The organism is Mycobacterium neglectum (genome assembly GCF_002591975.1).
In the GTDB taxonomy this organism is placed as follows: Bacteria; Actinomycetota; Actinomycetes; order Mycobacteriales; family Mycobacteriaceae; genus Mycobacterium; species Mycobacterium neglectum.
The window spans coordinates 56,822-112,506 of the sequence record NZ_NVQE01000018.1 but is presented as its reverse complement, the minus strand read 5'-3'; the positions used below and the strand labels follow the sequence as shown (position 1 = coordinate 112,506).

The 55,685-nt window shown below is 66.5% G+C and carries 62 protein-coding genes and 1 pseudogene (2 of these 63 running past the window's edge); 42 read left to right on the top strand and 21 right to left on the bottom strand.

The window, feature by feature from the left end; translation table 11 throughout:
• From CSQ99_RS16200 to CSQ99_RS16185, 4 genes are all read left to right on the top strand, one after another.
• Positions 1-299: the 3' portion of a hypothetical protein gene (locus CSQ99_RS16200; RefSeq protein WP_245908944.1), read on the top strand. The gene continues 295 nt to the left of window position 1, outside the view; 299 of the gene's 594 nt are visible here — the last part of the coding sequence; its start codon lies off the left edge, out of view; the stop codon is at positions 297-299.
• Positions 300-511: 212 nt separating this feature from the next.
• A complete protein-coding gene (locus CSQ99_RS16195) occupies positions 512-1,762 on the top strand; it encodes a coiled-coil domain-containing protein (protein ID WP_141562689.1) in 1,251 nt (416 codons plus the stop codon).
• Complete coding sequence (locus CSQ99_RS16190; protein ID WP_099040014.1) at positions 1,759-2,073, top strand: hypothetical protein; 315 nt, start codon at positions 1,759-1,761, stop codon at positions 2,071-2,073. Before CSQ99_RS16195 ends, CSQ99_RS16190 begins: the two co-directional genes overlap by 4 nt.
• Complete coding sequence (locus CSQ99_RS16185; RefSeq protein ID WP_141562688.1) at positions 2,063-2,359, top strand: hypothetical protein; 297 nt, start codon at positions 2,063-2,065, stop codon at positions 2,357-2,359. The genes CSQ99_RS16190 and CSQ99_RS16185 overlap by 11 nt, the downstream gene beginning before the upstream one ends.
• On the opposite strand, the gene CSQ99_RS31900 is transcribed toward CSQ99_RS16185, so the two are convergent.
• Entirely contained in the window at positions 2,356-2,538 is a 183-nt protein-coding gene (locus CSQ99_RS31900; RefSeq protein ID WP_425437828.1) for a plasmid mobilization protein, read from the bottom strand. The two genes, CSQ99_RS16185 and CSQ99_RS31900, sit on opposite strands and share 4 nt — an antisense overlap.
• A gap of 68 nt (positions 2,539-2,606) precedes the next feature.
• Here CSQ99_RS31900 and CSQ99_RS16180 point away from each other — a divergent pair, with 68 nt between their 5' ends.
• The 7 genes from CSQ99_RS16180 (at position 2,607) to CSQ99_RS16145 (ending at position 8,032) form a co-directional block, all read left to right on the top strand.
• Positions 2,607-3,299 (top strand): Fic family protein, encoded by a 693-nt coding sequence (locus CSQ99_RS16180; protein ID WP_099040012.1) that lies wholly within the window; start codon positions 2,607-2,609, stop codon positions 3,297-3,299.
• Positions 3,300-3,346: 47 nt separating this feature from the next.
• Positions 3,347-3,787 carry a hypothetical protein gene (locus CSQ99_RS16175; RefSeq protein ID WP_176561043.1) on the top strand — a complete coding sequence of 147 codons (441 nt, stop codon included), beginning with the start codon at positions 3,347-3,349 and terminating at the stop codon, positions 3,785-3,787.
• Between the two features lie 81 nt (positions 3,788-3,868).
• Complete coding sequence (locus tag CSQ99_RS16170) at positions 3,869-4,108, top strand: hypothetical protein (protein WP_099040011.1); 240 nt, start codon at positions 3,869-3,871, stop codon at positions 4,106-4,108.
• 8 nt (positions 4,109-4,116) lie between these two features.
• Entirely contained in the window at positions 4,117-4,566 is a 450-nt protein-coding gene (locus CSQ99_RS16165) for a hypothetical protein (RefSeq protein WP_099040010.1), read from the top strand.
• 35 nt (positions 4,567-4,601) lie between these two features.
• Positions 4,602-4,868, top strand: coding sequence for a hypothetical protein (locus tag CSQ99_RS31165; RefSeq protein WP_218014594.1), 267 nt, complete (start codon positions 4,602-4,604; stop codon positions 4,866-4,868).
• Between the two features lie 115 nt (positions 4,869-4,983).
• Positions 4,984-6,732, top strand: a complete 1,749-nt coding sequence (locus tag CSQ99_RS16155; protein WP_099040008.1) for a hypothetical protein — start codon at positions 4,984-4,986, stop codon at positions 6,730-6,732.
• Between the two features lie 880 nt (positions 6,733-7,612).
• Positions 7,613-8,032 (top strand): hypothetical protein, encoded by a 420-nt coding sequence (locus tag CSQ99_RS16145; protein WP_099040006.1) that lies wholly within the window; start codon positions 7,613-7,615, stop codon positions 8,030-8,032.
• 63 nt (positions 8,033-8,095) lie between these two features.
• Here CSQ99_RS16145 and CSQ99_RS16140 read toward each other — a convergent pair whose 3' ends face one another.
• On the bottom strand, positions 8,096-8,530 hold the full coding sequence (locus CSQ99_RS16140) for a hypothetical protein (RefSeq protein ID WP_141562687.1): 435 nt from the start codon (positions 8,528-8,530) through the stop codon (positions 8,096-8,098).
• 101 nt (positions 8,531-8,631) lie between these two features.
• On the opposite strand from CSQ99_RS16140, the gene CSQ99_RS16135 reads away from it, so the two are divergent.
• From CSQ99_RS16135 to CSQ99_RS16115, 5 genes are all read left to right on the top strand, one after another.
• Positions 8,632-8,991 (top strand): hypothetical protein, encoded by a 360-nt coding sequence (locus CSQ99_RS16135; RefSeq protein ID WP_099040004.1) that lies wholly within the window; start codon positions 8,632-8,634, stop codon positions 8,989-8,991.
• A gap of 113 nt (positions 8,992-9,104) precedes the next feature.
• On the top strand, positions 9,105-9,701 hold the full coding sequence (locus tag CSQ99_RS16130) for a thermonuclease family protein (protein WP_245908943.1): 597 nt from the start codon (positions 9,105-9,107) through the stop codon (positions 9,699-9,701).
• A gap of 164 nt (positions 9,702-9,865) precedes the next feature.
• Positions 9,866-10,447 carry a hypothetical protein gene (locus CSQ99_RS16125; protein WP_141562686.1) on the top strand — a complete coding sequence of 194 codons (582 nt, stop codon included), beginning with the start codon at positions 9,866-9,868 and terminating at the stop codon, positions 10,445-10,447.
• Positions 10,448-10,558: 111 nt separating this feature from the next.
• Positions 10,559-10,897 (top strand): helix-turn-helix domain-containing protein, encoded by a 339-nt coding sequence (locus tag CSQ99_RS16120; protein ID WP_245908942.1) that lies wholly within the window; start codon positions 10,559-10,561, stop codon positions 10,895-10,897.
• A gap of 38 nt (positions 10,898-10,935) precedes the next feature.
• Positions 10,936-11,361 (top strand): hypothetical protein, encoded by a 426-nt coding sequence (locus CSQ99_RS16115; RefSeq protein ID WP_099040000.1) that lies wholly within the window; start codon positions 10,936-10,938, stop codon positions 11,359-11,361.
• Between the two features lie 115 nt (positions 11,362-11,476).
• On the opposite strand, the gene CSQ99_RS16110 is transcribed toward CSQ99_RS16115, so the two are convergent.
• Positions 11,477-12,664, bottom strand: a complete 1,188-nt coding sequence (locus tag CSQ99_RS16110) for a hypothetical protein (RefSeq protein WP_099039999.1) — start codon at positions 12,662-12,664, stop codon at positions 11,477-11,479.
• A 116-nt stretch (positions 12,665-12,780) separates the two neighbouring features.
• Here CSQ99_RS16110 and CSQ99_RS16105 point away from each other — a divergent pair, with 116 nt between their 5' ends.
• The 3 genes from CSQ99_RS16105 to CSQ99_RS16095 are packed head-to-tail and all read left to right on the top strand — an operon-like array spanning position 12,781 to position 13,969.
• Entirely contained in the window at positions 12,781-12,990 is a 210-nt protein-coding gene (locus CSQ99_RS16105) for a hypothetical protein (RefSeq protein ID WP_099039998.1), read from the top strand.
• A gap of 5 nt (positions 12,991-12,995) precedes the next feature.
• Positions 12,996-13,202, top strand: coding sequence for a hypothetical protein (locus CSQ99_RS16100; RefSeq protein ID WP_245908941.1), 207 nt, complete (start codon positions 12,996-12,998; stop codon positions 13,200-13,202).
• On the top strand, positions 13,199-13,969 hold the full coding sequence (locus tag CSQ99_RS16095; RefSeq protein WP_099039996.1) for a Fic/DOC family protein: 771 nt from the start codon (positions 13,199-13,201) through the stop codon (positions 13,967-13,969). The genes CSQ99_RS16100 and CSQ99_RS16095 overlap by 4 nt, the downstream gene beginning before the upstream one ends.
• A gap of 18 nt (positions 13,970-13,987) precedes the next feature.
• On the opposite strand, the gene CSQ99_RS16090 is transcribed toward CSQ99_RS16095, so the two are convergent.
• Entirely contained in the window at positions 13,988-14,476 is a 489-nt protein-coding gene (locus tag CSQ99_RS16090) for a helix-turn-helix domain-containing protein (protein WP_099039995.1), read from the bottom strand.
• A gap of 187 nt (positions 14,477-14,663) precedes the next feature.
• Between CSQ99_RS16090 and CSQ99_RS16085 the strand changes: the two genes are divergently transcribed.
• From CSQ99_RS16085 to CSQ99_RS16035, 10 genes are all read left to right on the top strand, one after another.
• Positions 14,664-16,646, top strand: a complete 1,983-nt coding sequence (locus tag CSQ99_RS16085; protein WP_099039994.1) for a hypothetical protein — start codon at positions 14,664-14,666, stop codon at positions 16,644-16,646.
• Between the two features lie 441 nt (positions 16,647-17,087).
• The gene (locus CSQ99_RS16075) at positions 17,088-18,041 is read left to right on the top strand and encodes a phosphoadenosine phosphosulfate reductase domain-containing protein (protein ID WP_099039993.1); all 954 of its coding nucleotides are present in this window, start codon (positions 17,088-17,090) and stop codon (positions 18,039-18,041) included.
• Between the two features lie 44 nt (positions 18,042-18,085).
• Entirely contained in the window at positions 18,086-18,559 is a 474-nt protein-coding gene (locus CSQ99_RS16070) for a hypothetical protein (protein ID WP_245908940.1), read from the top strand.
• A 281-nt stretch (positions 18,560-18,840) separates the two neighbouring features.
• Positions 18,841-19,137 (top strand): hypothetical protein, encoded by a 297-nt coding sequence (locus tag CSQ99_RS16065; RefSeq protein ID WP_245908939.1) that lies wholly within the window; start codon positions 18,841-18,843, stop codon positions 19,135-19,137.
• Positions 19,134-19,457: a glutaredoxin domain-containing protein gene (locus CSQ99_RS16060; RefSeq protein ID WP_245908938.1), complete on the top strand. Its 324-nt coding sequence runs from the start codon at positions 19,134-19,136 to the stop codon at positions 19,455-19,457. Before CSQ99_RS16065 ends, CSQ99_RS16060 begins: the two co-directional genes overlap by 4 nt.
• Positions 19,442-19,990, top strand: a complete 549-nt coding sequence (locus CSQ99_RS16055; RefSeq protein ID WP_099039991.1) for a hypothetical protein — start codon at positions 19,442-19,444, stop codon at positions 19,988-19,990. Before CSQ99_RS16060 ends, CSQ99_RS16055 begins: the two co-directional genes overlap by 16 nt.
• A gap of 37 nt (positions 19,991-20,027) precedes the next feature.
• On the top strand, positions 20,028-20,594 hold the full coding sequence (locus tag CSQ99_RS31420) for a hypothetical protein (protein ID WP_245908937.1): 567 nt from the start codon (positions 20,028-20,030) through the stop codon (positions 20,592-20,594).
• A gap of 113 nt (positions 20,595-20,707) precedes the next feature.
• Entirely contained in the window at positions 20,708-22,246 is a 1,539-nt protein-coding gene (locus CSQ99_RS16045; RefSeq protein WP_099039990.1) for a DNA cytosine methyltransferase, read from the top strand.
• A gap of 69 nt (positions 22,247-22,315) precedes the next feature.
• Positions 22,316-22,837: a hypothetical protein gene (locus CSQ99_RS16040; protein WP_099039989.1), complete on the top strand. Its 522-nt coding sequence runs from the start codon at positions 22,316-22,318 to the stop codon at positions 22,835-22,837.
• 256 nt (positions 22,838-23,093) lie between these two features.
• Complete coding sequence (locus CSQ99_RS16035) at positions 23,094-23,321, top strand: hypothetical protein (protein ID WP_099039988.1); 228 nt, start codon at positions 23,094-23,096, stop codon at positions 23,319-23,321.
• 83 nt (positions 23,322-23,404) lie between these two features.
• Here CSQ99_RS16035 and CSQ99_RS16030 read toward each other — a convergent pair whose 3' ends face one another.
• Positions 23,405-23,932, bottom strand: a complete 528-nt coding sequence (locus CSQ99_RS16030; protein ID WP_245908936.1) for a hypothetical protein — start codon at positions 23,930-23,932, stop codon at positions 23,405-23,407.
• A gap of 10 nt (positions 23,933-23,942) precedes the next feature.
• Complete coding sequence (locus CSQ99_RS16025) at positions 23,943-24,527, bottom strand: hypothetical protein (protein ID WP_099039987.1); 585 nt, start codon at positions 24,525-24,527, stop codon at positions 23,943-23,945.
• Between the two features lie 265 nt (positions 24,528-24,792).
• On the opposite strand from CSQ99_RS16025, the gene mobF reads away from it, so the two are divergent.
• The 4 genes from mobF (at position 24,793) to CSQ99_RS16005 (ending at position 32,894) form a co-directional block, all read left to right on the top strand.
• The gene (gene mobF / locus CSQ99_RS16020; RefSeq protein ID WP_099039986.1) at positions 24,793-30,651 is read left to right on the top strand and encodes a MobF family relaxase; all 5,859 of its coding nucleotides are present in this window, start codon (positions 24,793-24,795) and stop codon (positions 30,649-30,651) included.
• Positions 30,652-30,700: 49 nt separating this feature from the next.
• On the top strand, positions 30,701-31,402 hold the full coding sequence (locus CSQ99_RS31415) for a DUF2510 domain-containing protein (RefSeq protein ID WP_245908935.1): 702 nt from the start codon (positions 30,701-30,703) through the stop codon (positions 31,400-31,402).
• 728 nt (positions 31,403-32,130) lie between these two features.
• Positions 32,131-32,400, top strand: coding sequence for a type II toxin-antitoxin system TacA family antitoxin (locus CSQ99_RS16010; RefSeq protein ID WP_053082894.1), 270 nt, complete (start codon positions 32,131-32,133; stop codon positions 32,398-32,400).
• On the top strand, positions 32,397-32,894 hold the full coding sequence (locus CSQ99_RS16005) for a GNAT family N-acetyltransferase (RefSeq protein WP_023363547.1): 498 nt from the start codon (positions 32,397-32,399) through the stop codon (positions 32,892-32,894). The genes CSQ99_RS16010 and CSQ99_RS16005 overlap by 4 nt, the downstream gene beginning before the upstream one ends.
• 395 nt (positions 32,895-33,289) lie before the next feature.
• Here the strand turns inward: CSQ99_RS16005 and CSQ99_RS16000 are convergent, their stop codons facing one another.
• A complete protein-coding gene (locus CSQ99_RS16000; protein WP_046191501.1) occupies positions 33,290-34,186 on the bottom strand; it encodes a pyridoxamine 5'-phosphate oxidase family protein in 897 nt (298 codons plus the stop codon).
• 8 nt (positions 34,187-34,194) lie between these two features.
• A complete protein-coding gene (locus CSQ99_RS15995; protein WP_023363549.1) occupies positions 34,195-34,764 on the bottom strand; it encodes a TIGR03086 family metal-binding protein in 570 nt (189 codons plus the stop codon).
• A gap of 100 nt (positions 34,765-34,864) precedes the next feature.
• On the opposite strand from CSQ99_RS15995, the gene CSQ99_RS15990 reads away from it, so the two are divergent.
• Entirely contained in the window at positions 34,865-35,461 is a 597-nt protein-coding gene (locus CSQ99_RS15990) for a CGNR zinc finger domain-containing protein (protein ID WP_023363551.1), read from the top strand.
• A 189-nt stretch (positions 35,462-35,650) separates the two neighbouring features.
• Here CSQ99_RS15990 and CSQ99_RS15985 read toward each other — a convergent pair whose 3' ends face one another.
• The 5 genes from CSQ99_RS15985 to CSQ99_RS15965 form a co-directional block, all read right to left on the bottom strand.
• Positions 35,651-36,283 carry a class I SAM-dependent methyltransferase gene (locus CSQ99_RS15985; protein WP_023363553.1) on the bottom strand — a complete coding sequence of 211 codons (633 nt, stop codon included), beginning with the start codon at positions 36,281-36,283 and terminating at the stop codon, positions 35,651-35,653.
• A 212-nt stretch (positions 36,284-36,495) separates the two neighbouring features.
• Positions 36,496-39,471, bottom strand: a complete 2,976-nt coding sequence (locus CSQ99_RS15980; protein WP_023363415.1) for an arabinosyltransferase domain-containing protein — start codon at positions 39,469-39,471, stop codon at positions 36,496-36,498.
• Between the two features lie 329 nt (positions 39,472-39,800).
• Entirely contained in the window at positions 39,801-40,841 is a 1,041-nt protein-coding gene (locus CSQ99_RS15975; protein WP_225337107.1) for an NHL repeat-containing protein, read from the bottom strand.
• Positions 40,842-40,891: 50 nt separating this feature from the next.
• Positions 40,892-41,806: a cytochrome c biogenesis CcdA family protein gene (locus CSQ99_RS15970; RefSeq protein WP_023363419.1), complete on the bottom strand. Its 915-nt coding sequence runs from the start codon at positions 41,804-41,806 to the stop codon at positions 40,892-40,894.
• 1 nt (position 41,807) lies between these two features.
• Positions 41,808-42,590 (bottom strand): DsbA family protein, encoded by a 783-nt coding sequence (locus CSQ99_RS15965; protein WP_023363421.1) that lies wholly within the window; start codon positions 42,588-42,590, stop codon positions 41,808-41,810.
• Positions 42,591-42,930: 340 nt separating this feature from the next.
• On the opposite strand from CSQ99_RS15965, the gene CSQ99_RS15960 reads away from it, so the two are divergent.
• The 5 genes from CSQ99_RS15960 (at position 42,931) to CSQ99_RS15940 (ending at position 46,889) form a co-directional block, all read left to right on the top strand.
• Complete coding sequence (locus CSQ99_RS15960) at positions 42,931-43,179, top strand: hypothetical protein (protein WP_023363423.1); 249 nt, start codon at positions 42,931-42,933, stop codon at positions 43,177-43,179.
• A 103-nt stretch (positions 43,180-43,282) separates the two neighbouring features.
• A complete protein-coding gene (locus CSQ99_RS15955; protein ID WP_023363425.1) occupies positions 43,283-44,173 on the top strand; it encodes an alpha/beta fold hydrolase in 891 nt (296 codons plus the stop codon).
• Positions 44,174-44,399: 226 nt separating this feature from the next.
• Positions 44,400-44,873, top strand: coding sequence for a YkgB family protein (locus CSQ99_RS15950; protein ID WP_023363427.1), 474 nt, complete (start codon positions 44,400-44,402; stop codon positions 44,871-44,873).
• A gap of 233 nt (positions 44,874-45,106) precedes the next feature.
• Complete coding sequence (locus CSQ99_RS15945) at positions 45,107-45,670, top strand: peroxiredoxin-like family protein (RefSeq protein ID WP_023363428.1); 564 nt, start codon at positions 45,107-45,109, stop codon at positions 45,668-45,670.
• A 58-nt stretch (positions 45,671-45,728) separates the two neighbouring features.
• Positions 45,729-46,889 (top strand): SDR family NAD(P)-dependent oxidoreductase, encoded by a 1,161-nt coding sequence (locus CSQ99_RS15940; RefSeq protein ID WP_099039984.1) that lies wholly within the window; start codon positions 45,729-45,731, stop codon positions 46,887-46,889.
• On the opposite strand, the gene CSQ99_RS31405 is transcribed toward CSQ99_RS15940, so the two are convergent.
• From CSQ99_RS31405 to CSQ99_RS15925, 3 genes are all read right to left on the bottom strand, one after another.
• The gene (locus CSQ99_RS31405) at positions 46,890-48,059 is read right to left on the bottom strand and encodes a redoxin family protein (protein ID WP_023363437.1); all 1,170 of its coding nucleotides are present in this window, start codon (positions 48,057-48,059) and stop codon (positions 46,890-46,892) included.
• Positions 48,060-48,287: 228 nt separating this feature from the next.
• Positions 48,288-48,557 carry an anti-sigma factor family protein gene (locus CSQ99_RS15930; protein ID WP_023363439.1) on the bottom strand — a complete coding sequence of 90 codons (270 nt, stop codon included), beginning with the start codon at positions 48,555-48,557 and terminating at the stop codon, positions 48,288-48,290.
• Entirely contained in the window at positions 48,550-49,200 is a 651-nt protein-coding gene (locus CSQ99_RS15925) for an RNA polymerase sigma factor (RefSeq protein ID WP_023363441.1), read from the bottom strand. Before CSQ99_RS15925 ends, CSQ99_RS15930 begins: the two co-directional genes overlap by 8 nt.
• Positions 49,201-49,332: 132 nt before the next feature.
• Here CSQ99_RS15925 and CSQ99_RS15920 point away from each other — a divergent pair, with 132 nt between their 5' ends.
• Positions 49,333-49,869 carry a carboxymuconolactone decarboxylase family protein gene (locus tag CSQ99_RS15920; protein WP_023363443.1) on the top strand — a complete coding sequence of 179 codons (537 nt, stop codon included), beginning with the start codon at positions 49,333-49,335 and terminating at the stop codon, positions 49,867-49,869.
• 314 nt (positions 49,870-50,183) lie between these two features.
• Here CSQ99_RS15920 and ssuD read toward each other — a convergent pair whose 3' ends face one another.
• The 5 genes from ssuD to CSQ99_RS15895 form a co-directional block, all read right to left on the bottom strand.
• On the bottom strand, positions 50,184-51,281 hold the full coding sequence (gene ssuD, locus CSQ99_RS15915) for an FMNH2-dependent alkanesulfonate monooxygenase (protein ID WP_023363445.1): 1,098 nt from the start codon (positions 51,279-51,281) through the stop codon (positions 50,184-50,186).
• On the bottom strand, positions 51,205-52,044 hold the full coding sequence (locus tag CSQ99_RS15910) for an ABC transporter ATP-binding protein (RefSeq protein ID WP_063840604.1): 840 nt from the start codon (positions 52,042-52,044) through the stop codon (positions 51,205-51,207). Before CSQ99_RS15910 ends, ssuD begins: the two co-directional genes overlap by 77 nt.
• A 1-nt stretch (position 52,045) precedes the next feature.
• A complete protein-coding gene (locus CSQ99_RS15905) occupies positions 52,046-52,870 on the bottom strand; it encodes an ABC transporter permease (protein WP_023363448.1) in 825 nt (274 codons plus the stop codon).
• The gene (locus CSQ99_RS15900) at positions 52,867-53,796 is read right to left on the bottom strand and encodes an ABC transporter substrate-binding protein (RefSeq protein WP_052552041.1); all 930 of its coding nucleotides are present in this window, start codon (positions 53,794-53,796) and stop codon (positions 52,867-52,869) included. Before CSQ99_RS15900 ends, CSQ99_RS15905 begins: the two co-directional genes overlap by 4 nt.
• A 683-nt stretch (positions 53,797-54,479) precedes the next feature.
• Entirely contained in the window at positions 54,480-54,728 is a 249-nt protein-coding gene (locus CSQ99_RS15895) for a hypothetical protein (protein WP_023363451.1), read from the bottom strand.
• 378 nt (positions 54,729-55,106) lie between these two features.
• Between CSQ99_RS15895 and CSQ99_RS31690 the strand changes: the two are divergent.
• A pseudogene (locus CSQ99_RS31690) lies at positions 55,107-55,454 on the top strand (amidohydrolase family protein); the annotation flags it as partial.
• 11 nt (positions 55,455-55,465) lie between these two features.
• Positions 55,466-55,685, top strand: partial view of an amidohydrolase family protein gene (locus CSQ99_RS31685; protein ID WP_023363454.1) — the 5' portion only. It continues 104 nt past the right edge of the window; the window shows 220 of its 324 coding nt (coding positions 1-220); it begins with the start codon at positions 55,466-55,468; its stop codon lies off the right edge, out of view.

Sequence of the window (55,685 nt, the reverse complement as noted above, 5' to 3'; positions counted from 1 at the left end):
GCCGCCTCGTCAGCGGGCTGGCCGAGGCGCTGCTGTTCTACCAGACCAGCACGACAACCAGCACGGCGGAACGGGATGCCCGTCAGAGGGAGACGGCGCAACTCCTGTCCATTGCGGGCATGGTTCAAGCCGAGCACACCCAAGGTCCGATTGCCGCTCCCCCGCCGCTTTTCACCCGGATCGCGCGGACCTTGACCACCGTCGCCGACTTCACCGACAACGAGGCGTTAGCCCAGGCCTTGCGGCGCGATGCCACCCGAGCACGTTCAGCGGCCGCCGCGGCGCCCGCCCCCGACTGAAGGCGTGTAGTAACAGCCGGGCACTTTTTCACAGGAATCCCTACACGCACCCCAACCGGGCAGAAACCCCCACGCTCAGCCCTATCGGCTTGTAGCCGCTTCCCGGGGTTGACCCAGATACGTCTATGCCAACCCCCTGTTTCGTTTCGTTTCGTTATGTTTCGTTCTGTCACGTCCCTCGCGAGTGGATACGAAACTGGTATGCTTGCCCCATGACGGAACCCAGCGGCGCCACAGCGACGGCGGCCGACCGATGCCACTACCCAGGCTGTACTCGCTCGCGCCGCCCGGACCCGGCCACCGGACGCCCTTCCCGATACTGCGAACGCGCCGACGACAGTGGCGGCCCGATCCACAACCGTGCGAACGCCTGGAAGGCCAGGCGAACGCACGCTGCTGGCCAGGCCGCCGATAATGCACCGGGAGCCGAGAACCCAGATGCCCCCGTGTCGATGGCGCGGGCCACGCTCGAACAGCGCCTCGCCGAACTACCTCAGAGAGTGGCCGAGGTCCGCCACTACCTCGATGACGTCCTCGCCGCAATCCGCGCTGCCGGCGACGTCGAGGCTGCCGGAGCTGAGGTCGAGGACGCCCACCGAGACGCCCTCACCAAAGTCACCGAAGCCGAGCGCCGCGCCACAACCGCCGAGCGGTCCGCGCGTGCTGCCGAGGATGGAAAAGCGCAGGCAGAACAGGACCGAGACGAGGCCGACACACTCGCCGAGGAGACCCTTGCCGACATGGAGCGACTACGTGCAGCCACCGCCGCAGACATAGCCCAGATCCGCTCTAGCGCCGAGGCTGCCGTCGCGGCGGCCGAGGTCACCCTCGCACAGGCTCAAGCTCGCTTCACAGAACAGATTGCAGAACGTGACCGCGAGGTAGACAGTGCCCGCGAGGCAGCCACCACCGCACAGATCGAGACCAGCGCAGCCAGCGCAGCCCTCGTCGCGGCCAATGAATCAGCCGAACGAGAGCGCGCCACAGCAGCCCAACTGCGTGACGAACTTGACCAGACCCGAAGAGATTTCGAAGAAAAGCACACCCGCCTCCAAGGCCAAATCGACACCGCCCGGCAGGAAGCTCAGCACGCTACGGCCGATGCGTCTGCACTTCGCGTCGAACTCGCTACAGCACAGGCACTAGCCGAATCGGCAAGGCGGGAGTCCGACAGTGACCGCGCCGCGTTGGCCACCCTCGCCGTCGAGCTTGACCGCGTGCGCGCCGACGAACGCTCCGAGCGCGAGATCCTGCGAGCCGCCCATGCTGAGCAGCTCGCGTTGGCTCGGCGCAGCGCAGAGGACCGCGTGCAAGTACTCACCGACGCACTCAGCGACGCGCGAGAGGCTCTGGAAACGTCCCGCAAACGTACGAGCCGCGCGAAGAAGGCACCAGCTTCGCTCTCGCGCGAGAGCGAGGGCGAAACACAAGGCCCAGACCAGGAAGCCGCGCCACCGACATGATGATCCCGAACCAGCTCCCCAGCATCTGGCTCGGCGAGGCCCGCGCGAATCTCCACGCCGCGGTACAAGCGATGTCGCAGCCGCAGCGCCGAAGCGCCCATGCCCGCACAGCCTGGACCTTCGCCATGTACGTCCTGGTCAACGAGGCCGACGATGCGCAACCCTCTGAACTCGACGCCGCCGCACTATTTGCCGACGAAGCCGCCGGCCACCTCGCCGCCGCGAAAACCGAGCCCGACGGCCCACAGACAACCATCCCCCCACTAACGAGAACGGCCCCACGGGAAAGGCTTCCACACGATGAGCAGTAACCAGCATTTGCCGACCTTCGCGCCCTGCGGCCCTGACGGGCGTCGCCCCGAGCGCATCGACGAGGTGTTGACTGCGCTCGCCGCGTACTGGCATCAATACCCTGATTACAGGCTCGGACAGATCATCGATAACTTCGCACGGTCGCTCGCAGCTCAGCTCGAGCTCGACGGCGACCATGGGGCTGCGGCTCGCGACCTGGAGGACGACGCGCTCCTCGGCATGCTCGATACAGGGCTGCCGTACCCACCGGCCGCCGCCCAGCAGTACCTATCACGCCGGCACTAATCGCGAGTGCGCCTCCGGGCGGCGGCAAGCGCGCGATCGCGCACCCACGCCGACACAGACTGCCCATCGGCCTTGGCCGCGGCCTCGATCACCTCACGCTCAGTTGCCGTGAAGCGCACCGGAACTGGGGCAGTTCGACGCTGGCCCGCTTCCAAGGGTGGTCTTCCCGGAGACGGCATACGAGAATGATAAGCGACTACGACAAATCCCTGGCGCCACTCGCCATTAATCGACTACGATAAGGGTTATGAACGCAGCCGACCGTGAGGAACGTGGACACACCGCGACCACGCTCACCGTCACCGACCTTGCCGGTGTCGTGTATTCATCCGGCAGGGTGTTCGATGGTCTGTCCACGGGCCGTCTCGACACCGAGAATTTCCTACGATCCGGCAGCCTTGCGGGTGTGGCATCGCGCGCCGACCTCGCGCTTCTCGAAGATCTACGCGACGCAGCACAGTTCGTCATCGACCACGCTGGCTGTTCGATCGACGCAGGGTTCGTCAGTGCCGTCAACGCCACTCTCACCCGCAGCGGTGCACTGCATCCCGGCCAACTGCGCACCCAGGAACAGGCCATCGGGGTAAGCACGGCCTACGGTCGCCACACGCCCGCCGCCCTGACCGAGGACGCACTGCAGACCTTGCTCGACGGTGCGACCCGCAGCGCACAGGTCCAGGAGAACGCGCTAGCCCTGTTCGTTGAACTTGCCACGGCCCAGCCGTTCGAGGATGGCAACAAACGCACCGCCGTGTTCGTCGCCAACAGCCTGCTCATCGGTTCCGGCGCAGGCATCCTGCTGACGATCCCCGTCAATGATAACGATCCCGGAGTCGCGAGAACGTTCAACGACCTCCTAGCGAGGGCCTACATCTGCGGCGAGCACGATGGGGTCAAAGACCTGCTACGCAGTCACGGCCTCACCCGGATCAGCCAGTAGCGGTAAGCGTGGAATGCATTACAGGACAACGCAAGGAAAGCCATACTATGAGCGATAAGGTCGAGCACCCCAATGCGGTCGGCGAAGTGGCAGATGCACGGTCGCCTGTGGCTGCCGAGGCGGTGCGGGCCGCGTTCAACGGCGCGTCGGTCTCCGAGGCGTATCAGAAGGCGGGCATCACGTTGCCGTCCAAGGGTGCTCCGGTCACGCACCCGATCCCGGCGTCAGACGTGCAGGCCGGCGACGTCGGGGCGTTCAAGGACCACCTGGTGATGTCCTTGGGCAATGGCAAGGTGCTGGTTTCGGGCCAGCAACAGCCGTTGGAGAGCGTGAGTTCAGAACCGGGCTTCTTGGGCTGGTTCGACCCGACTGCGCAGCTCGGCTCAGCGGTACGCGACGACCTTGCCGATCTGGTGAGGGAGGGCCGCAAACATCCGTACAAGGTCATTGCAGCACGTTCCTCCCCCGGAGGGCTGGATCGCCAATGACGGTAGAACGAAGCGGGAGACGTGATGGCACAAGCTGATCCGGATCATCCGGGGCATCCAGTCGTTACGGATGACCCTCCGGTGACCACGACCGACCCGGTGTATCACTCGATGCAAACTGTGGAATTCGCCGCCGGAAAGCGACACACCTTTGCCAGCACCCAACCGTATCCGCCCGGAACCCTGATGGGATTCACGCAAGCGAGCATCGAGGGTCAGTCAGAGCCGTACTGGACGATCGGCGGCATCCCGGTCGACTTCCTGGTGCCCAACAACTTTGGCACCGATGCACCATACGTAGCGCCAGTGCGCCAAACCTAAAGGCCATCATGAGCGACAACACCGAGACGATCCTGCGCTTCACACACGATGATGGTCGTCTGATCGACATTGATCACCTCGGCATTCTTGACCACCACAGTCGCGGTGAGTTCGCAATCTATGACGGAAACAAGCAGATCGGTGACTTCATGCTGTCGTGGGCAATGGAGTTTCCCGACATCAAAGCTCGCCGCGAACTCCCAGATGACGACGAACTGATCACGCAAGCGAAGCTCGCGCTGGCCGGTGATCCACCGATCCTGACACAGCGGGCGGTGCCGCAAGTACCCACAGCCGCAGCCGGGCGCGTTGACCGACGCTGTAAGGGCTGTGGGTGCACCGACTCGGCTGCCTGCAACACGATTACCGGACCGTGCGCCTGGCGGGTCACCTACGAGGACAACACCGGCCTATGCACCGCATGCTCGCCGCCCGGTCACGCCCGTCACCAGAAGTAAATTCACACGAACCAAAAAAGGGGATCGAGTCGGAAATGGCTACTAATTCACTGGCACGAGGCTTGGACAACATGGAACGCACCGCTCAGCGTTGGATGGGCACCCGCGCTGGGGCTCTCGTCACTTTAGCGTTGATGCTGAGCGTTGCGGTTGCCTTGGTGGGCACCATAAAGGGCAACTGGAGCCCACTTGTCCTGGTCGCCGCGCTGGTTGTCTACCTCGCGGTGTTCTGGGTGGCAATTGGTCGACGTATCTGGCGCTCGATGGGCTGGAAGCCCGAGCGCTCCGAGCGCGATTCGTAGGTTCGAGAACCCAGGTCCGTTGCACTGGAGTGAATATGCTGAACCCCTCAGCCCGGCGCCGTGTCCTGGTGTGGGCACTCGATCGCTACGCCCGGCGGTATCCCGGCAGACCCGCATGACTGACGACACTGCGCAGCCGTTGAAAGACCTTATTGGGGACTTCGCGGTTATCGCTGACCAACTCGTCCCCTACGGTCAGCTTCCGCCACGGCTATCGTGTTATGCCGAGAAGTATCCCCGATGGGGAGATCTCGGCGTTCAAACATGCGAAAGCCTCACGGCACAACCAGCAATCGGACCCAGTGCGTTCAACACCATCATCGACACCGCCCGCCGCGCAATCCAAGTCGCCATGGCCGGCTACCCTGACACCCCCGCTGGTGCCGCCGCCAAGCTGCTTGATCAGATCGACCCCGACACCCGCACTATCCTCACCACCCGAGTGATTCCCCTCGACCCTCAACCTACGGGGCAGGTCGCTGCGACATTGGGATGCTCAGGCGCGAGTGTCACCCGCCGGGCCCGGCGCGCAGAACGTCAGCTTGCTGGACTGCTTGAGCACCCCGAGCACCAAGCGCTGCAGCGTCACGCACGCCTGCTTGCTCACCAGCTCGGCCCGTACCTACCCTCCGAGCTGGCCAGCCGTGAACTCGCCCTCACCAGCCAAGACCTCCATAGCGACACCGCAGCACTGCTGTTACACGTCGCCGGCCCCTACCGCCGCCACCAGGACTGGCTAGAGAACTCCCGGATTCGAGGCCGCGAACACATCGAAACCGCTGCGGCACAAGCTCTCACCGCGGCAGCCGGGGCGCTGAGGACTGCCGAATTCACCGACCTACTGATGGGAGCCGGCATGCATCCAGAGGCCATCGCTACCTATCTCGAAGAGAACTACCTACACCTCACCATCGCTGGCCAGCGCATCACCCATAGCGCGGACACCACCGCCACGATGCTTGCCGCGGTCCTGCATGCACACCAGCGCCCACTCACTCTCGAACAGATCCACACCGACATGGGCATCCCCGCCTTACCCGGATCGCTGGCCAGCGCCCTATCCTCACGAGACGAGTTCGTACGAGCGAGCCGCACCACCTGGGCGCTACGCACATGGGACCTGCCCCACTACACCAGCATCAATGCCGCGATAGGGCAATACATCGACAACCATGGCGGCCAAGCCCCCACAGCACAATTGCTCAACGACATCCAGGCCGCATTCCCCGACATCAGCGCACGATCGCTACAGACCTACCTTGCCACGCCTCGGTACATCACCCGCGACGGCTACAGCCGCCGCCGCACCGCCACCGACCCCGGCCCGAGACAACGGCCGCTGCACCATGCCCGCGGCGTGTTTCGCACCAACACTCAAGTGATCCGACTCGCACTGCCAGTCACCAACGACGTTGAACGCGGATCTGGCCGCAGCATCGCCGTCGCCATCGCCCGCGCCGCACACATCAAGGTCGGCAGTCAACAAACCTTCACCAACCCAGAGCATAAGCCCATCCGCATCGCCTGGGTTACCAACGCCAGCAACAACGCCCACATCGGATCACTACGCACCCACGCCCACGACCTCGGCGCCACCCTGGGCGACACCCTGATCATCGCCCTCAACACCCACCGCCGCACTTACACGATCGCTAAACTCGACACCACAGCTCCAGCCGCGCAGCAGCTCGCCCAACTCACCGGCCGCGACACAAGCAACCCGAAAGCCGCTCTGGCTGCCGCACTGGACAATCCGCAGCCCAGCGCTGAGGGCATACTTCGCCGGCGCGGCGATGAGCGTGTGGCCGACCTGCTCGAACAGGCCTGCGCGGAAGCGACGACGACCGGAACCGGACACCGATGATTCGAGTGCAGCCCGACGACGCTCCCACAGCCCCGCTGCCCGAGCTGAGCCAGTTCTTCACCTGGTCACCCACCGACGACCCGAACCCCTACCCGCCACCAGGCACCGACATCCCCCCCGTTGCCGCGGGAGCGACATCGCTTACCGAACGCCCTGCGTTGCCCGCGACAAGCGCCGCCCCACGCGTTGAACCGGTGAGGGCCAGACGTTCCAAGCTCGGCGTGAGCGTCACCAGAGCGACCGGCGCTACCCCGACGCGGCGCAAACCGCGCGTCGGGAGCCCTCCGGTCGTCCTGTGGTCCATCTTCGCCGTAGTCACGACGATCGCTGCTGTTCTGTGGTCAATACTGCTCTGGCCGTCATCAGACTCAACAACGATGACTACCTCCCCGCACGAGCCCACCACGACCGCCGAAGTTGAGCGTCTACGACGTAGCCTGCCACCCGGATACCCCCCGCAGGCCTGCGCCCCGATCCCTCACCGCGTCCCTGCCTTGGCTGCTCTGCAATGTGGATCCCACCCCGCGATCCCCGCCGCGAACACCGCTCGCTACACGCTCTACGAGGTCACGACAGACCTTGACACCGCGTTCACCGCCGTCACATCCGCCACCGCACCGCAGGTCTGCCCTGGCGGTTATCAATCCCCGGGGGCCTGGCGACGAAACGCTAGTCCCGAACTCGTCGCAGGGACACTGCTGTGCGGCACGAACCAAGCCGCCCAACCGACGGTCGCCTGGACCACCGAATCAACCCTGGTCCTGGCAACCGTCAACGCCGACACCCCCCAATTTCCAACGCTGGACCAGCTTTACACCTGGTGGTCAACTCACTCATGATAAGAACCGCGCCGGATAACAAGCCACAGAAGGGGGACCAAGTGACAGACAACGAACCCGGCGACAAGCCGCGGCCGCACAACGTGTTCTCGTTTCGCGCAGACTTTCCGGCAGATGTCGAAGAATTCTTTGCCGCGTGCAACGACTCAGGCATTGTGGTGATTGCACCGTCTCGTCGCGAGCTCCAGGCCGGTTTCCCAGACGTGGCGGTGCAGTTCCAATCGACCGGTCACGTGACGGTCGACCAGCTGCGCCGCGCTGCCGCAGGTGTTCTTGACCTGCACGTCGTTCTCGAAACCTTGCGAGCCGTGCCACTAGCGGATAATCCGCTTGAGCGAGCAACACCCACCCAGCAGCACGACAATCGCAGCGACCTCAGCCCGGAGCAGGAGCGCTGGATCACCGATCACATGCCCATGCGTCGCGCCACCTCCAGCAACAACTATGGCATCGAGCTGTAGTCGTCAGTACGCGCATCATCCCAAAGTGTCGCCGCTGCAACGGCTTTACACCTGGTCCTGCGATCACCCGTGGGCAGAACCGCGCACGCCCGACCCGACGTTCGTCCCTGTCGAGTCGTCCAACAGCCCGCAGCCCAGGTAGCCCACCTGAGCAGCATTGACAACGCCGGACTCCCCCACCCTTGGATCAAGGACCGCCGCAGCGTGAACAGCTAGGTTAAAAATCCCGGGCTGCAGAACCTGATTGGCCGCCGCCGGAGTGATCACCACAGCGGTCAGCCGCAACGATCCCTCGTCGTCAGATAGCAGCGACTCATCGATATGACCCCGCTCGCTGGATTCGTCCAATCGGCACCACACTTCGGCGGGCACTCGGCAAAACCAGAACCGGCCCGGCACATCCGAACGCAACCTGCCCGCCACCGACAGTTCGAGCGGTAAGCGCGCAGCAACATCGGTGTGGGGAAATCCCCTCAGACTATGGAGAACCAGGGCCACACGGCCGAGCATACGCCGCCGGCTCAACTGCGGGTTTCAGTCCCAGCCCTGGTACCAAGGAACCGTGGCGGCCATGCCATTTATCGACTACACTAATAGCCATGGGAACACTGACCGAAACGACAGTTACACAACTGATTTCACGCGATCAGGCAGAAGGATGGGCCGGTGTCCGGCTGACCGATGAGCAGCTGGAACGACTGGCCGCGGCGATCCCAAATTCGTCGATTCCTGACGCCATCGCAACGATCGTGGTCGACGCACTGGAGATCGGCGACGACGACGCGGCGTGCCGCGACCCGTTCAATGAAGACTGCCGGGAGCCCCTAGACGACGGGCAGGGCTGGGCCGGATGCTGTGGGGGCTGCGCCGACCGGATGGAACGGCTGCACAACGAGCACGACTGGGGCGACAACTGCCAACCGTCCAACGATGGCCAGCGGTGCATCACATGCGACTAGCCCAAATCCGACGACGAATCGTCCGTCGTCACGCTACGGCCATAGGCGACACAGTGATTGACGACGGTAGTCGTACGCTGGAATCCGTCGTGAGAATGAACAACCATGCCCCCATGACCGTCATACCTCGATCTAGCCGGGCGCTTGCAACACTGCTCAGCACGGCTGCGCTAGTGCTGACCGGATGCCAAGAGTCCGCGTCGTGGACGCCCTACACCGCGACGACCGGGGCCACCGCGACCACCGCCACCGCCGCTCCCTATCCACCGATGCCAGACCTCAGTGAGCTCGACGGGCCGTTTCCTGTGGCGCGCGTCGTTGACGGCGACACCATCGTCGTTGAAAACGGCGGCGCGACAACGACTGTCCGCTTGATCGGAGTCGATACGCCCGAGTTGCTCGACCCGCGCAAGCCCGTGCAGTGCTTCTCACGCGAGGCATCCGCGTACACCAAGTCCCTACTCACCGACCAGTCCGTGTACCTCGAATACGACCCGACGCAAGACCGTGCCGACCGCTACGGCCGAGACCTCGCCTACGTCTGGACCACCGCCGAGCGCCTCGTCAACCTCGACCTCATCGCCGGCGGTTTCGCCAACGAGTACACCTACAGGACACCGCACCGCTACCAGGCGGTATTTCGCGCGACCGAAAACATTGCTGCCGACGAATCCCGTGGACTGTGGTCACCTGAGACCTGCCCGACCTAACTGCCAGGCGAAGCGCGGACACCCGACCCCCAACTCCACCGGCGGTTGTCTATAGCACACCATAGATGGTAGGCTATCGCCATCATCTAGGAGTGGAGTTCCTGGCGCCACTGCCGCGGTCGCACCGGGTCTTCACACCAATCAGCGAGAGGAACCGTTGGACCATGGACACCCACCCCGACCTCATCGAAAACGCCGAGGCTCGTCGACGCCGTATCCGCGCCGGGCAGCTCGCCGCCTTCGAGAAGTCCCTGCGCGATCATCTGAACAACCCGCCCGCCACCTGGAGTGTGGCCAAGAAAGGCGACCGATGCTGGGCCGTGGTCGACGTCCACGGGACACCACGTACAGCCGGCAGGTACACCACCAAGCGCGCGGCCACCGAGGCCCGCCACGACCGCCAGCACGACGCTCAATGGCAGGACCGCACCAACTGGTATCTAGGCTGTGTCGACGCACGGTCGCGACCGCTAGAACCCGACGAGACGGCCATCGTCGCGCAAGTGGTCTCCGAGGTCGACACCGACCTTGAATGGGTCGATCACCACGGCCTGGTCTGCCGTGCGGAACTGACCCACACCGGCACACCTGCTATCCACACGTTTGACGAGCACGGATTCGATGTATGGGGCTATGTCCGCGATGGGCACTACGCGTCAGCGTATGACCGAGCACCCTTGCAGGCCAGCCCATTCCCGGTTCGTGACGAGCCGGTCCCCGCCGACGCACGGGCTAGCCAGGAGTAAGTGAACACCGTGGATCACGCACGCACGCTGGTAGCCCTTCACCCACCACCGCGAGTACGCTGTCGGCAAGAAGTCGCGGCGTCACCACCGCGAGTGAAAGGACCACCGCCGATGTCTCCTACCCAGGCCATGACCACCGCCGAGGAACGCAAACGTGCCGGTGTGGCCGCCCGTGAACTGCAAGCTCAAGCCGACCGCGCGCTCCTAGCGCGCATCATGCCCGTTGTCGGGCGCAACATCGCACAGCGGCGAGAGACACTGGGTCTATCCCAGCGGGCACTCAGCGAACAGGCCAGCGTTGATCGTATTTTCCTGCGCGGCGTGGAAGCCGGCGAACGCACACCCACCGTGGTCTTTCTGGCCAAGATCGCGCCCCCCTTGCAGACCACCGTCGCCGCGTTGACCAAGGGCATCGAGCAGGCGATGGCGATGCCCGCCCAGGACTCCTGACATCACCCGCGCGGTCCCCGAACGAAGGGCAGCAACACATGGACCCGTTCGACTCTCCCCCGCCAGACGGCAGCACCCAGGTACCCGCCAGCACAGCCCCCTACGTGGCCGCCGTGCGCCCGTTCCACGCGGTCAGCGCCGACGATCACCACCCGGTCGCCCGAGTACGGCTCACCAACGGTCTGACCTACCTCAGTTGGCACCACGTCCGCCACGATGACCTCGCCACTGTCACCCACCGGCCAGTCACCTACTGGATCCACATCGACCAGCACGCCCGTGACGTCGTAACCCGCATCCGCGAACTCACCGCCACCGGAGCAGTGCCCCAGGTCATGTGCTTCACCGAGCTGCGCCACCACATCGACCCCAACAACGGATGGACCCCGGCTATTGCCGCCCTCCCACCCGAGGACTGGGCCGCCGTGCAGCACCGCGTCACCGACATCCTGCGCAGCGACTAACTAGCCCCGCGGGGACCAAAGACCACGCTCTACGCGTGATTCAGGCTGCGCTCAGCAGCAGTGTGCCCGCATCTCAGCCGAAGGGGGGACCGGCGGCGCGGGCACACTGTAGCTTTCAGAATAACCCAGCACCATTGGCCCGCGCCCACAGGTGATCAAACCCCTTGCGCTGCTTGTTATCTACTACCGCCGGAGCCACCACCAGGAAGTGCTCGCATCGCGGACCAGCAGGCACGCGATGGCGCACGATCCGATCCGCCCCGACCTCACGTGAGCCTGGCCCGTCCGCAAGATAGGCGTCCATGTCCCCCTGTGAACCGACGGCCAATTTGCAGACCGACCGCGCGGTGACCCCGCGGCGACCACCAGCGCCCATCGGCGTCACCCGACGGACCTCGTAGACCGCGAACGGCGAGGCCTCAAAGCGCCGCCGGAACTCCGCTTCGACCTCACTCAACCCGGCCTCGTGCACCATTTGTGCCACGCTGCTCCCCGCGATCAACGTCTGGCGCTCATTGAGACGCCGCGCAGTCGCTTCGATCAGCATCGCCCGCGCCCCGGCCGCCGGCTCCTGCCGGTACCGGGCAACCATATTGGCTCGCCCGGCGGCACTGGTCAGTGCAAAGACGCAGAAAGAGCAGCACGACTTCTCCCACGACACACCGAGCACCGCGGCCACGTAATCATGGCAGGCTTGCCGGTCAAAGCCCGCCTCTATCAGCGGATACCAACCGGTGCGCTGGGCGGTGTTGTACAGGCGATCCTTGTCGGCCCTGCGCTGCTCACCTGCCTCGAACCCAATCGCATGCCGATACCGCTGGCCACCAGTGATTTTCGCAATCACCGGGTCGAGTGCCCACCCTTTGGCATGCATACTGCACTTTCTGGCTCCCCCGAGCTGAGGCAACGTTCCGGCGGACAGCATTTCGTCGGAGAGGCGGTACGCGCCATCGGCGTAGAGCTTCTGTGGACAAGTCGAATCATCCAGCACCACAACACCATCACCGCTGGCGCTCGTGATCCGCTGGCCCCGAGCGCACTGGATGTAGCGAACACCAAACTTGCGGAACAGAGGCAGCATCAGTGACTCCACTGCCACAGCAGTGGACGTGAATTCATCGCCCACCATCGCCGTCACCACAACCATCTCCTCCAGCGCGAAGTCGCGGGTTGCGGGCTCATGGAGCCACCGCAGCAGCAGGCAGGTTGAATCCAGGCCCAGCCCGTAGGACACCACCACCGACGGACGCTGCACATCACCCACGCCGGGAAGGTCCAATTCCGTTGGCTCACTGGCAGTCATACGAGGCGACACCTTTCTAGGGAGGATGCCTATAGCCTACCGCATATGGTAGCCTATGACCATCCGCCCCGTGCGGTCACACCGATCCACCTCCGACACGAAAGGCTCTATCCCCCATGGCCACATACCCGTCCTCTGACTCCCCGATCGGCTACACCCTCACCGACGAGCACCCCGACTCACCCATCGACTACGTCCTGACCCCAGCGGGCCTACGGGCAGCCACCCGCCCCGCAGTCGGACACCACGAGGCGGCCAGCGGCGTTCCTGGCGCTTTTCGCGTCATGGAGAACTTCGGCTCCGTCGAACTGGAGAATCTACAATGACGACCATGAGCCCGCTCCAACGCCAGCCGGTGTCCTACACCCCGGAGGAAGCCTCAGCGCTTGCCGTGGCCGCCGCCGGCCTCGCCGGTTTTCCCGCCAGCGACTCGGTGCGTGACCTCCTGGCCCGCATGGACCGCGGCGAACTGAACGAGGACGAAGCCGCCGCCGAGGTCGCCGCCCGCTTCACCCGCCCGGGATTCCGTGAGGTGTGACGGCCTACGACACCTGGGACAGCTACTTCTGGCCTGATGCACCAGGGGTGCTCAAGAACAAATTCGGCATCAAGAACTACCCCGACCTAGCGGTTGCCGAAGCCCACGCCGTAGCGCCTCGTATGCGCGGAATCATCCTCGACAGCCCCTCAACACTGCCAGAGACCGTCGACCTCGACTACTACCGACAAGTGCACCACCGCCTGTTCCAAGACGTCTATTCCTGGGCCGGGACTACCCGGGTGGTCCCGCAGGGGGCGATGGCCAAACAGTGGCGCGATGTCGTCAACTTCGCCCCCGATGACCGAACCGCACCCTGGGTCACCTACCGATACGCACCAGGTCGCGACGTCGAGGAACGGGCCACCGCAGTGTTCTCCAACCTCGAACACGCCCTAAGTGACCCGAAATGCCATGCCCCGCAGACCTTTATCCCCACGGTTGCTCAACACTGGGGCCAACTCGACCAGGTTCACCCTTTTCGGGAAGGCAACACCCGCAGCCAAACCATGCTGATGGCGATCGTGTGCCGCAAGTACGGCTACGCCCTCGATGGCGTACAGCTCCTGGCCCGCCGCGAAGAATTCATCGGCGCCCGCTACCACGGGCACGGCACCGGACACTACGGGCGGCTCACAGCGTTACTCCTGGACACCGTTGGACCTCGTGCCTCTGAACAGGTCACCGACCAAGAACGCCACTGGGCCGAATCACTGACCGCGACCACGCCCCCTCGCCGGCCCCCAAGCCACGACCTGAGCCGCTAGCTCACGCACAGCAGCGGCCTAGCTCGGTGCTCCCGCCGGGCGATCCCGTGCACGCTGATAGGCCTCCCGGTAGGTTCCTGCCGGGATGCCCAGGACACCCGAGAGCACTTCGGCGTTGCTGTCCGACAACGGATGCTCGCCGCGCTCAATACGCTGGACAATCGACGTCGCGATATGCGCGGCCGCGCCGAGCTGCGGCTGGGTCATCCCGCGCAGCACTCGCCAGTCACCGGGGTAGCGCTCCTGAGCGGCGATGAGCACCACCGACTCGATCGGAGCATTGAGCACCGCCATCACGGCGGCCAGGATGTCGACCTGGGGAGTCCGCCGCCCGGCCTCCCAATGATGGATGGTACTCAACGAGGCACCCGACAAGCGCGCCAAGTCGCTCACGCTGATCCCCGCGCGATGTCGTAACTCGGCGAAAGCGCTGGCATCGAAGCCGCGCAGGACGCGGCGGGTCATGCGGCGGCGGGGCGGGTCGTTGTCATAGAGGAACAGACTCATGGCACCACACCTGTAACGCGAATAAAGCGCCTCTTAACGCCGTTGTTCAACGGCGTATCATACCGTAGCATCATAGCGTAGCGCCATCCTGGATGGACGCTCACGGTGGAGGTTTCGCCCACCGTCAGCGTCCACGCATCTCTGAACAGTCGCAACTCAAACTCGCCCAGCACCTTTGGAGACCGCCATGGAACTTTCCGTCCGCTCCTATCTGAACGCCGGTATCGCACTCACCGCCGCTAGCGCCATCGCGCTCGCGCCGGTCGCAGTGTCGCCCAGTGCTCAACCCCACATCTCCCTGCCTCGCGTCACTGCCGCCGAGATTCACCTCGCCGCCGCCATCAACCCCGCCGACGTCGCCGCGCTGGTCGCCAACCTCTCCACCGCCATGGGCTCGGTCACCTCCACCGTCACCGGTGCACTCGACGGCTCCACGCACACCTTGTCCAGTGCACTGCACACCGCGGCCGGCCTCAATGCCAATCTCTGGGACGGACTGATCCGCGCCGCCGGGACCAGCCCGACCCTCGCCTCGGTGCTCATCGCCCTCAAAGCCGCGTCCAACGGTGGACTCACCGAACTCGCACAGACCATCGACGCCGCTGGCGAGGCCATCAGCCTGACCAGCGGTCAACTCGCCGGGCTACTCACCACCACCGTCACCGGGTCGCTCGGAGCCGCCATGCAGGCGGTAACCAGCGTCATCAACGACCCCCTATCCGCGGCCAGCTACCTCGGCCTGCTCGCGACCCCTTTCGGTATCGCCGGCCTCGCCCTGCAAAACGGCATCACTGCACTGTCCACGCTGGCCACCGGAGGCGTTACCCTCGCCAGCGCCCTGGTTACCGGCGTCACCGACCAGATCGGCAACGGTCTGTCCCTGGTCAACGACATCCTCAAAGCAGGCAAAACTCTCACCGACATCGCTCTCATCGACGGTGCGCTGACCGCGCTGCAAGGCATCGTCTCCGCGCCGGTCACCGCCGCTCTCGGGGCCGTCACTGGAGTCACCGCAGCCCTCACCGACGCCACCACCTTCACCCTCGGCCGGGTCGCCGGAGGCGCGGCCGGCATCGTTGACACCTGGCTGGGCGACCACACCACCCCCGGAGCGCTACAGAAAGCCCTCATCGACATCGCGTCGGCGCCGCTGAGCCCTGCCAGCTACACCAACGCCCTCGGCGTTCTGATCGGCGCGGGAGTCACGACCGTCAACACCGTCATCGGGACCGCCAGCTCGTTCGCATCGTTGCCCTTCCGACTCGGGGCAGACCTCACGGTCACCGCGTCCGACGTGATCACCTCGTTCACCAGCGGGCTGGCCACCGCCGCCAGCGGACTGCTCCACGCCGTCGGGTTGCCCGCCTTTGTCAGCGCGCTGCCCCACGCTCTGGCCACCGCTGTCACCGGGGCGGTGAAGCTGGCCGCCTTCACCACATCGACGGCTCTCAACGCCATCGCCACCACGATTGACATCGGCCAAGCCATCGGCGGCATCGTCACTGCCCGCACCTCAGCCATCGAGGCAGGACCAAGCGCCCTGCCCGCCGCTGGCCAGCGCACTGCCACGCTCGACACCCGGTCCGAACTGACGCCCCGATCGGACGCCGGTCAGCCCGACACCATTTCCACCACAACAGATCTCGCCAGCGACACCGCCGTCACCACCGACCCTGATCTGCTGACTCAGTCGGTCACCGACGACCCGGAAGGCACCGCCGGTAGCGCTGAGCCGGATCCCGCCGCGGCGACCGCCCCTGACAACGCCGACGACGATGTGCTCGATGAGCCGGGCGACACCCCGGACGCCGCGGCCGACGACGGTCTGGCCGCCGAGGCAGACGGTGACGCCGACACGTCGCCGAAGGGGCACACCACCCAAGCCGAGACAGCCGAGGCTGAACGACTCAGAACCGCGCCCACGACCAGCAAGAAGCGGCCGGCAGCCGCCAAGGGCGACCGCCGTGCCAACACGTCGGCGCCGACGGGCGGCCTAGACCGCCAGGACTCAACCCGCCCTGACTCAGGCTCTGAGACCTACGGTCGCCATGCCTCGGGCACCACCACATCGACCTCTTCGTCCTCGGTTGGGCGCCACCGCGCCGAGTCCACCGCGCCCGGCGCCAAAACCAGCGACAACTCAGCAAGGGAATCCCGCGCCGCAGCATGATGGCCCCGACACGTGCACCCGCCGATCACATGCCCGGCGGGTGCACCCGGCTTTCTCACATGCTGGCGTGGCGGCCATCGAGCGCCGTCGCCTCGCAGTCGGCGGTAGGAGCTGGCAGGTAGTACGTCGACCCACACTCGTTGCACGTGGCCGTGCGATGCAAAATGCCGCACCGGCAATGGCTCACGCCAATCGTGACCGTTCCCGGCCCCAGACTGTGCCCGTTGACGCACTGGCCCGGGGGTGGGGGTTCTGCCCACCCGTGCGCCGTCCTCCGCAGCGGTGGCCACGCCCTGGTACACATCACCGCACCGCCACCGTCAGCAGGGACCAAAGCCTCACCCTGCCACGGTAACCAGCGGCCGGACATCCCCCGGAATGGATGTCTATAGCCCACCCTTTATGGTAGGCTATAGACATCCGATTAGGAAAGGTGACGTGATGCCGAGTCATGCGGACTGCCAGCAGGAACTCGCCCTCGATCTGGGTGTGCGTGCCCCTGCCGCCGTCGCTGCACCGCCCGGACACACTGTGACCGACGCCGCGACACCCGACCTCGCTGCCTATGACTGCTTGTTGGTCAGCAGCTCCGCAGGTAAGGACTCCCAAGCCAGTCTCAACGTCACTGTCGCGGCTGCCCGCGCCGCCAATGTCCTCGATCGCGTCGTCGTCGTGCACGCCGACCTCGGTGACGCCGAATGGGAAGGCGTGCCCGACCTGGCCGCCGAGCACGCCGCCCACTACGGCCTGCGATTCGAACTCACCCGACGTGAGCGCGACGGGCAGCACTACACCATCCTCGACCACGCCGAGGCGCGCGGAAAGTGGCCCAGCTCCCAACAGCGTTGGTGCACCTCGGACTTCAAGCGCGGGCCGATCCGCACGGTCATCACCCGCCTGGTCTCCGAGCTGCGCGCCACCGGCCGAGTGCAGGGTCGCCCGGTTCGGGTGCTCAACATCATGGGACTACGCGCCGAGGAAAGCGCCGCCCGCGCCCGCCGGAGCCCCTACGCATTCAACGCCGCCGCCTCCAACGGCCGCCGTCACGTCGATGACTGGTACCCCATATTCGAGTGGTCGACCGCCGCTGTCTGGCAACGCATCCGCACCGCGGGAACCCGCCCTCATCCGGCCTACAGCCAAGGGATGAGCCGTCTTTCGTGCCGCCTCTGCGTCCTGGCGTCTCGGGCCGACCTCGTGTGCGCAGCGCGGCTCAACCCGGAGCTGGCCGATCGCTACGCCGACGTCGAGGACCGTATCGGTCACCGCTTCCGTAACGACCTGTCGATGGCCGACATCATCGCCGAAGCCCGCGGCACCGCCGAGCGCACCTGGCTGCCCCTGCCCGAGCTGTCCTCTGCATCTGGCCGCCGCCACGACGCCGGCCAGCGATGACCTCACCCCAGACCGCCCCGCCCACTCTCGCTAAGGAGACGCCCGTGTCCACCACACCGCATACGCCCACGCTGCCCACCCCGCCGGCCGATGTTCTCCGAGAATTGCTCACCGCGTGGTTCATTGCCCGCGACGATCTCTACGACGCCGAAGCCGCCGACGCGATCACCCACCCCGCCGTAGGCGACGCTCACCACGTCGGCACCCAGATTTCCCAGCAAGTCGTCATCGACCTCGCCGACGAGCTCGTCGCACTGTTCGTCCCGGATGTCGCCGCCCGATGCGCCCTCACCGGAGAGAGCGTCGAGGAGTTGCACGCCCCTGCTGTCGCATCCCCGGCACCCGGCCAGCCGGTCTCCTGCATCCTGTCCGGCCACGGCCGCGTGGCCGGCGACATCCTGGCCGTGGACTCGCGCACCGTACTGATCCAGTGGCGCAGCAGCCCTGTCTTGCCCATCCGGTACGCCCGCGATCAGATCGTGCCCACCGCTCACGGCTGGCACGTGCGCCGGACCTGACGCACCCACGGCCCGCTTGTGCTCCTGTTCCATTTCAAGGCTCGGTTATGCACTTAGGACGCCCCGGCCAGTCTCGGTAGCAACCCGGCGGTCCCAGCCCCCGCCCGTCTGTAGAACTACGCCTGGATAAGAAGAAGGTCGCAGGCCCGGCCACACCCCTTACGTCGGGTGCGCCACGGCAATGAACGTGGCTAAACAGCAGGTCAGAACCGTAAACGACTAGACACCCCACCCCAACGCATGGTAGGCTATAGCCATCCACCAATCGAAAGGGGCGCACCATGGCGACCGCCGATTCCTACTGGCTGACCTACCACCGGTGCCTGAACCGCGTCGCGGCCGACGCCGATTCCGTCGATGCGCTGATCACGATCCTCAACGACACCTACCCGGCCGTCAGCGGTGAAGCGTTCCACCCCGGTGGCGCCGACCGTGACCTGTGGGAAGTCCTGGCCTCAGAGCGCTCGGACTGGACGGCCACCTGGAGCAAGGCCAGCTACTGGTACGCGATGCGCGACAGCCAAGGCAACACCTTCACCTACACCGAAGGCGACATCGATCGCGGGTCGAAGCCATGAGCGCACCGACCGCCACCCCCGATACCCACGCCACCGAGAGCGGAGCCCCTGCCATGTCCACCATCACCATGTACAGCAAGCCCGGTTGCGTGCAGTGCCGCGCCACCGCCCGAGGATTCGCCAAGGCCGGTGTCGCCATCGACATCATCGACGTCAGCACCGACCCCACCGCCGCCGCCATGCTCACCGACTGGGGCTACCTCAGCGTGCCCGTCATCGTCACCCCCGACGGCCAACGCTGGGCCGGACACCGCCCCGACCGCATCACCGACGCCGCCCGCGCCCTGCGCGAGGACAACCTGGCATGCGCCCCACACTGACACCCGAGCAACGACACCTCCTGGCCTTCGTCGGGAGGTCATCGGGAAGCATGCTCCTTGACGCATTCCTCGAGGAACGCGCACTGCGATCCCTCCTGGCCCGCGCAGGTGGTGCCAGCGGCCCGCAAGCCCCCCAAGGCGCACCCGACTGGATGACCAGCTACTGGACCGTCGGCCCGAAGTTCATCAGCCCGGCCCCTGGGACCGGCCCCGCCCGCGCCACGGTCACCGCCACCCAGATTCAACGCCTCGGCCAGGCCCTGCCCGCCGCGCTGCGCCACGAGATCGCCGAACTGCTCACCGCCAAGCGGGCCGAAAGCGAACGCACGTGGCAGTGGTGCCGCTGCGGGCACGCCCACAGCCCCCGCAACGCCCACAGCGGACCGTGCCCGCGCTACCACCCCTCCGACGAGGAAGACGACGAGCACTACCGCCGCAGCGCCGAACTGCACGACAAGACAGATGCCCTCCTGCGCCGTGTCCTCGACCTCGACGCCGGTGCGCAGCTCGACCTGTTCGACCACCTGCACTGACCACCCCAATCACGCAGCCTGAAAGGACGCCCCAGCAATGAGCTACTCGGCCACCATTACCGACCCACACGAAGCTGACGCCATGCCGATGTGGGAGTCGTTCGGCCACGCGGATGTCGATGCCGCTCTCCAGGCCGCACAGACATACATTCACGCGACACAACCCGGGGATCGCATCGTCGCCGAAGGGCAGGGCGTCTACGCCGTCTGGACCGGCCCTGCGCCCTCGACACGAGTCGCCACCGTCGTCATCGCACCAGCGGACGACCACCCCTGCCGGGCGCGGCCGCAGGACGGCGCACCGCCATGTTCGCCGCCCAGCCCACTCCGTTCACGCGCTCGGCTCGTGGAGAGTCCTGAGATGACAACCGTGTTCGTCGCCACCGTCCGAACCGCTGTGGAGTACACGGCCGTCGCGCACACCGCTGAGCGAGCCGCCAGGCTGGCATGCGGGAAGGGCATGGAGTACCTGCAGAGCGTGCACGGCGACTTGGGCTACGACGATCCCATGTTGGTCGGGAAGTACTTCGGAGTCGACGTCATCCCCTTCGAGGTCGGCGGCCCCGCGCAAGAGACGCGCCGTTCCACGCTGCTGGCGCCCTAACCCTCAGACGCGCCGGCCCCGCCGCCACGCAGAACCCCCGCTAAGTGGGTGGCTATACCCTACCAATGTGTGGTAGGCTATAGCCATCATCCAAAGTTGAGAGGACCACCCCCATGCTGACGATCTGCGACCTCTACTGCGGCGCCGGAGGCTCCACGGCTGGCGCTGTAATGATCAACAACGTCGTCGCCACCGTCGCCAGTAACCACTGGGACAGGGCCATCGAAACCCACAGCGCCAACCATCCCGACACCGACCACATTCAGGCCGACCTATCCCAGATCGACCCGCGCCTGTTCCCCACCACCGACCTGCTCTGGGCCAGCCCGAGCTGCACCAAACACAGCATCGCCCAAGGCCGCAAACGCCAAGACGCGCAACCAGACCTGTTCGGCGAGATCCTGCCCGAGGCCGCCGCCGAACGCTCCCGCGCCACCATGTGGGACGTCGTGCGCTTCGCCGAGTACCACATGTACCGGGCAGTGATCGTGGAGAACGTCGTCGATGTCGTGTTCTGGCCGCCGTTCCAGGCATGGCGCATGGCGATGGAATCCATCGGCTACACCGCGCAGTTCGTCTACCTCAACTCGATGCACGCCCAGCTCTACGGCCGCGGTGCCCCACAGTCGCGAGACCGGTTCTACGCCATCTTCACCCGGGCAGGCGATCCCCGACCCGACGTCAAGCGCGTCGTGTCTCCCTACGCAGTGTGCCCCGACTGCGGACCCGTCCGCGCCGTCCAGAGCTTCAAGCGCACCGATCGCGCACCGTGGGGCAAGTACCGCGCCCAGTACGTCTACCGCTGCCCCAACGTCTCCTGCCGCAACCAGGTGATCGAGCCGACCTACCGCCCGGCCGCCGACATCATCGACTGGTCGCTGATGGGCACACGCATCGGTGAGCGCACCCGCCCGCTGGCCGACAAGACCATGGCCCGCATCGCCGCCGGAATCCAACGCTACTGGCAGCCCATGCTGGTGCCGGTCGAAGGACGAGACGGCAAGACCGCCGCCCCCGTCGACCAGCCGACACGGACCATGACCACGCGCAGCGAAACCGCGCTCCTGGTCCCGACCGGAGGCACCTGGCGCAGCGAGGCCGTAGCCGTCGACCAACCCATCGCCACCCGCACCACCCGCGAGAACGACGGCATTGCCTTCGCACCGTTCATCGCCGAACTACGCGGCGGCTCCAGCGATGCCCGTTGCACTACCGAAGCGCTGTCCACGGTCACCGCGTCCGGAAACCACCACGGCCTGGTCTACAGCCCCGTCACGCGAGGCGATGTCTTTCACGGCCGCTGGAACCCCACCGATCCGCGCCCGTTGATCACGAGCTACTACGGCAACGGCGGCAGCACCCCGGCCGACGAGGCACTGCCCACCGTGACCACCGTCGAGCGTCACAGCCTGGTCACCAGCGGCCCCGCTCCCGCGCCGCCTCAGCACATCGACATCAACGATGTGTTCTTCCGGATGCTGGAGCCCCGCGAAATCACCGCCGCGATGGACTTCCCCACCGACTACCGCATGCTCGGCACCCGCCGCGAGCAGGTACGCCTGGCCGGCAACGCCGTCACCCCACCCGCTGCACGCGATCTCGTCGGTCTCGTCGTGGAAACCCTCACCGGCGAACCAGCCGTCACCACCTAAGCCCGGTAGGGCCCGGCGGACATCCCCCACCCGCCGGGCCCTACCGCCCACCTCGAAAGGTCACCACCGATGCACGCCGACCCGGACCGCACCGCCGCCACCCGCACCCGCCGCGCCTGGCTGACCAACCACCTACTCGCCGACGCACCACCCCCGCCAGGCACCGCCACCTTCATCGCCACCACGCTGCTGACCAACCCCGGCCTGCTTACCGAAAGCCTCGCCGCCGCCACGCTGGCGACCGCCTTCCTCGATGCCGCCGATATCGCGCACACCCCGGTCAACGACACCGACGCGCTACGCGCCCTGCTCGCTCACGTCGTGGCCTCGCTGGAGGTCACCTCCACACCCGACCTCATCGGCTGGACCACGTGCCTGTCCGAGACGACCCACACCTACCTCAAGTTCCTCAGCGCCCTGCCCGGCTACCCGATGCCGCAGCCCGAACGTGCACTCCTCGGCGCGGCCTCACACCTCGCCGCACCGCCGACGGCGCGCCCGCCTCTTGATGGCCGCAGCTCCTCGCGCGACCGAACGTCTCGTCAGCGCGCCTACGGCGCGGATGCCCGCCTGCGGCGGGCACGTCCGTAGCCCCTCACCTTCAAATCCGTCAGCAGAGGGCGCAGCCTAATCGGCCGGGGGCCCGACCGGTCAACCCACACCGACGCCGACCTACGCAGGCCGAGTGACCTTTTCGGCCCTACCAAGCTCGCTGCCGCTCGCGGGCCGAAAACCCTGCGCCACCCGCCGCCGCCTCTTCGGGGTTGACCGCCCACCCTCACCCGATTGACCGCACCCCAGCGCTGACCGGCGCACCACTAAGCGAAACGACGAACGGAGAACCACCATGACCATCCCCACCACCACCGCAGTCCTGGCCTACGCCCGCGCCGACATCCACGCCGCCGTCGCCGCCGCCGACGACCCCCACCGCCGCCGCCAGTACGCGCTCTCCGCACGCGACTACGCCGTCACCGTCCTGCTGGCAGGGGACGCCACCGCCGACCAGACCCGCCACGCCGACTACTACCTCACCGACGCCGAGTCCTTCATCGCCGCCACCGCCGACCACTAGCCACCCCCGCGCCACCGCCTGCGGGACCCCACCCGGGTCCCGCAGGCCGTCGCGGCGCGACACCCAGGTCCGCGACCACCGTCTCACCACAGACGCGGCTGGCCACCCAGCAGTGCGGCCTCCACCGCCGCGCCATCCCAACCGGAACGCACGGCCGCCCGCAGCGCCAAGGCCTGCTCCCGCCGCGCCTTAACTCCCGCGTGGCGCGCGATCACCGCAGGCGTCCCCCCACCTCGCCGGGCCCGCGCCATCCTCGCCATGTTCTCCTGCTGCGTTCCGGCAACCACATGAGGGCGCACCCCGCTACGCAGCTCCAGCGCGGTGATCACCCGGACACACATCGGCACATCGCACCCGTGTAGCGCCCGCAGATGACCGTCGAGCTCGCGCCCGCCAGCGGCCACCGCGAGCGCATACCGCGGTGGCCGCACCATCCGCAGCATGCCCTCGCGACGAATCGCGAACCGGCCGTAGCCGTCGTCGCCGATCGCGCCGGTCCACAGCCAGCAGTCCTGTCGACCCGGCCCAGCGACCACACGGCTGAAGAACCGCGCAACCTCAGCGATGTCGCACTCCGGATCGACCGCCAGCTCCCGCGCCAACGCGCCCACTGCCGTACCGCTACGCGCTCAGCGCCGTGGCGGTGCCTGCGGCCGGCTCATCATCACTCGCCGCTTCGCCGTTGTCGGCGCCGGTGCTCTCTGCTTGCGCAGTCACCTCACTGCCACCCTCCACAGCGCCGTCAGCTGGCTCGACGGAGATCCCAGCGTCACCCGCCGCCCGCACCGCTGGTGCAGCCGCGTCACCGTCACCGTCACCGTCGCCCTGCGCTGTGACCGCGAGCTTGCCCAAGTCGCGCACCCGGTTCTGACTCTGCCCGGTCTGACTGGCGATGGCCGCCACCGTCTCGCCCTGCTCCCGCAGCCGCCTCACAGCCTCACCAGCAGCCCGCTCGCACCGCGCGGACTCCTCCCGCGCCGCCTCAGCCAGCTTCGCGACCCGCTCCTCAGTTTCGCGCTCGATGCGCTCCACGCGCTCGGCTGCCTTCGCGCGCGCCGCAGCCACCTGCTCTTCGAGCTTCGTCCCGACCGCCGCCGCACGATCCACCTCCGCGAGGAACTGCGAAAGGCCATCCACGATGGCCGCCTCCCGCGCCTCGCGCGCGGCATTTTCGGCCCGCCGCGCCTCCAGAACTCGTTGCTTCACTGCATTTTTTGTCGTTGCATTCGCCATGGTTCCGGATGCTAACCATCACTTACGACGCAATCACGCCTGCTTTCCTCCCCACCTACCCAATCACCCCTCGTTGCACCCTCACCACCGTCTCACCCCTGTTGACCTGCATCGTTGATTTCCAGCCTGGTTTTGACCCACACACCTCTTGCACTTAGGTAACGGTTTGGTAACGGCCCGTTCGGGGGTTGCGGAAAACTGCCTTGGTTTCGTCGTGAGAACTCGGTGCGCTGGTGGGGTGAATGCGGGCATCCACAAGCTCACTGCTGGCTCCGGGTACTTGTACCTGGTGCGGCAGGTGGCTGCCCATGACCGCACTCATGGCCCGGAGTCGCTGGGTGACTACTACTCGTCCAAGGGCGAGACTCCTGGCCGTTGGGGTGGGCGCGGACTGGCCGGGTTGGCCGCCGGATCAGAGAACTGGACGCGCACCGACTCCGGGGACCGGCTGTGGTCGCTGGAAGAGGGCTCGGAGGTCACTGAGGACCAGATGAAGGCCCTGTTCGGGCTCGGGGTGCATCCCAACGCCGCGGCATTGACCAAGCAACTGATCGCCCAAGGGGCGCGCAAGAACTCAGCGCTGACGGCGACCTCGCTGGGGCGACCGTTTCGGGTCAATGCCGGTGAAACCGAGTTGCAGCAGCGCCTCGCGTTGGCCTACCGGGATCACAACCTGTCGATCGGTGCGCACTGGAACGCCGCCATAGACGAGTCCCTGCGGGCGCAGATGCGTACCCAGATCGCTACCGAGATGTTCGAAGAACAGCACCGCCGCGCACCGCTGGACGAGCGAGAACTCACCGGGTTCATTGCCCGCGGCACCCGCGACCAGACCACGTCGGTGGCCGGCTACGACATGACCTTCACACCGGTCAAAAGCGTGTCCGCGCTGTATGCGCTGTGCCCCGAGCCGATCGCCAAACAGATCGAGGAATGCCACAGCCGCGCGGTGCAAGATGCCCTGGACTTCCTGCAAGACCAGGCGGCCTACACCCGCATCGGGGCCCAAGGCATCGCTCAAGTCGACACCGAAGGCTTCATCACCGCCTCGTTCCTGCACCGCGACACCCGCGCCTCGGACCCCGGCCTGCACACCCATGTGGCCATTTCCAACAAGGTTCGAGCCCGCGGCACCGACGGGATCAGCCGGTGGTATGCCCTCGATGGCCGGCCGCTGTATGCCTCCACCGTGGCGGCCTCGGAGTTGTACAACTCGCGGCTGGAGGCCTACCTGGCCGACGAGTTGGGGATGCGGTTCGCCGCGCGCGGTGATGCCCGCGAAGGCAAGCGGGAGGTCCGCGAGGTCGTCGGCGTTACCCGCGAGCTCAACGAGCTGTGGTCCTCGCGTCGCGCCGCGATCGACGCCGAATATGCGGTGCTGGCCAAGACGTTTCAGGCCGCCCACGGCCGCGAGCCGACCACCCCGGAGTCGATCGCGATGTTCCAGCAGGCCACCTTGGCCACCCGCGACGCCAAGCATGAGCCCCGCTCGCTGGGCGAGCAACGCCAGGAGTGGCGTGCCCAAGCGGTCGGTCTGTTGGGCAGTGACGAGGCGGTCAACGCCATGATTGCGCGCTCCCTTGCCGGGCGCACCGCGACACCGGCCGAGGTCACCGAAGGGTGGATCAAAGCCCGCGCCCGCCAAGTCATCGCCACGGTGTCTGGCGACCGCGCCACCTGGAACCGCACCCATGTGTTGGCCGAGGCGTTGCGCGTTGTGCGCGTCACCGGGCACGCCGGGATCGACGGGATCGCCGAACTCATCACCGACGCCGCGTTGAGTGCACCGTTGAGCATCCGGCACGCGTCCAGCCCCGATACCGACCTCGGTGAGCCCGCGAGGTTGCGGCGCCGCGACGGGTCCAGCGTGTACCGCCAGGTCGGATCGCAGACCTACACCAGCACCGAAATCCTGGCCGCCGAGCAGCGCATCCTGGCTGCGGCCGGCCTGCGCGATGGACGTACCGTGCCTGCCGCCGATGTCGAGATCGAGCTGCTGGCCCAGGCCGCGCATCGGCGCGAACTCAACGCCGGCCAAGCACAACTGGTCCGCGAGATGGCCTGCCGGGGTCAGAGAGTGATGCTCGCGTTGGCCCCGGCCGGGTCGGGAAAAACCACCGCGATGGCCGCGCTGGCACGGTCCTGGGAAGGTGCCGGGGGCACCGTGATCGGGCTGTCGCCGAGCGCCAGTGCAGCGCAATTGCTGCGCGAAGAAATCGAAGTCGAGGTCGGAGACACCCTCGATAAGTTCAACTGGCTCACCGACAATCCCGACACATCGCCCGGTGATCCAGCACGCCAGTGGTACGACGCGATCGACGAGAACACGTTGATCATCGTGGACGAGGCCGGCAAGGCCGGCACTTTGGCGTTGGCCTCCATGATCGCTGTCGCGTTGGCCAAGGGCGCCAGCGTGCGCCTCGTCGGTGACGACAAACAGTTGTCTTCGATCAGCGCCGGGGGTGTGCTGCGCGACCTCGCTCACTTGCATGGGGCGATCACCTTGTCTCAAGTGATGCGGTTTGCTTCGGCGGCCGAAGCCCAGGCCGGTCTGGCGTTGCGCGACGGTGACCCGTCCGGGATCGCGTTCTATCTCGATGAGCAGCGCGTGCATGTCGGCACGCAGGCCGCCGCATCCGATATGGCGTTCGAGGCATGGCAATCCGACATCGCCCACGACAAACACTCACTGCTGTTGGCGCCCACCCACGATCTGGTGTCCGAACTCAACGACCGAGCACGACTGCACCGCCTCACCGAACTCGGTGAGCACGCCCCACCGTTGGAAGCGGTGTTGATGGCCGGGGCCCGCGCCAGCGTCGGAGACCTCGTATTCACCAAGAAAAACGACCGCAGCCTCGCGCTCGGTGCCACCGATTTCGTGCGCAACGGCTACCGCTGGGAAGTCACCGACGTCGACCCCGAAGGCTCGATCACCGTCGCGCACTTGGAGTCCGGGGCGCACCTGCACCTGCCCGCCGACTATGTACGCGCCCACGTCACCTTGGGCTACGCCCGCACCATTGATGCCACCCAGGGCGCGACCGCCCGCTACCGCTGCCACACCGTGGGCTCCGACCAACTGACCCGCCAGCAGGTCTACACCGCACTCACCCGCGGTGTGCACGGTAACCACATCTACTTCTCCACCGCCGAGCACGACCCGCACCGTGTGCTGTCCCCGAAAGCGACCCACCCCGACACCGCCGTGGACGTGTTGACCCGTGCGCTGGGCCGCGACGCCGCGCAAGTGTCGGCCACCAGCGCGGCCCGGGCCGCCGCCGACCCGGCTGCCCGGCTGGCCGCTGCGACAGCCATGTACGCCCATGCGGTCGGCGCGGCGGCCGAGTCACGCCTGAGCGCCGCCCAGCATGCCGAGTTGGACTCCCACGCCGAAAAGTTGGTGCCCGGCCTCACGTCGGCGACCGCCTGGCCGGTGCTGCGCCAGCACCTCGCGTTGATCGCCGCCGCCGGAATCCACCCGCTCAAACGTCTCGACAAAGTGGTCGCCGCCGGCGGATTCGACAACGCCGCCGACCCCGCCGCCGTCATCGACTGGCGACTAGACCCCACCGGAGCGCACTCCGGTGGCGCCGGCCCGCTGCCCTGGCTGCCCGCCATCCCCGAACGCCTGGCCGCCGACCCGCACTGGAACACCTACCTGGCGGCCCGCGCGCAACGAGTGGACGCCCTGGCCGAAGAAGTCCGCGCCACCAGCGCCCAATGGACCGCAGCGACCGCACCCCGGTGGGCCCGGCCCCTGGTCGACACCGATGCCGAGCTGGCCGCCGAGCTCGCGGTGTATCGCGCCGCGACCGCCGTCGATGACAACGACACCCGCATCGCCGGCCCCGAGCAATACCCCGCCCGCACCCGCGCCGCGCAGCGCCGCCTCGAACTCCGAGCAGCCGAACTCATCGGCGCCGACACCACCACCAACCGCTACGACGACCTCATCGACTCCATCAACCCGCACATCCGGCAAGACCCCTACTGGCCACAGCTGGCCTCCCAACTGGCCTCGGCTTCGCGCACCGGAGTCAACATCACCCAACTGGTGGGCAAGGTCGCTGCGCAGCGCCCCCTGCCCGACGAACTGCCCGCCGCCGCTCTGTGGTGGCGACTGTGCGGCACCATGTCCCCGGCCGCCCTGGAAACCGCGAACGGGGGTTTGCGCCCGGACTGGCTACCCGATCTGCACACCGTGTTCGGCACCGAGATGGCCGAGACCATCGCCGCCGATCCCGCGTTCCCGGCGCTGGTGTCCGCGATCGGCAATGCCGACCCCGACCGGTGGAGCGCACTGGACCTACTGCACGTCGCCGCCGAGCACCTCTACGACGCCGACGCCCACCTGACCCATCATCTGCGCGGCGACGAGTACGCCCGCCTGCTCACCTACTCGATTGACCTGTTCACCACCGACGACCCCTACGACCATGACATCCCGCTGCCCGACACCGCACCCCTGACCGAGGAAGAACACGAAGAACTCGCCCACCAGCATCCCGATATCGACGGGCCTCAGCATTGGCAGCACGACGCCCTCGATGACGTTTTGGCCGATCCCAACATGCTCGCCGCCGCCCTCGGCCTGCAAGACAGCGACCTTGCCGACGCCGCGACCGCCGACGATCAGCTCCCACCACCCGAGCACGCCGACGACCTGTTCGATCCCGAGTCGCATCTGGATTTCGACAGCCTGAGCACCGTCCGACCCAGCCCCGCCGCCGCACTGACCGCTCACCGCGCCGACGTGCACGCCCTGCGCGCCCGCTACGCCGAGGCCGACGCCGAGTTGCAAACCCTCACCGCCCAGGTGGTCGCCGGCAATGGCCCGCACGTGCTCGCCGCCGCCGATGAGCTCCGGCGCTTGCGCGACGCCGCCGACGCCGACCGGCCTTTCCTGGCCCAGGTCGAAGCCGTGCTCGACCAGTGGCATGAGGCCGACACCACCTACACCGCGGCACTGGAGCTCATCGAGCACGCCCGCACCGAACTCGACGCCCTGCGCGCCGACCCAGACGCCGACCCCCTCGATGTCGCCTCGGCAGCCCAGAACCTGAGCTTCCTGACCACTCACCACCTGCCCACGCACAGCCCCGCCGAGCAGTTCCACCCGGCGTTCCAAGAAGCCACTGCCGCCCGCGCTGAGGCTGCCGGCGGCAGCGAGCACATCGTCACCCACGCCGACGCCGACGCCTTTCTGCGTCAGTGCCGCGCCGACGACGATGCTCTCGTGGCTCGTCACCGTGCCGACCGCGCCGCGCTGCGCGAACAGCTGCACCGCGCCGAGCACGCCGCCGCACAAGCCTTCGCCCGGGCCCAGCGCAGCACCGCCGAACACATCACCGACCTGCTGCCCCGCATCGCCACCGAGCTACGTGTGCTCGACAACGCCGGACAACACGCCTTCCAAGACCGGCTGCCGATCCCCGCCGACCCCGATATCGACACCAGCCGCCTGCGTCGGCTCACCGATGTCCCGTTCGTGCTGACCGTCGCCCACGCCACAGACCGCGCAGCGCTACTGCCGATGATGAGACATCTAGACCGCGCCGCCCACGACGCGACGCGCCCGCTGATCTGGGCCGCCCCGCCCGCCGTCCTGAACAACCCCGACCTGTCCCCGATCAACAACACCGTCATCGACGCCAGCGCCATCGACCTCACTGACAGTCAACCCGGCACCATCGTCGTCATCGACCGCGCCGAACACCTGCCCCCCGAGACGATCGCGGACCTTACCGAGAACGCGGCAGCCGTCAACGCACGGATCATCCTGCTCGACACCAACTCCGGCACCTGGCCGACACCACCGGCCGCACCGCTGCTCAAACTGCTGCACACCGAACTGCGCTGGTCGGCAGTGCTGACCGCCGCCCCCGTCCGCATCAACCACTACGCCACCGGCCCCGACACCGACGCCGCCCTCACCCAAGCAGCCGGACTCGACCACGACCAGCACACACCCGCCATCACCACCGCACTCCAACGCCACCACAAAGCCACCCAGCGCAACACCACCGCCCACGACCTCCACAACCGGATGTGGAACGCCGCGCAACGCGGCGATGGGCTCAGCCGAGACGTGTAGGGGCACCGCAAGCTGTATTTCTGTCACAGGTCTGCGGGACAATCCCCCCATGACTGACTGCCCAGAGCCATCCCCTGACTCCATCGCTCGGGCCATGGCTCAAGTCCGTAATGAAGACTCTCACTACTTCGCACGCAAAGCAGCTGAGTCCGAAGCCAAGCGCCAAAGGATCGTCGCCGAGGTCGCGCGCACCGCCGGCCCAGACGACGACATCGACTACCTGACCAAGCGTTCGCTGTACGACGCCGGCCTCATCAGTGCGTCCGAACTGCATGCCACAGGCTCCCCTCAACTCCTGCCACGGGGCTGGTATCAGCACTATGTCGAAGCGATAGACGAGTACTGCCCCACTCGCGTCTTCTCACTCTCCGAAGCCGGCCTCGATGCCGCCGGCCTCTACGACCGCGGCTACCGATGGATGGTCGTATTCAGCGAACAGACCGGGCCAACCGGCGACCGCACATTCATTGACGTCCGCAGCTTCGCTGCCGCGGCAATGACCGAGCACAGCGCACCCACAGAGCAGCTCGCGCTCTCAGAAATCCTCCACATGGGCTACCACATCGCCGACCTACCCAACGACATCTTCATGACACCTCCGACCATCCCGCAGCACCGCAGCCCACCCTCACTCCCTGGACCGGGCTGGTATCCCGATCCCACCTCCCGCTTCCAGCACCGGTGGTGGGACGGGCAACGCTGGACCCACACGGTCGCCTTCCACGGGCAAACCCACACCGACCCGATCTGAACTCCCTGCCGAGGGCAAAACTGGCGGGAGATCGCTGTCGAGCTGCACCTACAAGAAGCCGGCCAACCCGGATTGAAAAGATTTGGCCCTAATAGGACGCTCGCCCGCTTCCGGTTCGAACCCCCGCCTTGAAACGCCCTGCGCCGGATGACTGCGTGGATACTTGCCCTGTGGCAATCAGCCCGGGCGCGACGTCGATTGACGGTGCGCGCGAACGCGGCAGGCTGCCGAACAGTAGACGCGGCGTCGACCTGCGGCTGCTTGCCGGACAGTCCCAGCGCAGACCGGGCAGCGCATTTCGTTACTTTCGCGATTTCCAGCCGGCATTTCGTTACACACGTCGCCTTCACCAGCAGAAATGCACACGTCCGGTAGCGCGACCGATCGCAGCGGGCGGTTGGACCACAGCACCTCGGTACGTTCCTCGTACGCTCCACCTTGACTTGTGGCCGTCGACAACTCCCCTCGGTACCAGTCCCGGTATAGCTCAACGTCATACAAGCGTGATGCATAGCCGGATAGCACCACGGTGGCGGCGCACCCGTGCAAGGCACCCGACAGTTCGCGGTGCCGGGACCTGACGAAAATTGGTTGAGGCCTGGTCTCTTATGGTGACGTCCGATGGCCGAGAACGCGCTGCCGCGGATTTGGGAACGCCGCCGCGCGCCGAACTGCATCGTTCCGCGCTTGCCGACGGTATGTACACCAATTCGGCGTACACTTCTGGTGTGGAGACGAAGAGTGGTCGCTGGCACCTGCGCGTGACCGCGGCGCAAGATGCGGTGGTGCGACGTGTGCTCGACGTCACGGGCGAGTCGCTCAACGACTATGTGGTGCGTCACGCCGTTCAGGCCGCCGAGGCCGACCTCGCTGATCGGAGAGTGTTCGTCCTCGATGACGCCGCCTGGACCGATCTTCAGGCGCTGCTCGACCGTCCGCCAAGCCCCAAGCCCGAGTTGGCGCGCCTGCTGGCGAATCCGTCGATTTTGGAACGGTGAGCTACGAGGGGCCCGTCCTCTTCGGTGCCGATCACATCGTCGACGACTTCGACTGCGGCAACGACGTGCTCAACGAGTGGCTGCGGACGAAGGCTCTGCACAATCAGCGCGAAGGAGGCAGCCGCACCTGGGTGGTGCTGGACGGGCGACGGGTGGTGGCCTTCTATGCCTCCAGCACGGCGGTGCTCATGCGCAGCCGGGCGACGAAACGCGCTGCTCGCAATCAGCCGGACCCGTTACCTGCGGTCCTGCTCGGCCGGCTGGCCGTCGACGCGAACCATCAAGGGCGTGGTCTCGCTGCAGCACTTCTCAAACATTTCATCCTCAAGTCACTTGAGGTCGCGGAGCTGACGGGGGTTCGGCTGCTGCTGGTCCACGCAAACAACGACACCGCCCGGCGCTTCTACTTGCGCTACGGTTTTGAGCCTTCTCCTGTCGACGACCTAACACTGATGCTCCTCGTAAAGGACGTCCGGCCCAGCCCATCTGCGTAACGAAGCCGAGACGGTGCTGGATCGCGTCGACACGGCCGTCGCCGCCCGGCTTGATCATCGCGAGCAATAAAACTCGCGCTGAGCGCAGACCTCCCCTGGGCGGTGGCGAACCGGTAGCGATATCGGGATGTCCGTGGCGCTGACGAAAATTGGTTGAGGCCTGGTCTGTGGCGGTGGGCTCGAGGGTTGGGAAACGTGACCTAGCGGATTTGGGAACGTGCACACTGTCGGCTGGGGAATCAGCTCGCGGATAGTGCAACTTTTGGGCGCGTCAGGACGACGCAGAGTCCAGTTCGTGCAATTCGGGCCCGGACGGGTCCCACAACGCAGCCGGTACTGAGCGTTCGTCGGGTGTCCCTCAGGTAACGGATTGGAACGGATGCCGTGCACTGTCGTCAGTGCTCGGCACGCAACGCCGCGATGCCGGTCACGACGACGCGCTGGGGTGTGAAGGTGACTCGTCGTCCGGTTTGACTTTCGTCGCGCGGCCTTTCGTCCTCCCACACTAACGTGGCTGTGCCGGTTAGTTGCAGCGTTGTCCCCGTGGGGAAGTCGATGAAGAGCAAGGCTGTGGTCGGGTCGACCGTCACATTGCCCAGGCTGTTGAACAGGTTGTTGCCCGGGTAGTCCGGCCACCAGAGGCGATCGTGCTCGATGTGGACGAAGCCGGTCGGCCCGCCTCGATGGGAGGCGTCGTTGCCTGACGTCGGATGGCTGGTGCCCAGGAAGAATGTGTCGGCGTGTTCGATCAGCCGACCGTCCTCCGGTCGCAGAAGTTCGCCGGTGAAAACCGGTGTGCGGTCTGGGCCGGAAGCGTTGGCGGGGAGGCGCAGGTGGCGGTTCCGGATGAATTTCGGGCAGTTGCCGTATGCCTGGTCGACATCGATTGTCAGACCGCCGGAATCAGCCTGGGCGAGAACGCCGTTGATGCGCACTCGGCGGCGGGTGGCGAAGTCGATCACGATAAGCCCCGCGGGCTGGCGGGCCGGTAGGTCGTGGAGCGGGTCGGCGTCGAGAAAGGGGTCCTCGATGTGCAGTGTGGTCGGTGTCGCCGCCCGGAGGAAGCCGGGTTGTCCCAGCAGCGGTGAGGTCCACAGTCGGCCTGCGGCGTCGCGTGCGGTCAGGACCGCCAGCTGCGCCGCCGCCACGAAGTCAGCTGTGGCGGTGCGGAGCTGGCCGCGGGCCGCCATCGGGGCCAGCCGCTCGGCACGCGTGCGCACTCCGGCGCGTGTCTGGACGGCCAGCTCGCCGCTGTGGAATCCCACAGCGGCGGGCCGGTTTTCGTTCGTCATCTGCAGGGTCACAGGGGGTTACGACCGGCGAAGGCGACGACTCGCTGGGTGGGGGTCGCGTCCGCGCCGGCCGCGACCTCCGGACCGAAGAGATCTTGAGGTCGCAGCGCCGGGACGAGCTGCGATCCGACCGCTTCGGCCAGGGTGGCCTCGGCCTCGTCGAAGTGGATCGGCTTGCCGATGGCCACCGCCAGGTCCCAGCTGTGGATCAGCGTCGAGTAGGTGATGATGCCGATGGCCTGGCGGGCCGGCATCTCCCCGATGACGGTCAGGATGGGACGCTCCCAGTCGGTGATGGTGGTCCACGCTTGCTGTGAGCGGTCGACGGACTTCTCGACGACCGTGAGCGGCGCTGAACCGAGGATGTCGGCCCCGCTGAAAAGTTCCTGCTCGGTCGGGCCGCCCTGTCCGTCGAGGGCCGCCGCAAAGGCGTCGATCGTGGCGACAGTGTGGCTGAGCAGCGACCGCACGCTCCACCCTGAGCACGGACTGGGGGCGTCCAGATTCGACACGCTCAGAGTGGAGACCAGGTCGACCAGGCGCTTATCGGCCTGTTGCAGCAGGTCCAACGAGTTCATCCGAGTTCCTTTCGTCAACTAACGTTTGACAGCAATGTTTACCGTTAGATTTTGTACTCGCGCTGCCTAACGTTGTCAACATCTTGATAGCATTAGTTAAATGAATACCGGGTCACGGCTCCAAAGGGCGCAGGCGGCGGGATTCGTCGTGGCGGGAGAGCCCTTGGCTGTGGACTTGGCCGACACGATCATCACCAGTCGGGATCCAGTCGTCGATCTGCTTGCCGACGAGGCGGCGTGTCGGTTCTGGTGGGGCCTGCAGCAGGATCGACTACCCGACGGGACGCCGGCTCCGTCACTTGCGCTCACCATTGAGCTGCGTCAAGCAGTTCGCGAGATACTCGACGCACACATCGCCGGGATCAGTCCCAGCGCAGCGGTCGTCAATCGCGTCAACGACATCGCATCAAGCGTGGCCTGCACCCGGCAGCTGGTGCAGACCCCAGCCGGGTGGGCCGCCCTGACCACTCGCCATCCACCGGCCGACCGGTTGTACGAACTCGCGCTAGCTGCCGTCGCCGAGAGCCTTATCGATCTGCTGGTCGGGCCTGCGCACAATCGCCTGCGCAGATGTGAGAACCCGACCTGCAGCATGCTCTTCGTCGCCTCCGACCCCCGCCGCAAGTTCTGCACCCAGAACATCTGCGCCAACAGGACACGAGTGGCCCGGCACTACCACCGCCACCACCGCAACTGACCCGGGCCCCGGCCAACCGCGCCGATGCCAACTTCGCCGGCCGCGCATGCCGAGACGCCACCGCGAACACACTGCTTGTGCTCAACACGAAGTCTCGATGACTCATCGGGCGGCCGATAGCAACCATATCGTGAGAACCCGCGATGTCCGCCCGCGCCGGTCTTTCGTCCGTCGCGGGTTGTGGGCCGATCATCGCGGCTTGGACACCTGCGCCACCCATCGTGCGCCCACGCGGTGGGTATGGGTCAAGGTCAGGCCCGCTCGCTCGGTCAGCTCCGAGGCGCTGTCGAGGCCGACCGAGGCCCAGTCAAACCAGCGACCCATCCCGCTGTCGGATTCCAGGCGAACCCGTCGCTGCTTGACACCCGATGTCGCCGGGTCGAACTCGACAAGGCATTGCCCGCCGGGAGCGAGCAACCGCGCGGCGCGGGCCAACACCCGCACGGGATCGCCAGCGAGGCCGATGTTGCCATCGACAAGTAGCACGGTGCCCCAACCACCCTCGCCGGGCAACGCACTGAACACGTCGCCGCGCAGGGCAGGCGCGCCACGCTGGTTGGCGATCCGCACGGCGGTCGCGGATTGATCGATTCCCAGTGCGGGTAGCCCGCGTCGAATCAGTTGTGCGACCAGACGTCCAGGTCCGCAGCCGAGGTCGATCGTCGGACCCGTGCACAAAGACACCACCGTTTCGTCGAAGGAGTGGTCCGCGCCGTGATGGCCGAGCCAGAGATCCACCGGCAGCTCTACGCGTTCACCGTCGTCGTGGCGAAGCCAGCAGCGCTCCCCCAGAAGCGCGCGCTCGTACTGCGGTCCCAGCATCCACCCTCCAGGTACGAGTAGAGGGCGTGGCACGCCCGTGGTGTTGAGTCGCCGATCGGTCGTCGGCTCGGGATGCGTCTGCACCCAATCGCGGTGCCTGACGCGCACGGTCATTGTTATGTCCGGGTGGCGTTGGTTGCCTGGCGAGCGCCGGGCATGTGAGGATTCCGTCAGCAACGGTCGGTATCGCGCGCGGGCGGCAGTCTGCGCGCTCAGCGTTCGGGTCGTTGATGCGCGACACCTCCGCTGCCGGGGACGATCACCTCGGTGACGGTGCGTTGGTAGGCGTCGCGGCTGGCTGTGTCCCCTGAAACCTTCACCGTTCCCCAGTCGACCTCTGGGTGCCCGACCAGACGGCTGGGGATCTCGTAGAGGTTCCCGAACTGGGCGAGCTCGGTGAAGGTGCCCCCGACGTCGGGGTCTCTGTCCTCGGTGAGCCAGGGTCGTGGTGACTCGATCACCACGACGGGTGTCTGGGCGACGCCGCCAGAGATCGTGGCGATGTCGCGCACGCACGGAAACACGAACGACTGCGGCCAGCTGAGCAGAACCGGTCCGTGGCCGGCAAGAAACCGGTTCAAGGGCACGATCGAACGCAGCCGCGGTCCGGTGAACGCCAGCCAACCGAAGGCGTCGGTGCGGGCGTCGACCGCCCGGATCCGTACCCGGTCAGCGCCGCGGGGCACCTCGGCGGCATCGACACCGATCGTGCGCCACAGTGGATGGTCGGGATCCTCGCCGGCGGCCGGCCGGTCGTTCGGGGCGCGGTCGCTGAGCACACTGACCTCCGCCCCCTGGCTGCGGCCGAATTCGAAGGCGAGCGCGTTGCCGCCGTTGGTGCGCCCCGAGACCGACACCGCGATGCCGGCGTCGGGCGAGAGCACCGGCAACACGAACCAGGGGCTGGTCATGGCTGCCGTGGCTGCGACACCGGCCGCGCGGCTACCCCACAGGAAAGTCGACGTGCCTCGCCCCGGGGGGTCGGGCGGCGGGGCGCCGGGCACGAAGCCGCCGTGGGCGGTGAATCCGGCGATCGCGCCGCCGGGGTCGGGCGCGGTGTCCAGGATCGCGCCGTCGGGCAACACTTCGATGTCATCGGCCAACCCGCACGACCGGCTGCCGCCGATCCAGTGCGTGTTCATCAGGGCCAGTGAACCGGCCGGACGGCGGATGGGCGCCGCGACAAACGAGCCAACCAGCAGGGCGAGCGCCATACCGACAGCGGTCACGGCGATCATGGCGGGACCCGCGACCACCACCCGCAGGGCACCCGGCCGTCGAGCGGCGATCCCCGCTGCAGCCGACAGCGCCGCGACCAGCCCAAGCCACAACACCGGATGAGCCAGCGGCAGGCCGAGCGGTCGGGGCGCCGTGTCGGCCCACGGGACGTCATAGACCGCAGGCAGCCACCAAGCGTTCGGCCCGGCGAAGGCCAGCGCCGCCGCTCCGGCGGCCAGCGCCGATCCCACAACCCCGGCAAGAACGCCGTAACGATCGGCCGCAGCGACTCGCTGGACGAGCATCACGACGCCCACAGTGAGCAGCGCGGCGAGTAGTCCCGCCGCTGACCCCAGGTGGTAGGACCACTTCGACGGTGACAGCGCCAGCAACGCAAGCGCCGTCGCCACCACCCCCGCCAGCCGAGCACCGGGCCGGCCGATCCGATCGCCGCGGCGCAGCCCCGCCCACAAGGTGATCGGCACCATCGCGACGGACAACAAGACGGGCAGCCGCTTGGCGAAGCTGCCCTGCTGGTCGGACCCCAACAGGTACCGATAGCGCAGTGGCTCCTCGTGCCACCGCAGCGACGGCCCGAAAAAGTTGTGCCAGTCGGTGGCCACCACCACGCCATCCCAGGTTTGATCGGCGAAGACGACGGTAAGAGCCACAGCCGCGACGCAGCACAGCATCGCGACAACCGCCGACAGGTGCATGCGAGCGGATGCCGCGCGCACTGCCGCGATCAGCCGCGGGGCGAACACCATCATCGGGGCCACGACCAGAAGGCCGTTGGCACTGATCGGCACCGTGACTGCGACGACCAGCAGCAGCCAGCCCACACCGGCCGGACTGCGAGCGCGTATTGCCAGCGCAAGAACCGCCGTAACACCCAGCGCCACATACGGTTCCGGACGGGTACCGAGGTTGAACGGCAGCCAGGTCGCCAGCAGGAACAACGCCGCCAAACTGCGGACCCGCATGCTCGCCGCGACCCCGGGCAAAGCCGCGCGTAGTACCCCCCGCGTCAACACAAACCAGGTCGCGATCGCCAATGCGGTGCTGGGGCCCCGCAGCCAAAACGGCGCCACGCTGACCCCAGTCAGCGGTGCCAGCAGCTGCTGGCTCAACGCGAACGGCGCCTCGGCGGCGTTCCACCATCGATAGTAATTACCCGGGTTGCCCGTCTCGGCCTGGTTGCGCGCGATCATGGCGGCCCAGCCGTCGTCGACGGCCAGCGGACCGATCACCGCCCACCCGGCCAGCACCGCCACCACCGCGACGTCGACCCACCACAGTCGATCCCGCTGCCGCAGCCACCGTCGACGCGGCGCGGTGGGTCGCGGCAACAACCACAGCGCCGCGGCAGCCGCGATCAGCTGCACCCCGATCAGGGCGTTCTTCAGTGGACCGGGAGACGTGGTGAAGGAATCACCGACCTCGAGGCGCACCTGCATCCCGGTCGCATCGGCCGCGTCGAGGTCCGTACGGAACCCGAACACCTCAGGAACCGGGTGGCCGGGCAGCTCGATCGTGCGCCCGGAGTCGGCGTCGCGCACCGACATCCCGGCCGGTCCGGCTGCGACGTGCACGTCACATGCGACGTCGTGGCGCGCGACCGGCAAATGCACGCTGCGCCCGTCGGCGGCAACACTGATCCCGGTGCGATCACCGCCGACGGTCAGGCCTGCAGGCCCGGTACCGGTGCTCAGCGCAATGACACGTACGGCAGATGCGGTCGCGGCGCGCAGGGCCGCGCAGGGGATCGTCGCCTGCAGGTGCAGCGGTCGGTAGGGCACCACGATCGCGCTGCTGGAGACGACCGGCTGGCCGGGCACCGGCCAGGTCAGCGTCGTCGTTTGGGCCCGCACCGGACAGAATGGCAGCGCGAGGCCGGCAACGATGCCCACGAGGCCGACAAGCAGAGCCAGCCAGCCGGGAGTCGCCTCGCGTGCACGCTGTGACTCCAAGTCTGCAGTCCCTTCGGGATCGGGCCGACAGGGTTTACACACAAGGGTGTCGGTCCGTCGTGGTGGCTCGCTCGCACACCGCTTCGACGTCACGGTGCGGTCACCATTGAGCATCACGCCCGCCATCGGTCCCCCACCACAACGCCTGCACCCCGGCGCGGCAGCTGATGCAAACCCCTGATGACCTTCTGGCCATCGGCGAGGCAGGACCGCGGCAGTGAATGTTCTGCCGGCCAACAGCAAGACTCGATGAGCGAGCCGCGCGTCGGCCACAGCGGCGCGATACGTTCACCCGGTGATCGGCTCTGGACCTGCCGAAAATCGGTCGGCTAGCCGGCAGGCAGCCGGTCGGGCGACACGATCTGCAAGTTGTCCTGGCCGACGGGGTGGCTGCCGGTGATCAGCACGGTGCCTGAAGATGGATCCACTGCAACAGAATTGGGCTGTTGGACGGTGGGGACGTCAGCGATGATGCGCGGCGTCGCGGCGTCGGTCGTGTCGATCACGCGCATCAGGTTCGATGCGGTCAGGGTGACATAAAGGCGGGCACGGCGCGCATCGTAGGCCAGCCCGTACGGGTTGCCGGGACCCTCGATCCTGGAGACCTGCGAGATCTGCGGCTCGATTCGCTCGATCAGTACCGCACCACCGTCGGTGTCGGCGAGTGCAACCAGATCGGTGGACAACCCCACCACGTGGGTCAGTTTCACACCGGCCGGGCCGTGCGCGGCCAGCCGCTGCGCGGCGCCGTCGTAGACCCATAATCCGTTTCCCCGCACATCGGCGACGGCCGCGTACTTGCCCACGCCCGCAACGCCTCCCGGCTGCACCGGGCCGCCAGGAGCCGAACCGATGACCTGGCCGTCGCGGACGAAAACGACACCGCCGCCGAGTTCGTTGGTGACCACGATGGTTCCATCCGCGGTCTGAGCGGCGTCGTGCGGCTGGTGGCCGACTCCGGTCGTCCTGGCAACAACCGCGCCCTGCGAAAGCGACACCTGCAGCAGCTCGTTGGACCCCTCCATCGGCACCAGGACCGGCCCGTCCGGTCCGGCCAGACTTAGGTGCCGCGCCGCTGCGGTGGTCGAGATCCGTCGACGCACCACACCTGTCGCAGCGGTGAACAACACCACGCCATCGGGATTGCGCACCGCCACGGCCCCGACTCCGGACCGCCCGACCACGATTCCTTCCGGCGCAGCTCCGATCGACACCACCCGGCCCGCGGGCGGAGTGCGCAACTGACCCGCGGTCGCGGGCTCAGCCGGCCGCGCCGCGCCCGATGTCGGAGGCGGACTCGACGTGGACACCGGCGAGCCGGCATCGCGGCCACACCCGACCGTCACACCGACGGCCAGGCCGACGGTCAATGCGATAGATGCTATGTCCAGCGAAACCCGCATTCGTCGAGCCCGCGGCCTCAGTCGGGGTCTGCCACCGCGGTGTGCCGGACCGAGTGCTCGACACCACCGACGATCGCGGGCCTGCCGTCCGGCGGCTGTGTCGAGTCGGCGGCCCCCGCCCGCGGGTGTCGCCGCCGGCACCGCAGCGTGAGCACCGCGACGGCCAGCACGACCAGCACCACGACGGTGTCGGGAACGTGAGCGGCCAGAGCCGCGGCGGCCGTCTCGCCCCGCAGTGCGATCCTGGGATCGACGGCGGGGATGCCGGTGCTGCCACCGAAGAAGACGAATACCGCCCCGGTCGCGACAAACAGCAGCCCACCGATGGCAGACGTGGTGTGCAGGTGCAGCCGACCGACCTGAAATGCCCTCCCACGCAACCATTTCCGATGCCCGAGGTCGAACCGCTGCCACGCCGCAGTCAATAGGAACAGCGGCGCGGTCATACCGGCGGCGTAGACGGCCAGCAGCACGCCACCGCGCACTGGGGCCGCGCCGGCGGCCGCCACCGTGAGTACCGCACCCAGGATTGGGCCGGAACAGAAGCCGGCCAGGCCGTATGCCGCTCCCAGGCCGGCGGTCGATATCCAGGTGCTGCGCTGGGCCATTCGCGCCTGAAGGCGAACCACCGGCGCCAGAGTCCACCCGCCGCCGAGGATCTGAACCAGGCCGAAAACGATGACCACCGTCCCGGCAGCAACGATCAACACCCTCCGATGCTCGGTGAGGATGGCCGCCAGTCCGCCTGTGCCCGCACCCAACGGGACCAGGACCGCGGCCAGGCCGAGATAGAAGACACCGGTGCGCGCCACCATCATCGTCGGACTAGAAAAGGCGTACGCGAAGAACGACGGCAACAGCAGCGCGTTGCACGGGTTGAGCAGCGCCAGCACCCCACCCAGAAACGCAGCCAGGTAGCCGATGTCGAGCACGTCAAGGCGCCTTCACCGCGGCGGCATCGATGACCCGACGAAGCGTGTCCAAGGATTGCGCACCGATGAGCAGCTCGTCGTTGACCAGGAAGGAGGGCACGTGGGTGATGCCGAGCTGCCGTGCGTCGCTGCGGTCGCGCTCGACCGCGTCGGCGATGGCGGGGTCAGCCAAGTCGGCGACGAACCTGTCAACGTCGAGTCCCGCGTTGCGCGCCATCGCCATCAGCGATTGCTCGGTCACCGCCCCGCTGTTTTCCGGGGCCTGGTCGCGGTAAAACGCGTCGTGAAACGCCCAGAACGCCCCTTGGCGCGCTGCTGCGCGCGCGCCGCGCGCGGCCAGCACCGACTCCGGACCCAACTTGGCCAGGTCATGCCATTCGAAGCGCACCTTGCCGGTCTGCACGTAATCGCCGATCAGCACCGGCTGGCTGTCCAGATCGAACGCCCGGCAAAACGGACACTGGAAATCACCCCACTCCGCCACCACGACCGGCGCCGACACCGATCCCCTCGCGAGGGCATCGCCCTCGGACGGCTGATGCGCGCCGCGCCACGTCTGAATCGCCGAGGACGCGGCGGTGGATCGTGACGCACCGTGCTGCGTCTGTGGTTCGGACGAATGGTGGATACCGGCCACAGCAAGCACCACCACAACCGCGACCACACTCAACGCACCCAGCCACCACCGTGCACGCCCGGCCAGCCGGCGCCCAAGGGTGCCCGAGGCTCGCGGGCGTCGCGCAGCGGAAGCGCCCGACGAGTCGTTCATCATCAGATCATCCATGGTTCACCGATCGGTCAAAGTTGGATGTCGGCTGAGGCAGAACGTCTTTCGGGCATCGCGAGCACACTCGTCTTGGAGCAAGCGATGCTGACGCGAGGGTATGCATGTCCGTAACTCCTTGCAGCCGAAGGAATCTGATCAACTCACTGATTCGAAAATCGTGCTGTCTTGAATCGAACCCTACGCGCTCACCACCGGTCGAGACTTGGCGGTCACCGTTCCGTCACAATTGGCGTGATCCAATTGCTTTGCCGCGGTGCGACAATCAGGGCTGCTGCCGAAGGCGCCGGCCCCAGCGCATGCCAACCAACCAACGCATGCCAACCAAGGAGGTTCCCTCATGAATCGAATCGCATTCTCCATCGTCGGCGCCAGCCTGCTGGCCGTGGCCGGTGTTGCCACAGCCGGACCCGCGGGGGCGACGGCCGACGACACCGTCAACTCGTTGAAATCCGAGGGCTACAACGTGCAAATCAACGGGACACCAAGCGCCAACCTCTCGGCGTGCACCGTCACCGGCGTCAAGAAGGACGCTGGGGGCGCCAACCCGACCGCCTACGTCGACATTTCTTGCCCGACCGGCTGCTGACGAGGCCGCCAACCGCACCGGACGCTACGGTGCGACGGTATGCAGCGCCCGGTAGTGTACTGTCCAGTACAGGGTAGGCTGAGATGAACGGATCCACAGGATAATGTCGCTTGCCGTCGAGCAATTATTGGCCGGGTACCGGGCATCGGGCAGAGAGTTCACCGCCGCCGGGGTGCGCTCCTTTGCCCTCGATGCCGGTGCGCCGGACGCCGAGCCGGTGGTGTGCGTGCACGGGGTTCCCGCGTCGAGCTATCTCTACCGCAAGGTCGTAGCGGCCGTGGCGCACCGGGGTCTGCGCGGTATTGCCGTCGACCTGCCCGGGCTGGGTTACGCCGAACGTCCGGCGGACTTCGACTACACCTGGACCGGCCTTGGCCGCTGGTTGCTCGCGGCCGTCGACGCGTTGGAGCTCGAACGTTTCCACCTGGTGGTGCACGACATCGGAGGGCCGATCGGGTTCGAAGTCGCCGCAGCACAGCCTGACCGGATCCGGTCGTTGACCATGCTCAACACCACTGTGGCCGTTGAGAGCTTTCAGCGCCCGTGGATGATGGAGCCGTTTGCACACACGGGCGTGGGCGAGGCGTGGCTGGCGTCGCTGCAGTTGCCCGGTGTGTTCCTGTCGTTGATGCGCTACACGGGTGTCAGCCGCAAGGTTCCGGCGGCCGAAATCGCCGCGTATGTCCCGCTGTTGCTCGGCGACGACGGCGGGCGGGCGTTCCTGAAGATCATGCGAGGCTTCGAGCCGACCGCCGACAAGCAACGGCGCTACGTGTCCGCCGTACGGAACACCCCGTATCCGGTGCAGATCGTCTGGGGCGCCCGAGACCACGCCCTGACATTGCGCCACGACGGCATTCACGCGCAACTGGCATCAGGCATCGACGACCCGATCCTGTTGCCCGCCAAACATTTCCTCCAAGAGGACTACCCAGAACAGATCGCCGACGCCGTCTGCCGTCTCGCTTCGGCCGTTGACGGACAGCGTCGGTAAACCCGACACCGTTGCGAACCTGACAGTCGCCACGAACAGCCGTTACGGCGCCCGCGTCCACTCCTTGTCAAACACACAGGCAGCGACCACGCGGACAGGCGCCTCGCGCCTGAGTCGTAGTTGACCATTCGGTCAACTTGGAGCCGAAACCCTGTTCTGTGTAACGGAAGCCGGGTTGGCCGACACCACACCAACGACAGCAGACTCCCGTTTGGAGGTTAAACTCGTGGCTACCAACAATGTCCTGACCAATCCGGGCATCCACGCGAGGCTCGAAGGCCTCGCGTCTTTCGTCGCCCGCTACGGCCTGGTCGTCGTGATCGCCTGGATCGGTGCGCTGAAGTTCACCGCCTACGAGGCCGAGGGCATCCAGCCACTGGTCGCCAACAGCCCACTGTTGAGCTGGCTCTACAACCTGTTCTCGGTGCAGACCTTCTCCAATCTGCTGGGGGTTTTCGAGATCCTCACCGCGATCCTGCTGGCCGCCAAACCCATCGCGCCCAAACTCTCGGTGCTCGGCAGCGTCCTGGCGACGCTGTTGTTCCTGACGACGATCAGCTTCCTGTTCAGCACCCCCGGCGTCGCCGAAGCGGCCGGCGGCGGATTCCCCGCATTGTCGTCGACCGGTCAGTTCCTGCTCAAGGACGTCGTCCTACTCGGGGTGTCGCTGTGGACCCTGGCCGACACCCTACGTGGGTGACCCCCACGCGATCGACGATGGGCGCCATGGTCGACGCCGACTCGGCACGCCACCACCGAAGTGCGATTCGGCCCTGGGCGGCAAGCATTGTCGTACACCGTCAGGTCATGGTGACGAAACGCCGACAGCCGCGAAATCGCCCATTACCCACCGCAGCCTCGACTGTACTGTTTAGTACACTATCTTTGTCACTTGCGGGCCCGCCACGAACTTTCTGAAAGGCAGTACTTCTCATGAGAAAAGCCAACGTCGTCGGCCCGGGCACTGTGGTGGCACCCCGGGAACTGGTCACCGTATCCGGAGAGACGGTGCGCATCCCGGATCCCGACCGCCTTGTCCATCTGCAGTTGCGTCGCTTCGCGGGCTGCCCGATCTGCAACGTGCACCTTCAGTCGATGGCGCGGCGTTACGACGAGATCGCCGCGGCCGGCATCCGTGAGGTGGTGGTGTTCCACTCCAGCGATGACGAACTGCGCCGCCACGGGGTCGAGCTGCCGTTCGCGGTCATCGGCGATCCGGCCAAGCTGCTCTACGACGAGTTCGGTGTGGGTTCCTCGCGGCGGGCCATCCTCGACCCCCGCGCCCTCGCCCCGGTCGTGGCCCAGCGGATTCGCCAACTCCTCAAGCGGGGCGACCCGACCCCGACACCGGTCTACAACAACGACCCGATCGGAGGCACCCTGGGGCTGCCGGGAGACTTCCTGATCGGCTCGGACGGCAAAGTGGTCGCCGCCAAACGCGGAATCCACGCCTACGACCAGTGGTCGGTCGACGAACTGCTGGCCCACGTGCGGTGACACCGGCCGCGGTCGCGCCGTGCCGGTCGGCCAGGGTTGCTTCTATATCCTTTTCGGGATGTCCGCATTGCGACCGACCGGCACGGCGCGCCCGCTCCCAGCGACCGCGCGCGGTCAGCGTGCGCGCGCACAGATCGTGGACGCCGCGGCCACGTTGATGTATCACAACGGCGTGAGCACCACCAGCCTCGACGACGTGCTGACCGCCGCGGGCGCCGGCAAGGGCCAGATGTATCACTATTTCGACGGCAAGGCCGACCTGGTGGCCGCGGTGATCGAGCGGCAACTGGAGTTGGTGCTCGCCGCGGGCGCGAATTCCGGGATCGGCAAGGAGATCGCACGGCAACTGGCACTGCGCGGCGCATTTTCGACAATCTTCCTCGCGTGTCGCAACCTCACGCGAGCCGCGTCGGCACGATCCGACCTCGAGCGCGCCACGAACACCGCGCTGTTCGAAATCCTGCACATGGACGTCGCCGATCCCGGATCTGTGCAATCGGCCCTCGACACGATCACCAAACCGCTGCACACCGTCGTCTTGAACGCTGGCGGCCTCGGCGGGCCAAAACCATTGGCGCTCAACGACCATGGTGTCACCGAGGTCTTCGCCGCAAACGTGCTGGGGCACGTGATGCTGCTGGAGGCGCTGATCCAGCGTGAAATGTTAACCGCCGCCGCCGTGCTGACCGGCAGCGAGGCTGCCCGTGGTGTTGTTCAATTGCGCATCCCACCCCCAACCTTCGCCCACCATTCCGCCGACGAGTTCGCCGGCGTCATCGACGGATCCTTCTACACCGGCAGGCGCGCCACCGCGATGCTGGCTTACGCCCACGCGAAATATCTTGGTGCACTGTGGATATCGGCCCTGGCACGCCGCCATCCCGACCTTCGTCTGCTCACCGTGAGCCCGGGCAACACCGCAGGCACCAACGCGTTCGAGCACACCAACCCGATAGTGAGGACCGTCATGAGCCGCGTCGTGATGCCCTACATCGCACCGCTGTTCGGCCTTGCGCACAAGCTCGACGTCGGCGCGCGACGTCTGGTTGACGCAATCGTCGATGACTCGTACCGCAGCGGAGTGTTCTACGCCAGTGGCGCCGGGAAGCTCACCGGGCCCGTCGTCGACCAGGCGACGATCCTGGCAGACTTCGCCGACACCACGATCCAAGATCGCGCCGACGAAGCCATCCACCGATTTGTCGCCGCCGCTCGCTGACTACCGATCATCGGTGACAAGCGCCGACGGGTCGGCTGCCACGATCGCCTCCACCTCGATGCGCAGCGCGTCGAGGTGGTCGCGGGCGGCCCCGTCATAGTCGCGTGCGTGGTCATCAAGAACACACACCGTCCCCACCACGTGCCCGCCGGCGTCTCGGACCGGCATCCCGAGGTAATTACTCAAGCCGAACTCGGTCTCATCCTCGTTGCCCGCGAAGGTGTCATCGAGGCGGGAGTCACGCACGAAGATCGCCTCCCCGCCGTCGACCACCCGTTCGCAATACAGCGGCACCCGATCCGGTGCGGCGCCGGCCTTGGAGCCTGCGGCGCCCACCCGATAGAAGGCGGTGCCCGGGCCCGCCGTCGCCGCGACGACCATGGAATCGGGGTCCGAGCGCATGACCAGAACGGACTTGACACCGAGTTCGTCGGCCAGTTCTTCCAGGCGGGGCGCCACCGGGGCAAGAGAAGGTGTGGTCGCCGCTGACGTGGCCGCGCGGCCAAGAACACGGTCGACCGCCGCCAAGATGTCTTCAGGCTCGGTGCGCGTGGCGTAATTAGGATGCACGTCGATCCACCGCAACACCGACTCGGCATCGACGATCGCCACCGTGGGCATCGGCAGCGCAACGGTGCCGTCGGCGTTCACCGCCGCAAGATCAAGCCCCAGCTGCTTCTGCGCGGCCTGCGCTTCGTCGCTGGGCGCGATAACGATGCCCAACGCGGCGGCGATGCGGTTGCCCGGATCGGAGAGCACCGCGAAGCTCAGCTCATTGGCCTGCTGCATCGACACCGAACCATCCGGGCTCTGCGGGCTGATGGCCACCAGACGAACGCCGCGGGCCTCCAGCGCCGGCACCAAATCCTGTTCGTAAACGCGCAGCGCGATGTTGCAATACGGGCACCACGCCCCCCGATAGAAGACCACGACCGTGGGTGCTCCGGCCAGCACGTCGGCCGACGAGACTGACGTCCCGTCCGCCCCAATGAGCTCAGCGATCGGGAATCGCGTCCCAGGCACGGCCACCGACGCCGGCACCCCGGCCGCCTGGAGCTCGCGCTGGTCGGCGGCGAAGACCTCGAGCACCTCAGGCGGAGCCACGCCGGCCAACTGCTCCGCCAATTCTGCGACCTTCTCGCTGAAAGTGGTGAACTTAGAGCTTGTCATAGCACGCCTTCCCCGTCGGTGGTGTCATCGAGCCTGTCGACAGCGATCTCGCCTAGTGTACCAAACAGTACAGACGATGAACTCGCTTGAGCACCAAGCCCTGTCGGGTCCGAACGCACAACTGGCGGGGACTCGAGTTTCGTTGTCCCCCGCGCAGCCATGGGCCATCATCGGCGGCATGCGACGTTCGGGGGCATCGAGTTCGGCGTGGATTTGCACACGATGGCCCTAGCTACGGCCCCGCCGTCGCAGCTCGGCGACCAGAGCGTCGAAGTTCGCCGGGCGCACCTGCACCGCGTCGTCGCGCGCGGCGGCAGTGATCTTGACGGTGCGGCGAATCTGGTCGATGAAGACTCGGCAGGCTTCGCAGCCGCGTCGGTGTTGTTCGAACCGGCGCAGGTCTGTGTTACTCAGTGCGTCATCGAGATACGTCGTGACCAGCTCGATCACGTCGCTGCACGCCAGTTGCAGTTCGTTGGTGATGAATTCGTCAGTCATCGAGATACTCCTCCAGCGCAGCCCGCAGGGCGGCGCGCCCACGATGCAGCAGCACGCGTTGATTGACCGCCGAGATCCCCAACGCGTCGCAGATTTCCTCGCTCGTCCAGCCCTCGACGTCGCGCATCGAGACCACCTCGCGTTGCGCGTCTGGCAGTTTGGCCAAGGCGTGCGAGATCAAGGTGCGCACTTCGCGAGAAAGCAGTCGTTGCTCTGGCAACAGGTCCCACCTTGCGGGCACGTCAGACCAGTGGTGGGCACCCAGTTCGGCGTGAACCATCCGGTTGGGATCTACCGACGGGTACGGATCCGCCTCCGGACCTGCGACGGCAAATGGCACGGTGCGCCCCTGTGTTCGGGCCAGCGTCCGTATTCGGTTGAGCATGATGCGGAACACCCACGTCTTGACCGTCGAACGACCTTCGAAGCTCCCGATCGTGCGAACCACCGACGTCCACGTGTCTTGCACGGCATCTTCTGCAATGGACGCCGACAGGTAGATCCGCGCCATGCGGACCAGGGGTGCATGCATCGTGTCGACCAGTAGGCGGAATGCTTCGGTGTCCCCGGCCCGCAACGCGTCGACGAACTCGTCCTCGCTAGCCCACCGGTCGTCGACGACCGTGCGGATGTGTTCGCCCATTACCCAGCACCGCTCCCCAGCCGAAATTGCGGCCCGTGTAACAGATCAGCTGCACGGGCGTCTAACCAGTGGCCTCATCGATCTGGCATGCGGTGTAAGGCCATCAACCCGAACAATACTGGAGGAGAACCAATGAGCACGCTGTCCCTTGTCACCGACGCCGACGCGACCAACGACCAGGCCGAGGCGTTGGCCTCCGTGCAGCAGGCATTGGGCACGATTCCCAACCTCACCCGCGCGATGGTGCACAGTCCGGCGCTGCTGCGCGGATATCTCGGTTTGGCCGGCGCTCTCGACCGCGGAACGCTGCCGGGCTCCACCCGCGAACGCCTCGCCATCGCCATCGCACAGGCCAATGGGTGCTCGTATTGCCTGTCCGCACACAGCTACCTGGGTGAAAAGGCGGCGGGACTCAGCGCCGATCAAATCGGGTCGGCGCGCAAAGCAGATGCGGACGACCCCAAAACCGCCGCGATCCTTGCATTCGCGGTGGCCGTCAACGAACACCGCGGCCACATCGATGACGCCGATCTGGAAAACGCGCGCCGCGCAGGTCTGACCGACGCCGAGATCGCCGAAGTCATTGGCCACGTGGGCCTTAACGTGCTGACGAACTACTTCAACAACGTCGCGCACACCGAAATCGACTTCCCAATCGTGCAGCCGTGAACCGCACGGCCTGGCGGGTCACGCGACCGCGGCCCGCCAGGCCAGCCGTCACACGACACGTGCGGTGCCGGGGTCATCCTCGAAGACCGCGGCAGGGCGGCCTCTCCGATGTGAAACGGAGAGGCGCCAGAATCCGAGCCCGATACTTGACGGCGACGGCTATCACGCCCACGTCGTCACACGTCCATCGTGTCGCGGCGAGTGGGCCTGAATACCCGCTCCATGACGGAAGCGACTGCAGCTGAGGCGATTTCCGGTCAACCTGGCGGGCGCCGCTGTGGTCAGCGAGGCCAACACCTTGTCCTGACAGTCGATCACCAGCCGCCGGGGATCACCTTCGGCTGTAGGCTGTTCACCTTCGGTTCGAAGGGCAGCTGCGGGAACAGCGTCTCAGCGACCCGGTAGCACTCCTCGAGGTGCGGATACCCGGAGAGGATGAACGTGTCGATGCCGATGTCGTGGTACTCCATGATCCGGTCACGGACCTCCTCGACACTGCCCACCAGCGCGGTGCCGGCCCCGCCGGTGACCAGACCGACGCCTGCCCAGAGGTTGGGGCTCACCTCGAGGTGCTCCCTCGAGCCACGGTGCAGGGCCACCATGCGGCGTTGGCCTTCCGACTCAGAGCGGGCCAGCGCCGCCTGGGAGGCGGCGACGTCCTCGTCGCGCACGTAGCGGATCAAGTCATCGGCGGCCGCCCACGCTTCTCTGCTCGTTTCCCGCACAATGGTGTGTAGCCGGATGCCGAAGGTGACTCGTCGCCCGGCAGCGTGTGCCTTGGCCCGCATCTCGTCGAGTTTCGGCTGCACCTGCTCCGGTGGTTCGCCCCACGTCAGCACGGTGTCGATCCATTTCGCGGCGAACGCTTGCCCAGCGCCAGAGGAGGCGCCGCACATCAGCGGAGGGTGCGGCTCCTGCAGGGGAAGGTAGTGAAGCTGCCCCCCTTCGATGCGGACATATCGGCCGTTCATGTCCACGGTCTTGCCCTGCAGCAGGTCGGTCCACGCCTGGATGTACTCGTCGGCCTGCTCATAGCGTTGGCCATGCGACAGGAAGACACCGTCGCCGGCCAGTTCGACCGGATCGCCTCCACAGACCACGTTGACGGTGAGCCGACCCCTGCTGTAGCGGTCGAAGGCCGAGGCCATTCGAGCCGTCATCGACGGGGTCGACTGCCCGGGCCTGACAGCGACGATGAATCGCAGGCTCGTGGTCTCGGGTGCCAGAAACGACGCGGTGATCCATGCGTCTTCACACACCGAGCCCGTCGGGACCAGCACTCCGACATAGCCCAGATCGTCTGCGGCCTGCGCGATTTGGGTGATGTAACGCAGGTTAGCCGCCCGCGCCCGGTGCATCGTCGACAGGTGTGGGCCGTCGGTGTGGGTGGGGATGTACCAGTAGATGTCCATTCCTGCCTCCTTGATGCAAAACAGTGAGGATCTGGGCGCGGAGGGCCTGAAGTGCTGGGTCCGCCACGTCCCGCGGGCGGGGCTGGGGGTGCGCCATGTCGGCGATGATCCGTCCGGGTGGACCAGCCATCACAATCACCCGGTCTGCCAGTAGCACGGCCTCGTCGACGTCGTGGGTCACCAGGATCGCGGTGAGCGCCTCGTCGAGGATGATCCGCTCGAGTTCGGTTTGCATTTGACTGCGCAGCAGGCTGTCCAGCGCGCCCAGCGGCTCGTCGAGCAGCAGGATCTCGGGAGTGGTGACCAAGGCGCGGGCCAAGGAGGCTCGCTGCGCCATGCCGCCGGAAAGCTGATTCGGCCACGCCTTGCCGAAACCGGCCAGCCCGACCAGGTCGAGCGCATGGACGACTTGCTTTTCGATTTGGGCGGCCGGTCTCCGGAACGGCAGCGCGTAGGCGACGTTGTCAGACAACGACATCCACGGCATCAGTCGGTGCTCCTGGAAGACCAGGCCCCGGTCCCGGCCGGGTCCCCGAACGAGTCGACCGAAGGCCCGGATTTCGCCAACGAACGTGGTGTCAAGGCCCGCGATCGCGCGCAGCAGCGACGTCTTGCCAGCTCCGCTGCCACCCACGATGCCGACAACCTCTTGACGGCGGACGTCGAAGTTGACCTCGCTCAGCACATCCAGGGGACGCTTGCCGACCGTGACCCGTTTCTCGCGAATTCGTACTTGCAGGGCCGGCACCTCCGCGCCATTCACGTCAGCCACGGTAGGAGCGGTCCCAGCGGGTGAGGTAGCGGCCGAAGCGGGCGAGAAGCCCATCGGTGGCCTTTCCGAGAATGCCGATTGCGAGCATTCCGGCGATCATGGCAGCGGGCCGTGCGAAGTTGCGCGAATCCCAGATGAGCCATCCCAACCCGTTAGCCGACGCGATGACCTCCGCCGCGACCAACAGTGTCCACGACAGCGCCATCGCAACGCGCGCCGATGCGACAATCGACGGAGCCGCCGACGGCAGCAACACCGTCCGCAGCACTGTCCAGCGCGACTTCTCGTAGAGCTGCGCGACCTCCACGAGATCTTGCGAGGCAGAACGAATCCCCGCAGCGGTCGCCAGGATCAGCGTGGTGGCGGACCCGATCGCCACCAAGGTCACCTTTGAGAGCTCTCCGATGCCAAACACGATGACCAGCACCGGAATCCACGCCACCGCCGGGACCGGAATCAACGTCAAGGCGGTGGGCTCCAGGATTTTGGCTGCCAACGGGCTGGTGCCGATCACCGCCCCTGCCAGAATGCCGACCGTGCTGCCGATGGCAAAGCCAATCGCTATGCGGCGCACACTGACCCACGCGTGCTCGATCAGCGTTCCATCCATCGCCAGCCTGACGAACGCTTCGAGTGAGTCGAGCGGTCCAGCAACGAGCGTGTGCGGCAGGACGCCGCTGACCACCGCGACGTGCCATGCCACGACCAGTCCGATCGGTACGGCCAGCGCAAGTACGCAGCTTGTCAGACGATCGAAGAACCGCCGGCGTCGACGGGGCGCATTTGTCGCCACGGGCGCAGTCACCATCATCGTCATCGCGGAGGTCCGACCAGGTCCTTGACATCGACCTTCTGCTGAATGAAGCCAGCATCGGCCAGGAAATCGGCCTTCGCCTGGATGTCGGCAATGACCTCCTGAGTCAGCGTGGCGGTGAAGTCGTGGCGCGGCCAGGCCAATTCGACCACCTCCGGATCGACCCGAACTTCAGTGGCCACAATCGATTTCGCTTCTGCCGGTGATGCGCGGATGAACTCCTTTGCTTTGCCGATGGCAGCGACCAAAGCGGAGTAAACGGCCAGTGCATCTTCGGCCAGCCCGGGCCGTGCAACCGCGATGGACTGGATCGCAGCATCGCCTGCCGGTAGCAGCCTGGCGGTCTTCTGGACAAGCTGCTGCTGCACGAACGGCGGCCACACCGCCCACGCATCCAGGTGACCTGATTCGAACGCCGCCTTCGCGTCCGGCGGGGCCATATCGATCACTTGAATTAACTTGGGATCGACGCCGGCATCCTTGGCGATCTTGATCAAGGCGTAATGCGACGACGTACCCGCTAACACACCGACGCGCGCTCCGCCCAAATCGGCAGCGCTCGCGATCTTGCTGTCGATCGGTACGAGGATGTCCTGGACCAGGCTCGCGCCCAGAGCCACAATCCTGCAATGAACTCCCGCCGCCGCGGCGATTAGAGCCGGCGGCTCGGCCATGAAGACCATGTCGACCCGGTTTGTCGCCAACGCTTCTGTGACGGCTGGCGCCGAGTCGAATTCCACGTAGTCGACTTTCGTGCCGGCGCCGACGGCGGATTCGAACAACCGTTGCTTGCGCGCGATATAGAACGGTGCGTAATCGACTGCGCTGGCGAAAGTCCCAATCCGGACTGTATCCGGGGCACCACCGCCCCCGCCACAGCCACCTACGAAGAGCACGAGTGCCACAACAAATCCAATGCGGCCGACCAACCGGGCTAGCCGGCCGCCGCGAACTCGGAGCGTCGACATTCTGCAGACTCCCTTGCTACCAATCTGTCGCACGATAGATATTCCTGGTTATGGATCCATTACGTAGCTGTAGCGCACTCGTATCGCTGAACCGGATCAACAAGCCCGGCTCCAAGGACTTCAACCCTCCGAGGCAGACGGGTCTGCGCAATCGGGTCTGCGCAATGAACTGCGCCTGCTGGCACCGCATTCCCGTCCCGCACAGCGCTCGATGACCTGATAGACGATCCGGCCACGCGGACGTCGCAGTGCGGTGGGTATCGATGTTCTCCTGCATCGTCAGAGTCCATGCGCCCACCCGACAACAAACCGTGGCGCCCGCACAATAAGTTTGCAGTTCCTGTTGCGAGCGGCCACCGTTATGATCACCGCGAGTCGAAACCCGGCCTCGTCCACCGCCCTGCACTGCCCTAGAAATCTGCGGGGTTCGCCACCACAAGCAACACAGACGCCCCTCCCGCAAGCTTGAACAATGTCTTACCGCGGGCCTACGGAGAAGCGGAAGTAGTCGGGCTGGTATCGACGTTCACCGAGTCGCCCCCAGACACGCCACCACGGCCAGCCCGGCCTGGCTTGCCGGGCGAACGACAGCAACAAAAGCGCCAACACCGAGGACAGCATCGGAATCCCGACCGCCGCCTCCTTCAGCTGAGCGCGAACGTCCGCCGTCCGCTGACCATCATCACAGTGGCTTCGAGTGGGATGCGGTGTGAACAGAACGCCTGTGCCAGTTCGATATCCGAATCGGACGTGCACATCGTGACGGTGACGCCGATGACACGGTGGATACTGGACTTCGCGGCAGCCGCGGTATGGTCTAGCGGCACAAGGAGATTGGTCTCGGAATCGGGATGCCGCGGCGTTGCCCCGTGCAGGGGGGAATAGGCGACCACGTTAAAGTCCTTCGCGCCGCGCTCCTGCAGCTGGCCGTCGCCGTTTGCGAACCCGGACGCTCTGTCGCCGTCTTCGACTGCCGAAAAGCCATGCTGTCTGCAAGATCGGCCTGTCGGCCGCGACCAAACATGCTTACGCCCGCTTGGACACCAGCCCCCTGTGCGACCTCATCCGCTGTTCGTTCAAAAATGTGCACGCCGCCAACTCGCCAGCGCCGACGGCACAATCAGCGCATCGCGCCCGACCGCTAAGGATTTTAGGAGCGCCAGTACTTTCGGCCCCAGCAGTCACCACCACGGCGGCGACACAGCCGTTGGGCGTGAGGACTTCAGACGGAATCGGCGCCGAAACGATGAAATTACACCCTTGGGTTCCGCGGTTTTGCGGCCTTGCCGCTGCAGGACCCGGCCGGGGCGGCGGTCGAGCTGGAACGCTGCGTGCGACAGCTCGGGTTGTCCGGGGCGCTGGTCAATGACTGCATCCACAGACCGGGCGGACACTGCCTGGATGCACCCGAGTACGACGAGGTTTGGGCCGCCTTGGAAGCGCTGGGCGTAGCGCTGTATCTGCACCCGGGCGCCCCGCCGGCCGATCGGTGGCATGCCCTGGACGGTCGGCGCGAACTGTATGGCCCGACGGGGAGTTGGGGCGCCGCGGTCAGCGGCCACGCCCTGCGGATACTCTTCGCCGGAGTTTTCCGACCGCCATCCCTTCGGCCACCCTGATCTTGGGCCACATGGGCGCGTTCTTGCCGTTGCAGCGCAGCAGGCTCGACTCGCGTGTCCGCACCATCCAACCCGGCACACCGCTCAAGCAACCACCATCGGCCTACATCGGCACCAACATCGTGTTCACCACCAGCGGGGTGTTCTCGCCGGCGACCCTGACCGGGGCGGTGCTGGAGGTGGGCGCCGATGCTGTCATGTTTTCCGTGGACTACCCGTATGAGTCCTCGC

Excerpts from the sequence above, each read along its gene's own strand:
- CSQ99_RS16195 (WP_141562689.1), top strand. The coding sequence starts at position 512 with ATGACGGAACCCAGCGGCGCCACAGCGACGGCGGCCGACCGATGCCAC.
- CSQ99_RS16190 (WP_099040014.1), top strand. The coding sequence starts at position 1,759 with ATGATGATCCCGAACCAGCTCCCCAGCATCTGGCTCGGCGAGGCCCGC.
- CSQ99_RS16185 (WP_141562688.1), top strand. The coding sequence starts at position 2,063 with ATGAGCAGTAACCAGCATTTGCCGACCTTCGCGCCCTGCGGCCCTGAC.
- CSQ99_RS31900 (WP_425437828.1), bottom strand. The coding sequence starts at position 2,538 with ATGCCGTCTCCGGGAAGACCACCCTTGGAAGCGGGCCAGCGTCGAACT.
- CSQ99_RS16180 (WP_099040012.1), top strand. The coding sequence starts at position 2,607 with ATGAACGCAGCCGACCGTGAGGAACGTGGACACACCGCGACCACGCTC.
- CSQ99_RS16175 (WP_176561043.1), top strand. The coding sequence starts at position 3,347 with ATGAGCGATAAGGTCGAGCACCCCAATGCGGTCGGCGAAGTGGCAGAT.
- CSQ99_RS16165 (WP_099040010.1), top strand. The coding sequence starts at position 4,117 with ATGAGCGACAACACCGAGACGATCCTGCGCTTCACACACGATGATGGT.
- CSQ99_RS31165 (WP_218014594.1), top strand. The coding sequence starts at position 4,602 with ATGGCTACTAATTCACTGGCACGAGGCTTGGACAACATGGAACGCACC.
- CSQ99_RS16155 (WP_099040008.1), top strand. The coding sequence starts at position 4,984 with ATGACTGACGACACTGCGCAGCCGTTGAAAGACCTTATTGGGGACTTC.
- CSQ99_RS16135 (WP_099040004.1), top strand. The coding sequence starts at position 8,632 with ATGGGAACACTGACCGAAACGACAGTTACACAACTGATTTCACGCGAT.
- CSQ99_RS16130 (WP_245908943.1), top strand. The coding sequence starts at position 9,105 with ATGACCGTCATACCTCGATCTAGCCGGGCGCTTGCAACACTGCTCAGC.
- CSQ99_RS16125 (WP_141562686.1), top strand. The coding sequence starts at position 9,866 with ATGGACACCCACCCCGACCTCATCGAAAACGCCGAGGCTCGTCGACGC.
- CSQ99_RS16120 (WP_245908942.1), top strand. The coding sequence starts at position 10,559 with ATGTCTCCTACCCAGGCCATGACCACCGCCGAGGAACGCAAACGTGCC.
- CSQ99_RS16115 (WP_099040000.1), top strand. The coding sequence starts at position 10,936 with ATGGACCCGTTCGACTCTCCCCCGCCAGACGGCAGCACCCAGGTACCC.
- CSQ99_RS16110 (WP_099039999.1), bottom strand. The coding sequence starts at position 12,664 with ATGACTGCCAGTGAGCCAACGGAATTGGACCTTCCCGGCGTGGGTGAT.
- CSQ99_RS16105 (WP_099039998.1), top strand. The coding sequence starts at position 12,781 with ATGGCCACATACCCGTCCTCTGACTCCCCGATCGGCTACACCCTCACC.
- CSQ99_RS16100 (WP_245908941.1), top strand. The coding sequence starts at position 12,996 with ATGAGCCCGCTCCAACGCCAGCCGGTGTCCTACACCCCGGAGGAAGCC.
- CSQ99_RS16090 (WP_099039995.1), bottom strand. The coding sequence starts at position 14,476 with ATGAGTCTGTTCCTCTATGACAACGACCCGCCCCGCCGCCGCATGACC.
- CSQ99_RS16085 (WP_099039994.1), top strand. The coding sequence starts at position 14,664 with ATGGAACTTTCCGTCCGCTCCTATCTGAACGCCGGTATCGCACTCACC.
- CSQ99_RS16075 (WP_099039993.1), top strand. The coding sequence starts at position 17,088 with ATGCCGAGTCATGCGGACTGCCAGCAGGAACTCGCCCTCGATCTGGGT.
- CSQ99_RS16065 (WP_245908939.1), top strand. The coding sequence starts at position 18,841 with ATGGCGACCGCCGATTCCTACTGGCTGACCTACCACCGGTGCCTGAAC.
- CSQ99_RS16060 (WP_245908938.1), top strand. The coding sequence starts at position 19,134 with ATGAGCGCACCGACCGCCACCCCCGATACCCACGCCACCGAGAGCGGA.
- CSQ99_RS16055 (WP_099039991.1), top strand. The coding sequence starts at position 19,442 with ATGCGCCCCACACTGACACCCGAGCAACGACACCTCCTGGCCTTCGTC.
- CSQ99_RS31420 (WP_245908937.1), top strand. The coding sequence starts at position 20,028 with ATGAGCTACTCGGCCACCATTACCGACCCACACGAAGCTGACGCCATG.
- CSQ99_RS16045 (WP_099039990.1), top strand. The coding sequence starts at position 20,708 with ATGCTGACGATCTGCGACCTCTACTGCGGCGCCGGAGGCTCCACGGCT.
- CSQ99_RS16040 (WP_099039989.1), top strand. The coding sequence starts at position 22,316 with ATGCACGCCGACCCGGACCGCACCGCCGCCACCCGCACCCGCCGCGCC.
- CSQ99_RS16035 (WP_099039988.1), top strand. The coding sequence starts at position 23,094 with ATGACCATCCCCACCACCACCGCAGTCCTGGCCTACGCCCGCGCCGAC.
- CSQ99_RS31415 (WP_245908935.1), top strand. The coding sequence starts at position 30,701 with ATGACTGACTGCCCAGAGCCATCCCCTGACTCCATCGCTCGGGCCATG.
- CSQ99_RS16000 (WP_046191501.1), bottom strand. The coding sequence starts at position 34,186 with ATGACGAACGAAAACCGGCCCGCCGCTGTGGGATTCCACAGCGGCGAG.
- CSQ99_RS15995 (WP_023363549.1), bottom strand. The coding sequence starts at position 34,764 with ATGAACTCGTTGGACCTGCTGCAACAGGCCGATAAGCGCCTGGTCGAC.
- CSQ99_RS15990 (WP_023363551.1), top strand. The coding sequence starts at position 34,865 with ATGAATACCGGGTCACGGCTCCAAAGGGCGCAGGCGGCGGGATTCGTC.
- CSQ99_RS15985 (WP_023363553.1), bottom strand. The coding sequence starts at position 36,283 with ATGCTGGGACCGCAGTACGAGCGCGCGCTTCTGGGGGAGCGCTGCTGG.
- CSQ99_RS15965 (WP_023363421.1), bottom strand. The coding sequence starts at position 42,590 with ATGGATGATCTGATGATGAACGACTCGTCGGGCGCTTCCGCTGCGCGA.
- CSQ99_RS15960 (WP_023363423.1), top strand. The coding sequence starts at position 42,931 with ATGAATCGAATCGCATTCTCCATCGTCGGCGCCAGCCTGCTGGCCGTG.
- CSQ99_RS15955 (WP_023363425.1), top strand. The coding sequence starts at position 43,283 with ATGTCGCTTGCCGTCGAGCAATTATTGGCCGGGTACCGGGCATCGGGC.
- CSQ99_RS15945 (WP_023363428.1), top strand. The coding sequence starts at position 45,107 with ATGAGAAAAGCCAACGTCGTCGGCCCGGGCACTGTGGTGGCACCCCGG.
- CSQ99_RS15940 (WP_099039984.1), top strand. The coding sequence starts at position 45,729 with ATGTCCGCATTGCGACCGACCGGCACGGCGCGCCCGCTCCCAGCGACC.
- CSQ99_RS31405 (WP_023363437.1), bottom strand. The coding sequence starts at position 48,059 with ATGACAAGCTCTAAGTTCACCACTTTCAGCGAGAAGGTCGCAGAATTG.
- CSQ99_RS15930 (WP_023363439.1), bottom strand. The coding sequence starts at position 48,557 with ATGACTGACGAATTCATCACCAACGAACTGCAACTGGCGTGCAGCGAC.
- CSQ99_RS15925 (WP_023363441.1), bottom strand. The coding sequence starts at position 49,200 with ATGGGCGAACACATCCGCACGGTCGTCGACGACCGGTGGGCTAGCGAG.
- CSQ99_RS15920 (WP_023363443.1), top strand. The coding sequence starts at position 49,333 with ATGAGCACGCTGTCCCTTGTCACCGACGCCGACGCGACCAACGACCAG.
- ssuD (WP_023363445.1), bottom strand. The coding sequence starts at position 51,281 with ATGGACATCTACTGGTACATCCCCACCCACACCGACGGCCCACACCTG.
- CSQ99_RS15905 (WP_023363448.1), bottom strand. The coding sequence starts at position 52,870 with ATGACGATGATGGTGACTGCGCCCGTGGCGACAAATGCGCCCCGTCGA.